Genomic DNA, 57,671 nt, shown 5'->3' on the forward strand with positions numbered 1-57,671 from the left:
GAAAGCGCTGAGCCGAAGGCTCTAGTCTCGAGCGCTAACCGGCGGCCCCTTGGGGCCGCGGACACGCGCGCGCCAGCGCGCCAATAAACACAGCCAGCACAACAGAACCGGTGGCGCCTACGCAATCGCTCCCATGCGCCACCGGTTCCGTCGTCGGTCCCCCCGTCTGAGGGGTTCGCCTACATCGAGGCGATCAGCCGGTCGACGCGTTCGTCGACCGATCGGAACGGATCCTTGCACAGCACCGTGCGCTGCGCCTGATCGTTCAGCTTGAGGTGCACCCAGTCGACGGTGAAATCGCGGCCCGCTTCCTGCGCGGCGGTGATGAAGTCGCCGCGCAGCTTGGCCCGGGTGGTCTGCGGCGGGGTGTCCACCGCGGCGTCGACGGCGTCGTCCTCGGTGATCCGCTTGGCCAGACCCTTGCGCTGGAGCAGGTCGAAGACACCGCGACCACGCTTGATGTCGTGGTAGGCCAGATCCAGCTGGGCGATCTTGGGATCCGACATCTCCATGCTGTAGCGGTCCTGGTAGCGCTGGAACAGCTTGCGCTTGATCACCCAGTCGATCTCGGTGTCGACCTTGGCGAAGTCCTGCGCCTCGACCGCGTCGAGGGTGCGACCCCACAGATCCACCACCGCGTCGACCTGCGGATCGCGGTCGCGGTTGCGCAGGTGCTCGACCGCGCGGGCGTAGTACTCGCGCTGGATCTCCAGTGCGCTGGCCTGACGTCCGCCGGCCAGGCGCACGGGGCGACGACCGGTGAGATCGTGGCTGACCTCGCGAATGGCCCGTATCGGGTTGTCGAGAGCGAAATCGCGGAACGACACCCCCGCCTCGATCATCTCCAGCACCAGCGACGCGGTTCCCACCTTGAGCATGGTGGTCGGCTCGGCCATATTGGAGTCGCCGACGATCACATGCAGGCGCCGGTACTTCTCGGCGTCGGCGTGCGGTTCGTCGCGGGTATTGATGATCGGGCGCGAGCGGGTGGTCGCCGAGGAGACGCCCTCCCAGATGTGCTCGGCGCGCTGCGACAGGCAGAACGTGGCGGCCTTCGGCGTCTGCAGCACCTTGCCCGCGCCGCAGATGAGCTGGCGGGTGACCAGGAACGGGAGCAGCACATCGGAGATCCGGGAGAACTCGCCCGCCCGGACCACGAGGAAGTTCTCGTGGCAGCCGTAGGAGTTGCCCGCGGAGTCGGTGTTGTTCTTGAACAGGTAGATGTCGCCGCCGATGCCTTCTTCGGCGAGGCGCTGTTCGGCGTCTATGAGCAGGTCTTCCAGTACCCGCTCGCCTGCCCGGTCGTGGGTGACCAACTGCACCAGGCTGTCGCATTCGGCGGTGGCGTACTCGGGATGCGATCCGACGTCGAGGTACAACCTGGCACCGTTGCGAAGGAAGACATTGGAGCTACGGCCCCAGGACACCACCCGGCGGAACAAGTACCGGGCTACCTCGTCGGGGGACAGCCGACGGTGACCGTGGAAGGTGCATGTCACACCGAACTCGGTCTCGATCCCCATGATTCGTCGCTGCACACTATCGACACTACAGCCATGACCTGTGCCCGCGCGGCGCTCCTGACATCCCATTCGCATACGTGTTCACAACGATTCGGACAGCGAACGACCGGCGCGCACACGACGAGATCAGGCCTGCGAACCGGTGTGATTCGCAGGCCCGATCATGATCGTGACGGTGGGGTTATTTCCCCGCGTCGCCGTCGGGTTCTGGCAGCTTCGCCTCTTTCACCGCTTTCGCCGCTGTGGGCTTCGACGCGGCGAGCGCCGACTCCAGAGCGGGGCCCTGCAGCCTGCGGAACGCCCGGCGCGGCCGCTGCTGCTCGAGCGTGGCCACCTCGAGTGAGGCCTCACCGAGCGAGCGCTTGTCCTTGTCGGCCTCGGGCTGACCGGCCAGCAGCGCGCCGATCGCCACCTTCAGCGCGTCGTCCAGCGACAGACCCGGCTTGTAAGCGGCCTTGAGCTGGGTCAGGATCGGCTCGGTGGTGCCGCCCATGACGACGTACTCGCGTTCGTCGACGATGGACCCGTCGAAGGTGATCCGGTACAGCACCGAGGTCGGCGCCTGTTCCGGATAGCCGACTTCGGCGACGCACAGCTCCACTTCGTAGGGCTTGAGCTGATCGGTGAAGATCGAACCCAGGCTCTGCGCGTACAGGTTGGCCAGCCCACGCCCGGTGACATCGCGCCGGTCGTACTGGTAACCCTTGAGGTCGGCCTGCAGGATGCCGCCGCGGCGCAGTGCCTCGAACTCGTTGTACTTACCGACCGCGGCGAACCCGATACGGTCGTAGAGCTCGCTGATCTTGTGCAGCGTCGCCGAGGGGTTCTCGGCGACGAACAGCACGCCTTTGTCGTACACCAATACCACCACGCTGCGACCTCGACCGATGCCCTTGCGGGCAAGCTCGGTCTTGTCGCGCATGATCTGCTCGGCGGACGCGTAGTAGGGCAAGGTCATGCGCCGGCACCCCCGTTCTGTGCGGCCTCTCGGTCGGCGACGATAGCCGCGGTGATCGAACCGAGCAGCTCCTCGGACACCTCCACCGCACCGTCGGCGTCGATCAATACCACCGTCGGGAAGATCCCGCGCAGTGCGTCGGGCCCACCGGTGGCGGTGTCGTCGTCGGCGGCGTCCACCAGCGATTCGACCGCGATCCGCAGTGCCCGGTCCTGGTCGAGGCCGTGGCGGTACAGCTTCTTGAGCGAGGATTTAGCGAAGGTCGAGCCGGAACCGACCGAGGTGTAGCCGAACCGTTCCTCACTGCGGGAGCCGACGACGTCGTAGGACACGATCCGGCCCGCTTTGTCGGGATCGGTGACCTGGTCGTCGAAACCGACGAGCAGCGGGATGACAGCGAGTCCCTGCATCGCCGCCGGCAGGTTGTCGCGCACCATCTTCGACAACTTGTTGGCCTTGCCGTCGAAGGTCAGCGATACGCCTTCGATCTTCTCGTAGTACTCCAGTTCCACTGCGAACAGTCGCACCATCTCGACCGCCAGCCCGGCGGTGCCCGCGATGCCGGCCGCGGAGAAGGAATCGGTGATGTACACCTTCTCCATGTCCCGGGACGCAACGAGATTGCCCTGGGTGGCGCGTCGGTCGCCCGCGATCAGCACGCCACCGCGGTAGCTGACCGCGACGATGGTCGTGCCGTGCGGCGCGAAGTCCGCCGACACGGTCAGCTCCGAGCTGCCGGACCTGTTGCTGGGCAACAGGTCCGGTGCGTGCATGCGGAGATGTTCGGTGAACGAGGAGAGATCCCGCCCCGCGTGGAGGCGCAAGGGGTCACCTGGGGTCACTGGCCGCCCTTCTGCACATATGCCCGCACGAAGTCCTCGGCGTTCTCTTCGAGCACGTCATCGATCTCATCGAGCAAGTCGTCGGTTTCCTCCGCGAGCTTCTCGCGGCGTTCCTGCCCTGCCGCGTCGACGCCCTCGGGGCCCTCGTCCTCGTCGCCACCCCCGGCGCGCTTGGTCTGCTCTTGTGCCATGGCAGCCGACCTCCTCTTCCTCATCACGATGATCGTGTATGTCCTACAACCCTACCGAGCCGATCCGACAAGGTGGTCGATAGCGATCGGATTGTCGCGCGGTCGTGCCGCGAATCGCGTCAGTGGGTAAGCTGTTCGACCAGTTCCGCGGCCGTGCGCGAGGCGTCGAGCAGCCTGCCGACGTGCGCTTTCGTCCCCCGGCGTGGTTCCAGCGTCGGAATCCGCACCAGCGAATCACCGCCGAGATCGAAGATCACCGAATCCCAACTGGCGGCGGCGATATCGGCGCCGAAACGGCGCAGGCACTCACCGCGGAAGTAGGCGCGGGTATCGGTGGGCGGATTGGTCATCGCGTCGAGCACCTGCTGTTCGCTGACGAGCCGCTTCATCGACCCGCGCGCGACCAGTCGGTTGTAGAGCCCCTTGTCCAGGCGCACATCGGAGTACTGCAGGTCCATCAGGTGCAGTTTCGGCGCGGCCCAGCCAAGGCCTTCCCGGGTGCGCATGCCCTCGAGCAGGCGCAGTTTGGCAGGCCAGTCGAGCAGGTGCGCGGCTTCCATCGGGTCGCGCTCGAGCAGGTCGAGGACCATCGCCCAGTTGTCGAGGATGTCGAGCACGCGCGGGTCGTCGTTGCCTTCACGGTGGACGAACTTGGCCGCCCGCTCATGGTAGAGCCGTTGCAGCGCAAGGCCGGTCAGCTCGCGGCCGTCGACAAGGGCGACCGTGGCGCGCAGCGTCGGGTCGTGGCTGATCTGGTGCACGGCGGTGACCGGGCGGGCCAGCTGGAACTCCGAGAGGTCCTCGCCCCCTTCGATCATGTCGAGCACCAGCGCCGTGGTGCCGACCTTGAGATAGGTCGACATCTCGGCGAGATTGGCGTCGCCGATGATCACGTGTAGTCGCCGGTATTTGTCGGCGTCGGCGTGCGGCTCGTCGCGGGTGTTGATGATGCCGCGCTTGAGCGTGGTCTCCAGGCCGACCTCGACCTCGATGTAGTCGGCCCGCTGGGACAGCTGGAAACCGGCGTGGTCACCGGACTGGCCGATACCGACCCGGCCTGCACCGCAGATCACCTGGCGGGAGACGAAGAACGGCGTCAGGCCCGCGATGATGTGACTGAACGGGGTGTCACGGCTCATCAGGTAGTTCTCGTGGGTGCCGTAGGACGCGCCCTTGCCGTCGACATTGTTCTTGTACAGCTGCAGCCGGGGCGCTCCTGGCACGCTCGAGGCATGCCGGGCCGCCGCCTCCATCACCCGCTCGCCCGCTTTGTCCCAGATGACCGCGTCGAGCGGGTCGACGACCTCGGGTGCGGAGTACTCCGGGTGAGCGTGGTCGACGTAGAGCCGGGCGCCGTTGGTGAGGATCATGTTCGCCGCGCCGACCTCGTCGGCGTCGATGACCGGCGCGGGCCCGCTCATCCGGCTCAGGTCGAATCCACGCGCGTCACGCAGCGGGGATTCCACCTCGTAGTCCCACCGGGTCCGCTTGGCTCGCGGCACTCCCGCGGCGGCGGCATAGGCGAGAACGGCCTGCGTGGAGGTGAGGATCGGGTTGGCCGTCGGCTCCGTGGGGGTCGAGATGCCGTATTCGACCTCGATTCCGATGATGCGCTGCATGCTGACGAGCCTAGGCGACGCGTCCGACCCGCACCCGCATCTCGGCCCAGCGGGCTGCTGGAGGTCCGCGACGTCCCCCAAGCGGGGGACCACGAAATGGTCCTCGCGAGCGATCCGCTGGGCAGGTAGTCGCGCCGATACTCGGTGCATGACCGACGCCGTCGCCCCCGCCACCGAAGCGCCCGCCGCGCCCCGGCCCGCTCGCATGATCGCGCTGGATGTGCTGCGCGGCATCGCGATCCTGGGCACCCTCGGTACCAATATCTGGATCTTCACCAGTTCGGCGGGCATGATCGGCTACCTCGACGAGCTCGGTGCGACACCGGAGAACGCCTGGATGTGGTCCGAACGGGTACTCCAGCAGCTCGCGCAGGGCAAATTCCTCGGCCTGCTGACGGTGATGTTCGGGATCGGGCTGGCCATCCAGCAGGGTTCGGCGCAGCGGGGAGGTCGGCCATGGCCCGGCAAATACCCCTACCGCGCGGGACTACTGCTCCTGGACGGCTTACTGAACTTTCTACTCGTCGCGGAGTTCGACGTCCTGATGGGTTACGCGCTGACCGGCCTCATCGTGGCGTACATTCTCGCGACAAGCGAACGAGCACAACGGCGTTGGCTGATCATCGCGGCCTCGGTGCACGTGACGATGTTGACGTTGATCGCGGCCGCGTTGGCTTTCGCACCACAGCAGGACAGCGCCGACTCGGCACCGCTCGACCCGAATCCCTACGCCGACGGCTCCTTCTGGGATCTGGTGCTGTTCCGGCTCGACCACGCGCTGATCTTCCGGCTGGAGACGATCTTCCTGTTCCCGATGTCGATCGCCCTGTTCCTGGTCGGCGCGCGACTGTTCCGAGTGGGCGTCTTCGGACCCGAGGGCGCACGAATTCGCCGGTGGCTCATGGTGGTCGGGTTCGCGGTGGCCGCGCCGCTGGATCTGGCGGTCGGCATCGCGGGCGGCGGCGACTTCATCCTCTTCACGCGGTATGGGACGGCACCGTACGTCGCCCTCGGAATCTTGGCGGCGGTCGCCGAGTTCTACCTGCGCAGGCCGCAGATCGGGTTCGCGGGCGAACGACTGAGCGAAGTCGGCCGCACCGCCCTCAGCTGCTATATCCTGCAGAACCTGATCGCCGGAATGCTGTGCTACGGGTGGGGTTTCGGGCTCGCGGCGCGCGTATCGGATTCGGCGAGGGTGCCGTTCACCGTGGCGGTCTACCTGCTCGTCGCCGCCGCCATCATCACCTTCGCCCACCTGTGGTTGCGCAGGTTCGAGCGCGGACCGGTGGAGTGGCTGTGGAATCGAACCTATCGCGCACTCGCCGGGTGAGTCAGCGCAGTCGCTCAGCGGGCGGCGGTGCCGCGTCCGGCGCGATGAGCAGGTCGGCGACCAGCGAATCCCGTTGCAGTGGAACGCCGAGACTGCGGGCATTGCCCTCGAACAGCGACAGCACCGACTCGGTCAGAATGCCCTGCACCTGCTCGGTGGTGAGCACCGGCTCCGGATCCGCACGCCAATTCGCCACCACACCGTCGACGAGACCGACCAGGCCGAACGCCATCGGCCGCCCGCGCGCCGGGTCGATACCGAACCGGGCCAGGGTGGCCGCGAAGATGTCGGCGAGCTGTCCACCCACCGCGCGGCCCGCGCCGCTGAGACTCGGCGCGCCCTGTGGTGTCGCGTCACCGAGGAAGCGGTGCAGGTTCGGGTGGCGTTCGATCCAGCCGAGGTAGGTGGCGATGGCGCCGCGCACGGCGTCTTTGAGGGTGCCGTCGGACTCCAGGGCGGGCAGCAACTCCGCGAGCAGCAGTTCCAGGATCCGCTGCCGCGACAGCGCGTCGAGTTCGGCCCGGCCACCGACATGGCGGTAGACCACCGGGCGCGGCAGTGCCAGATGCTCGGCGATCAACTGCACCGAGATCTCGAGACCGTGCTCCTCGATCACCTCGATGGCGGCGTCGATCATCTCCGCACGGCGGCGCTCTTTATGGCCGTGCCAGCGGGTGGCGCGACCGTCGGCGGCGGTCTGATCGGCGTGCGCGGATGGTGCAGTCACAGTGCTCACGATACCCGTGTCGATATTGACTGTTACACAGCGTTCCACTAATTTGTGCGATACACGCTGTAACACCTAATGCTCACCGAACTCGGCATGCACGCACCGCCACCTCCCTGCGCCGGTATGCTCGGTGGCATGCAGGCACGGGCGATGGTGATGGCGTACGCGGTTCTCGCGTGCGTGCTGCCCGCCTTCGTGCTCATCTCCACGCCCGGCGGTGAGACCACGCGCATGCTCGCGTTCGGTGCCGTCGCCGCCGCGATGGTGTGCGCGCTGGTCGCGGTCACCGGCCGCAGTCAGCCGCCGGTTCGAGTCGCGTGTGCGGGTCCACCGCGGTCGGCACAGCGCCGATTGCGCGGTTCCTTTCTGCGACAGAGCAATCCGGATGCCGCCGGTCGTCCACGTCCACGAGCTCCGGGGATCGATCACCACTGACAGGTGCCGCGCCGTCGGCGCCGCCTGTCGGAATTCGTGATCCCACTCCCCCTTTCGTGCGTTCGCGCACGCTGCACGGACAGGTCGTCCCGTCATGCTCGATTTCGTCTATTTTCCCGTGTCCGCGGTCCTGTGGTGCTGGCACCAGCTCTTCGCGATTCCACTGGGCCCCGCCAGCGGTCTCGCGTGGCTACTCGCCGTAGTCGCGCTGGTCGTCACCGTCCGCGCGCTACTCGTGCGCACCGCACTTCGACAAGCCCGGTCCCAGAAAGTCCTGCGTTCACTGCAACCGCAGATGGACACCATTCGCCGCACCCACCGCGACGACCCGCGCGCCCAGGCCGAGCAGATCCGGCTGCTCCATCGCGAGCACAACGTCAGCATGTTCGCCGGATTCGTCCCGTTGATCGCCCAGGGACTCGTCTTCCTCGGTCTGTTCCATGTGCTGCGCTCGTTCGACCGAACCGGCACCTACGCGGTCGGCCCGTTCACTGCGACGGACACCCCGCTGCCGGTCGAGGTCAACAGCGCCACCGCGAACTACCTGTTCGGCGCGCCCGAGGTCCGCGCGTTCCTCGATACCCGGCTGTTCGGCGCACCACTCTCGGCGACCCTCAGCGGCGCGGGCGAGGTTTTCGTCGCGGTCGCCGTCCTCGCCATCCCGCTGGTGCTGATCGCCGCCCTCGCCACGCACTTCACGGCCCGGCTCACCCCGGCGGTCGGGGACAACCGCACGGCCACGATCATGCGCAACCTGTCGCTGTGGGTGTTCCCGGCGGGTGCGCTCATCGGCGGTGCCATCCTGCCGGTCGTCGTGCTCACCTATTTCGCCACCAATGCCCTGTGGACGTGCGGGCAGCAATACCTGATCCACCGCACCCTCGCCGCCGAGGAATCCGTGCAGAAGGCGCTGGTCACCACGGCGGCCCGAGCCTCCGCACCGCGACCGGGGGTGAAGCCACAGCGCCGGAAACGGTGAATCGGCGCCGGGGTGCGGGGCCGGACCAGGTCGGTGGGGGCCGGTGCTGCGCCCCCACGCTCGCGGCCGGTTGGCACGCGCCCGTCAGCGCCACCGGCGGTTACCCTCGGGCGGTGTCAGCGAATCCGGAGGCCGAACTGCTCGCCGTCTACGATGCCGCGGGGCTGGTGATCGGCGAGGCCGATCGAGGCACCGTCTATCGCGAGGGACTGTGGCATGCCAGCGCGGGTGTGCTGGTGCGGTCGGCCGATGGCAATCGGGTGTACGTCCATCGGCGCACCGACAGCAAACTCGTCTTCGCCGGCATGCACGACTGCCTGGCGGGCGGCGTGGTCGACGCGGGCGAGGACCCGTCCGACACCGCGATCCGCGAACTCCGCGAGGAACTCGGCATCGTTGTCCCCGCAGGCACGGTACTTCCGTTGCGCGCCACCGCATCCTGGGACGGCGACTGGGACGGCCGCGCATTGCGCTGCCACCTGTTCGGTTACGAGTACCGCTGCGACGGTCCGATCGTCCACCAGCCGTCCGAGATCGCGGACGGCTGGTGGTGGACCGATGCCGAACTGCGTGCGCACCTGCGTGATCCGGCGTGGCCCTTCGTTCCCGACACCCGGGTCGTCCTGGACGGCCTGCTCACCGGAGCCGACGGCCGCCGACCCTGACTCAGCGTCGAACAACCGCCGCGATCAGTCCAGGCTGCGCAGCGATTCCTCGTCGCGGGCCACCACCGCGCCACCGTCGGCGGTGAGCACGATCGGCCGCTGGATCAGCTTCGGATGCTGTGCCAGCGCGGCCAGCCACTGCTCCCGATCCGTCTCGGCACGACCCCACCCGGCCATCCCGAGATCCTTGGCGATCTGCTCGCCGGTGCGGGTGATGTCCCACGGCTCGGCACCGAGACGCGCCAGCACCGCCCGCAACTCCTCGACCGTCGGCGGATCGTCGAGGTAACGGCGCACGGTGTACTCCACGCCGGTCTCGTCGAGGTGCGCGGTGGCGTTGCGGCTCTTCGTGCAGCGCGGGTTGTGCCAGATCTCGGTCTGCCCAGATGTCATATCGGCAGCGTAGTCACGTGCCGTGCGGGCACCAGCGCACGTGGCGATACTTGAACCATGAGCGACACCGCATCCCCCGAGAATCCTTACGGCACACCGACCACCACCGGGCCGGAACCGATCCGCTCCTATCAGGCCAAGGTCAATACCCTCATCCGCAGCCTGCTGAAGGTGCCGTTCCTGTCCGGCATCGTCGGCAAACATCTCGCCACCCTGCACGTCGTCGGCCGCAAATCCGGCGTGGTCTACGACGTCCCGGTGGCCTACACCGTGCACGACGGCGCCTTGCTGATCGGCACCGCGCTGCGCCCTTGGGTGAAGAATCTGCAGGGCGGCGCGCAGGTGCGGGTGTCGCGTGGCAGCGCGCCCGAAACGTTCACCGCCACGGTGTACACCGACGAGCAGGACGTCATCGAGCTGTTCGCGGTGATCGCACGGGACAACAAGCAGAACGCGAAATTCAACGGCATCGGTTACCTCGCCGACGGCGAACCGTCCAAGGCCGATATCTACCAGACCTGGCAGCAGGGCGGCGTCGTCATCGGGCTGACCCCGCGCTGAGCACACGCCGACGGCCCATCGGCATCCCGATGGACCGTCGTGTGTGAGCTGTTACTTACCGCCCTCGGTCGGGGTGACCTGCGCGGGCTGGTAGCTCGCACCCGTGACGTCGACGCCCGCGGCTTTCAACTGGTCGAGAGCCTTGGTGACGTACTCGGTGGTGTAGGCGTCGGCGTCGGGGTCCTTGGTGAGAACCGTCGCGCCCTCGGCGTTCTTGGTGTTCTTGGCGATCGACACCGTGCGATCCCACGCCGTCTTGTCGATGGTGCCGATGCCGGCGGGTGAGGGCCAGATCAGCTTGTTCACCTCGTTGATCTGCCACTGCTGGTGTCCCGCGCCGAGGGTGGCGCCTGCGGCGACGGTGATGTCGCGGCACTTGTCGAGATTGTCACGGCAGAATGCCCAGCCTTTGAGCGAGGCGGTCAGGAACTTCACCGTTTGATCCTGGTACTTGCTGTCCTTCAGCTTCTCGGTGTTGGCCCACAGGGCGTCCTGCAGCATGGCCACACCTTCGTCGTTCCAGTCGATGGTGCTGAAATCGTCTGCGGTGTAGAGCTTTCCGGTCGCCGGGTTCTTCGTTTCGAGCAGCTGGGCGTACTCGTTGTAGGACATTGCCTGGGCGGCGGCGATGTCCTTGGCGAGGAAGGCGTTCATGTCGAACTGCTGCTGGACCAGTTTCACGTCCTTGGCCGGGTCGATACCGGCCTTCGTCATCCCGGCGAAGAGCTCGAATTCGTTGCCGTAGCCCCAGTTTCCGACAGTCTTGCCGCGGAGCGCGGCGGGCCCGGCGATATTGTCGGCCTTGAACGACACCTGCTTGGTGCCCGATCTCTGGAAGATCTGCGCGATCTCGGTGATCCCGGCGCCTGCCTCGCGCGAGGCGAGGGCCTTGGGCACCCACGCGACCGCGTAGTCGGCCTGGCCCTGGGCGAGCACGGTCTGCGGGACGATGTCGGTGCCACCGTCGAGGATTTCGACCGACAGGCCCTGTTCCTTGTAGAACCCCTGGTCCACGGCGGCCAGGTAGCCCGCGAACTGCCCCTGCTTGAACCATTGCAGCTGCAAGGTCACCTTGGTGAGGCCGTCGGCGGTGGTCTCGGAGTCACTGTCGGTGGTACTACAGCCGGTCAGCGCGGCGGCGGCTACGGCGGCCAGCGCCACCGCGGTGCGCAGCCGGAGTGCAGTCTTGCTCATGGATGGATCTCCCTCATCGGATCGTGGACAGCAGCGGGGTTCGGGGTCGGCGGGTGAGTTGTTCGAGCAGCAGGACGGCGGCCAGGAAAACGAGTCCGACGCACATCGCGCCGACGACATAGGCCCAGGCCCGCGGATAGGCGGTATTGGCCGCGGCGGAGGTGATCCGGCTACCGAGTCCGTTCTGCAGGCCGCCGAAGTATTCGGCGATGATGGCCGCGATCACCGCGCCGGGCGCGGCGATCCGCAAACCCGTGAACAGGTGCGGCAGCGCGGCGGGCAGGCGCACGGTGCGGGTGATCTGCCAGCCCGACGCGGCGTAGGAGGTCATCAGGTCGGCCTGCACCTTGGGCACCTGACGCAACCCCCGTGCGGTGCTGACGAAGACCGGGAAGAACACGACGATGGTGACGACGAGCCGTCGCGGCGTCTCGGTGGTCGTCGAGTACATCGAGTTCAGCAGCGGTGCCAGCGCCACGATCGGCACCGCGGCGGCGGCCGCGGCCAACGGGGTGAGCAACCCGTCGATCAGCGCGAACCGCACCGCGAGCACGGCGGCGACCACGCCGAGCACCGTCCCCGCGACGAACCCGATCAGCGCGTTCGTGCCCGTGGCGAGGGAGGCATCCAGGATCCGGCCCGCGTTCTCGCCGAACTGGGTGGCGATCGCGCTGGGTGCAGGCAGCAGGAACGAGGGCACGCCCGCCACCACGGTGAGCACCTGCCACAGCGCGAGGACCACGACACCGACCAGCACCGGCGGCAGCCACGTTTTCATCGCAGATCCCGGCCGGCCACGGCGGTGTCGTCGTGCTCGCCCCGTAGCGCCGCGCGCACCGCGGCGACGGCGGCGAAGAACTCCGGGGAAGCCCGAACATCGGTGCCCGCCTCGCGATCCCAACCACCGGTCGCCACGATGTCGCTGATCCGGCCGGGTCGTGCGGACAGCACCACCACCCGGTCCGACAGGTACACCGCCTCGGGAATCGAGTGGGTGACGAATACGACGGCGGCGCCGGTCTCCCCCGCGATGCGCAGCAATTCGCCCTGCATGCGTTCTCTGGTCATCTCGTCGAGCGCACCGAACGGTTCGTCCATCAGCAGCAGCGACGGTTTACGGGCCAGCGCACGGGCGATGGCGACGCGTTGCTGCATGCCGCCGGACAGTTCGGCCGGATAGCGGTCGGCGAACTCGCTGAGCCCCGCCATGGCGAGCAGTTCGGCACTGCGTGCCTTGCGCTGCGCCTTGGGCACCTTGTGCAACTCCAGGGGCAGTTCGACATTGGCCGCGACAGTGCGCCATTCGAGCAGTCCGGCTTGCTGGAACGCGATGCCGTAGTCCTGGTCGACCCGCGCCTGACGCGCGGGCTTGCCGTGCACGCGGGCAGTGCCGCTGCTCGGCGTCTCGAGATCGGCGACGATCCGCAGCAGGGTGGACTTGCCACAGCCCGAAGGTCCGATGAGCGAGACGAATTCGCCCGCGTCGACCGTGAGCGAGACATCCGACAGCGCTGTCACCGCACCGGCGGCGAACGTCTTGCCTACGTGGCTCAGCTCTACCGCTGCCGAGGCCGACGACACCGGACTGCCGGGTTCGGTGACTGAGGTGGTCATGGGTACTTCTTCCTGAAACGTTGTCGTGGAGAGTGTTTCGACGGCGCTCATCAGCCCTCGCTCGATGTGCCGGTGCCGGGCGGGTGGCTGTAACGGCGCAGTGCCAGCTCCACCAGACCGACCAGCGCGGTGAGGACGACGCCGAGCAGCGCGGCGGCGAGGACAGCGGCGTACAGCCGGGCCGAATCGCCGGTGGCCTGCTGGGAGAACACGATGATCTGTCGCCCGATCCCGCCCGCCGTGCCGGTGGAGATCTCGGCGACGACCGCACCGATCACCGCAGCCGCGGCGGCCAGCCGCAGCGCGGGAATCAGCGAGGGAACCGCGGCGGGAAACCGCAAGCGTGTCAACGTCGCCCACCATCCGGCCGAGCAGCTACGCATCAACTCGACCGAGGCCGCCGACGGAGTCTGCAATCCGCGCAGCATCCCGATGGCGATGGGAAAGAAGGCTAGATAGGCCGCGATCACGACGATGCTCATCCACGGCCGCCACGGCTCACCGCCGATGGACAGTTTGCCGCCCCATGCCGCCACCAGCGGGGCGAGCGCGATCAGCGGAACTGTCTGCGAGAGCACCACATACGGCAGCAGCCCGCGTTCGAGCCAGCCGAACCGCTGCATCGCGACCGCCAGTGCCACACCGACCACGGCGCCGAGTAGCAGCGCGAGCAACGACAGACCCAAGGTGAACACCCCGGTGCGCAGCAGTGTTTCACCGACGGTGCCCTTGCCGTCCGCATCGCCGAGCACGGTAAACACTGCCCAGACATGGGGGAGCGCGCCGTCGCTGGTGCGGGGAAGTATTCGGGTGCCCGCGACGCTCACGCCGTCGGCGGGCACCAGTACCTTCACCAGCTCCCAGATCGCCGCCACGAGCACGAACGCGCTCACCGCGTAGACCGCGCGCAGCAACCGGGTCCGACCGGGTGTGGCGGCTCGGATCTTCTGTGGGACAACAACTGTCGCCGGATCGATGGTTGCCGTAGTCACCGACGCACTCCCACCCTGCGGTCCACTCGCCGTTGCCCGGCGAGCGTCGCGGCGATACTGTGCGCGCCGGTGTTCGAAGCCCCTACCAGCGCGAGCTCGGCGGTCATGACAGACCAGCCGCTCGCGTCGCGGTGACCTGCTGATTCAGCCGCGGCAGAATCTGCTCGCCATAGGCCTCGAGCGTGGCGGTCTTGGCGTCGTGCTGCAGATACACCGCGAATTGGCCGACGCCGAGCTGCTCGAGCTCCCACAACCGGGCGAGCTGCTGGTCGGGGGTGCCGATCAGGCAGAACCGGTCGACGATCTCGTCGGGCACGAAGTCGGCGTGCGTATTGCCCGCTCGTCCGTGCTGGTTGTAGTCGTAGCCCTGCCTGCCCGCGATGTAGTCGGTCAACGCCGCCGGAACATCGCCGCCCGCACCGTATTTCGCGACGAGGTCGGAGACATGATTACCGACCATGCCGCCGAACCAGCGGCATTGGTCGCGAGCGTGCGCCAACGCGGCTGCCGACCCGTCGGTCACGTAGGCGGGCGCGGCGACACAGATCTTCACCGAGAGCGGATCACGGCCCGCCGCCTCGGCCGCCGCACGCACCTTGGCGATGGTCCAGGCGGTGATGTCGGGGTCGGCGAGTTGCAGGATGAACCCGTCGGCGACCTGCCCGGTCAATTCGAGTGCCTTCGGCCCGTACCCGGCCACCCACACCTCGAGCCGCGAGTCGGCGGCCCACGGAAAGCGCACTTCGGTGTCGCCGATCCGGGCACTGCGGCCGTTGCCGAGTTCCCTGATCACCTCGACCGATTCGCGCAGCGTCGCCAGCGTCGTCGGCTTGCCGCCAAGGGTGCGGATCGCCGAGTCGCCGCGACCGATGCCGCAGATCGTGCGGTTGCCGAACATGTCGTTGAGCGTGGCGAAGGTGGACGCGGTCACCGTCTGGTCCCGGGTGGCCGGGTTGGTGACCATGGGGCCCACGATCACCTTGCGGGTGGCGGCCAGGATCTGGCTGTAGATCACGTAGGGCTCCTGCCAGAGCAGGTGCGAGTCGAAGGTCCACACATGCGAGAACCCGTGGGTCTCGGCCACTCTGGCCAGTTCGATCACCCGCGACGCGGGTGGTGTGCACTGCAGGACGACACCGATGTCCATCGGCACTCTCCGTTTCGGCGATAGGTGCTACAGAAGGTTCTGTGACAGGCCGCGGCGGACGAACCGCCCGTGCCCGGCGCGACCGTGGTAGACGCCGTCGTCGACGATCACCCGGCCGCGGGACAGGACCGTGTCGACATGTCCGTCGATCTCGAAGCCCTCCCACGCGGAATGGTCCATGTTCATGTGGTGGGTCTTGCCGAGGCCGATGCTGGTGTGCCCGTTGGGGTCGTAGATCACGACATCGGCATCGGCACCCGGACTGATCACGCCCTTGCGCGGGTACATGCCGAACATCCGGGCCGGGTTGGTGCAGCAGACCTCGACCCACCGTTCGAGGGAGATCCGCCCGTCCTTGACGCCCTGGAACAGCAGGTCCATCCGGTGCTCGACACCGCCGATCCCGTTCGGGATCTTGCTGAAATCGCCCACGCCGAGCTCTTTCTGGTCCTTCATGCAGAACGGGCAGTGGTCGGTGCTCACCGCGGTGACATCACCGGTGCGGATGTAGCGCCACAACTCGTCCTGATGGCCCTCGGCGCGCGAGCGCAGCGGCGTCGAGCAGACCCACTTGGCACCCTCGAAACCCGGTGCGCCCAACTGCTCTTCGAGCGAGAGGTACAGGTACTGCGGACATGTTTCGGCGAAGACGTTGCGCCCGTTGTCGCGTGCCGTCACGATCTGTTCCATCGCCTGTTTGGCCGAGACGTGCACCACATACAGCGGAGCACCGGTCAACTGCGCCAACATGATCGCGCGATGGGTGGCCTCGGCTTCCATCTGCCACGGGCGGCTGGTGCCGTGGAAGTAGGGCGAGGTGTCGCCGCGCGCGAGGGCCTGTTCGACGAGGACGTCGATGGCGATGCCGTTCTCCGCGTGCATCATCATCAGCGCGCCGAGGTCGCCCGCCGACTGCATGGCACGCAGGATCTGGCCGTCGTCGGAGTAGAAGACACCCGGATAGGCCATGAACAGTTTGAAGCTGGTGACACCCTCGCTGACGAGTTCGCTCATCCCCTTGAGGGATTCGTCGTTGACATCGCCGATGATCTGGTGGAACCCGTAGTCGATCGCGCACAGACCGGCCGCCTTGGCGTGCCATTCGGCGAGGGTGTCCTGCACCCGCTGGCCCGGTTTCTGCACGGCGAAGTCGACGATCGTGGTCGTGCCGCCCCAGGCCGCGGCCCTTGTTCCGGTTTCGAAGGTGTCGCTGGCCTCGGTACCGCCGAACGGCAGCTGCATGTGCGTGTGCCCGTCGACGCCGCCGGGGATCACGTACTTGCCGGTCGCGTCGATCACGGTATCGGCGTCGGCGGCCAGATCGGCCCCGAGCGCGGTCGAACCCGGTTGCAGGACAGCGACAATCGTCTCGTTCTCGATCAGCACGTCGAGGAGCTGGGACCCGGTGGCGCTCACCACCGTCCCGCCGTGGATGAAGGTACGCATCAGGGGGTCACCAACGGTCCGTAGGCATCCGGGCGACGGTCGCGATAGAACGCCCATCGCTCACGCACGGTTTTGATCAGATCCATATCAAGATCACGAACAACCAATTCCGGCGAGGTATCGGAGGCGACCTCGCCGACGAACTTCCCCTCGGGATCGACGAAATAGCTCGTACCGTAGAAGTCGTCGTCGCCGTATTCGCTCTCGATACCGACCCGGTTGATCGCGCCGACGTAATACTCGTTGGCCACCGCCGAGGCGGGCTGCTCGAGTTTCCACAGATAACTGGAAAGCCCCCTCGACGTCGCCGACGGATTGAACACGATTTCCGCGCCCGCGAGGCCGAGCGCGCGCCAGCCCTCCGGGAAATGCCGGTCGTAGCAGATATAGACGCCCACCTTGCCGACCGCGGTGTCGAATACCGGCCAACCGAGATTGCCGGGTCTGAAGTAGAACTTCTCCCAGAATCCGGTCACCTGCGGGATGTGGTGTTTGCGGTATTTACCCAGGTAGGAACCATCGGCGTCGATCACCGCCGCCGTGTTGTAGAGCAGGCCGTCCATCTCGCGCTCGTACACCGGCGCCACGATCACCAGGTTCAGCTCGGCGGCCAGTGCGGCGAATCGCTCGGTCGTCGGACCCGGTACCGATTCGGCGTACTCGTAGAACTTGGCGTCCTGTAGCTGGCAGAAATACGGGCCGTAGAACAACTCCTGGAAGCAGATCACCTGCGCGCCCTGCGCCGCCGCCTCCCGTGCGTAGTCCTCGTGAACTTTGATCATTGATTCTTTGTCACCGGTCCAGCTGGTCTGGACGAGCGCCGCTCTGACGATTCCCATGCTTTGTTATACTGCACCTACAACTGATTCCGTTGTGTTACAAGAGTGCGGAAACAGTTTCGGTGCCGTAAACCTTGGCGGCGCCCTCCGATCGGCCGCGCACGACCGGCGCAGAATGGGCCAATGACCGAAGCCTCGCCGACCGCACTGCCCGCGGACTTCGCCGGGGACCTCGACGAACGAACAGCCGCCGGCATCGCCGCCGCTATCGGCCGCCGCATCCGCTCGGGAGCACTGGCGCCGGGCACTCGGCTGCCCACCGTGCGCGAGGTGGCCCGCGAACTCCGGGTCTCCCCCGCCACCGTCAGCCAGGCGTGGCGGGCGCTGGCCGCGACCGGCGCGATCACCGCGCGCGGACGGGCGGGCACCTTCGTCGGGGAGCAGCAGGAGGCGCCGATCGGCCGGTATCAGCGCCTGCACTCGCACTCCGACAACGCTTTTCGCGTCGACCTGTCCCGTGGCACCCCCGATCCGGCGCTACTGCCCGATCTCGCTGCCGCATTGCACGCGCTCTCGCGCGATACCGCGCCGGGCGATCTCTCTGCCCACTATCTCGGCGAGGCGGTGCTGCCCGCACTCGCCGAGACGTTGCGCGCCGACTGGCCGTGGCCGTGCGAACGGCTGACCGTCCTCGACGGCGCCCTCGACGCGGTGGACCGGCTGCTCGCCGCCCACGTGCGCTTCGGCGATCCGGTGATCGTCGAAGACCCGTGCTTCCCACCGTTTCTCGATCTGCTCGCCCGCCTCGGCGCGCGCCCGGTGGCCGTCCGCCTCGACGAATCCGGTTTCCGGCCAGCGGAATTCGCGCGCGCCTTCGACGGACCGGCGCCACGCGCGGTGATCCTGCAGCCGCGCGCCAACAACCCGACCGGCGCCTCCCTCGGCGCCGCCAGGGTCCGCGAGCTGGCCGCTCTACTCCGCCCGCACCCCGCACTGATCATCGAGGACGACCACTCCGCCGGCATCGCCACCACTCCGCTGCGCTCGCTCGCCGCGCACTTCCCCGCTCGCGGTGTCTACATCCGCTCCTACTCCAAGTCCCACGGTGCCGATCTGCGGTTGGCCGTCGCGGGTGGGCCCGCGGCACTGCTCGATCCGGTGGTCGAACGCCGGATGCTCGGGCCGGGATGGTCCAGCCGGCTACTGCAGCGCGTGCTGCTGACGATGCTCCACGATGCCGGTGCCCGCGCCACCGTCGCGAGCGCGCGCATCGAATACCGCAGGCGCGCTACCGTGCTGCGCCATGCGCTCGCCCGGCACGATGTCATCGTGGCCGCGGGCGACGGCATCAACCTCTGGCTTCCCGTCTCCGACGAGAACGCCGCCACGATCAGCCTCGCCGCCGCGGGCATCAAGGCCGCGCCGGGCGGCCCGTTCGAGGCGGGCGAGCGGCCCGCCGGCGACCATCTGCGTCTCACGCTGGGCGCCCTCGGCGACACCGACATCGCTTGGCTCGCAGCCGAACTCGCCGCCGCGGCCACCGCCACCCCGACCTACCGGCGCATCCGCCGATCCTGACCCGTAGCCACAAGACTTTCGTGGCCGCCGTCGTCCCGCGGCCGGCATCGTCCTCGCGGAGCTCGAGACGAACAGCTGCGTGACGACTTGCGCGATGATCTGCGGCCGTCGCGCCTCCTCGATGAAAGAGCGCCTGGAAGGCGTGCCCTAGATGACGCCGGCCTGGGCCGATGCGGCAGAATGAGGAATCCCTCCCGCGGAAAGGCAGCAGTGGTGGCGCTCGACAGGGCCCTCGGCATCACAGTCGGTCGCATTCCGACGCAGTAGCGACCGACCGACATCGGCGTCGACGTACTCGAGTCACCAGCATCTTCGATCACCGGGAGCAGCGCGTGTCCACCATCGCTTGGACCGAAGACCACATTCAGCAGACCGCCGTCTGGCATTCGGAGAACGGCGCGCCCGTGCCGCGCACCGTCACCACCGCCGACGACCGGCTCTCGGCCGATCACGCGTACCGCCGCATCAGGGCGGGTGAGGCGCTGCTGTGGCAGGGCGACTACAACAACGGTCGCCAACTGTTGCAGGCTCTGGGCCGCCGCGCCGATCGCAAGCCGGCGAAAAAGGCGGCTGTCGGCGACCTCAGCGCGCTCTACGAGCACGAGCGGGTCAGAAGACGCACGCGCGCAAGCATTCTCGGCAGTCTGCTGATCCAGCTCGACGCGGACTTCGACCTCGACCTGCGCCGGGCGCCCGATGTCGCGGCCGCCTGCGAGGCGGCCTATGGTCCAGCAACCGCATCACGCGTGGTCACCTTCACCGAACTGCTCGGCGTCCTGAGCGCCTACCGCTGGCAGCAACAGGGCGTCGAAGTACCGGCGCTCGGCGCCCGCGTCTACCCCGGGTACGGCGTATTCTCGCCCACCCGAAGCGAATACGTGGATCTCGTCGCCGACGCACCGCTCGATCCCGAGGTCCGCACCGCTTTCGATCTCGGCACCGGCACCGGCGTGCTGGCCGCACTGCTCGCCAAGCGCGGGGTCCCGGAGGTCGTCGCCACCGATATCAATCCGCGGGCCCTGCGCTGCGCGAAGGACAACGCCGAACGCCTCGGCTACGCGACGACGATCACCGTCACCGGCCCCGCCCTGTACCCGCCGGGCCGCGCCGATCTCGTCGTGTGCAATCCGCCCTGGCTGCCGGGTGTCCCCACCTCGGACCTGGAACGCGGTGTCTACGACGAGGATCAGTCGATGCTCACCGAGTTCGCCCGCGACCTGCGCGCGCACCTCACCCCCCACGGGGAAGGCTGGCTCGTGCTGTCCGACCTGGCCGAACTCCTCGGGCTTCGCTCCGTCGACCTTATCCCGCGACTGCTGGACGACGCGGGTCTGCGTGTCCTCGACAAGCTCACCACCCGCCCACGCCACCCACGCGCATCCGACCGCGACGATCCACTCGCCGCGGCCCGGTCGGCCGAGACCACCACGCTGTGGCGACTGCGGACGCGCTAGCGGACCGATCTCGGTTCCCCGCCACCCGCGCAGCCCCGAGGCGCGACCGGCCGAATGACCACCCTCTGTGTCGATCACACGACGAGCCGACCGGATCTGCTGGTCTGTCCCCACGCGGGCCGGTGCGGCTGGCAGGATGCGCGGTACATCGTCCGGTAGCACCCGTTTTCGAGGAGATCCCGCCAAGGTGACCAGCATTTCGCAGGACCGACCGTTCATTCGCGCACTCGTCGGCGTCGGTATCGCCGCGGCCGCCCTCGTGGCGCTGGCACCCGCCGCGCAGACCGTCCCTCAGCATCAGGCCGTGATCCCCGGCTGCACACCGGCCGCGGCGGGTCAGCCCAACGGCAAGCAGTGGCCCACCGAACCCGCGCTCACCATCGACGCCGCCGCGAGCCACACCGCGACCCTCGAAACCACCTGCGGCACAGTCACGATCGCGCTCGACGCCGCCGCGGCCCCGCGCACGGTGAACTCGTTCGCCTTCCTCGCCGGCGAGGGCTACTTCGACCACACCCGCTGCCACCGGCTCACCACCCAGGGCATCTTCGTGCTCCAGTGCGGCGACCCCACCGCCACCGGCATGGGCGGCCCCGGCTACAAGTTCAGCGACGAGAATCTCGCGGGCGCGGTCTACCCGGCGGGCACCGTCGCGATGGCCAACGCGGGCCCCGGCACCAACGGCAGCCAGTTCTTCCTGGTCTACCGCGACACCCAGCTGCCCCCGAACTACACGCCCTTCGGCACGATCACCGAGGGCCTTGACGCGATCAACAATGTCGCCGACGCGGGCGTTGCGGGCGGTGGCGCCGACGGCACCCCCGTGGCCGACGTGGTCTTCAACGCCGTGACCACCGCACAGGGCTGATCAACGGCCGAGGGCCGCATCTCCCGGTGCGGGAGACGCGGCCCTCGTCGTACGGCTGGGTGGATCAGCCGGCGCTGATCGAACTGAACAGATTCTGAACAGTCTGCAGGATGATCTCGGTCAGCAATTCAGCGGCGGAACCGGCCATGACAACGCTCCTCGGTAGTCCTCATCAGGTGAAACGAACAAGTGAAGCGTGCCCTATTCACTTCAGTCCGCGCAGCGTTTCGGTGAAAAAGATCTGAACAGAACCACGAAGGCCGCGTTCCCCCAGGAACGCGGCCTTCGATGGTGAGTGCTACAGGTACTGACCCGTGTTGGACTCGGTGTCGATCGCCCGGCTGGCCGAGGCGTTCTTGCCCGTGACGAGCGTGCGGATGTAGACGATCCGCTCGCCCTTCTTGCCCGAGATCCGTGCCCAGTCATCGGGATTGGTGGTGTTGGGCAGGTCCTCGTTCTCGGCGAACTCGTCGACGATCGAATCGAACAGGTGCTGGATCCGCAGACCCGGGTTACCCGTGTCGAGCACCGACTTGATCGCGTACTTCTTCGCGCGGTCGACGATGTTCTGGATCATCGCGCCGGAGTTGAAGTCCTTGAAGTACAGGACTTCCTTGTCACCGTTGGCGTAGGTGACCTCCAGGAACCGGTTGTCGTCGCTCTCGGCGTACATCCGCTCGACGACCTTCTCGATCATCGCCTCGACGCACGCCTGCTTGTCGCCGTCGAACTCGCGCAGATCGCTCTCGTGCAGCGGCAGCGTCTCGGTGAGGTACTTCGAGAAGATGTCCTGCGCCGACTCCGCGTCGGGGCGCTCGATCTTGATCTTCACATCGAGACGACCGGGCCGCAGGATCGCGGGGTCGATCATGTCCTCGCGGTTGGACGCACCGATCACGATGACGTTCTCGAGCCCCTCCACACCGTCGATCTCCGAAAGCAGCTGCGGCACAACGGTGGTCTCCACATCGGAGGAGACACCGGAGCCACGGGTACGGAAGATCGAGTCCATCTCGTCGAAGAACACGATCACCGGGGTGCCCTCGGAGGCCTTCTCCCGCGCCCGCTGGAAGATGATGCGAATGTGGCGCTCGGTCTCGCCGACGAACTTGTTGAGCAGCTCGGGGCCCTTGATGTTGAGGAAGAACGACTTGGCTTCCTTGGCATCCTGACCACGCGATTCGGCGATCTTCTTGGCGAGGGAGTTGGCCACCGCCTTGGCGATCAGGGTCTTCCCGCACCCGGGCGGACCGTAGAGCAGCACACCCTTGGGCGGGCGAAGCGCGTACTCGCGGAACAGATCCTTGTGCAGGAACGGCAGTTCCACCGCGTCGCGGATCTGCTCGATCTGACGGCCGAGCCCACCGATATCGGTGTAGTCGACATCGGGAACCTCTTCCAGCACAAGGTCTTCGACCTCGGCCTTGGGAACCCGCTCGAACGCGAAGCCCGCCTTGGTGTCGACCAGCAGCGAATCACCGGGCCGCAGTTTGCGAATCGGCTGATCGGGGTCTGCCATGTCGTCGTTTTCGGCGATCTTGGACAGCGGACCCGACAGCCACACCACTCGCTCTTCGTCGGCGTGGCCGACCACCAGGGCGCGCCTGCCGTCGTCGAGAATCTCACGCAGCGTGCCGATTTCGCCGACGACGTCGAAATTCCCGGCCTCTACGACGGTGAGTGCCTCGTTGAGGCGCACGGTCAGGCCGTATTCCAGTGCGTCAGCGTCGATATTGGGCGAGCAGGTGAGGCGCATCTTGCGACCGGAGGTGAAGACGTCGACCGTCTGATCCTCGTACGTGTGGATGACGATGCCGTAGCCGCTCGGCGGCTGGCCGAGCCGATCGACTTCCTCACGCAGCGCGATCAGCTGTTGGCGCGCTTCTTTGAGCGTGTCCATCAACTTGCCGTTGCGGATGGTCAGCGAATCGATCCTGGCTTCCAATTCGCGTGCGCGATCCGGCGAATCGGCGAGTTGCCTGCGAAGAGCAGCCGACTCGGCGCGTACCGCCTCGAGCTCTCGCCAGGCCGCCGAATCCGAATTCTCGTTGGGGCTCATGATGCTGCTCCTCCCAGTCCCGGTCTTTCAACGCTACCGGGCGCGGTCCGTTCTCGCTTTCCGACATGGTTTCGTCGTGATCACATCTTGTACGGTCGGTACGACATCAACCACACATTTGCACCTGTTAGGCTCCCCTAACACCCCGTACGGGGCACTCGCCCACGAGTCGAAAGGTTGCTGAACATGCTCCTTCCTCCCCGCACGATCCGTGTCACCGTCGCCACCGCCGCGGCGGCGCTCGCCCTCACCGTCGGACTGACCGGTTGCGGCGACTCCGACGATTCCTCGACGAATGCCACCACGAGCAGTACCAGTATCGCGGTCGCTCCGTCCAGCCTTTCGGCAACTCCGGCACCTTCGGATGACAACGCCGCCGCCCCCACCGCCGATTCCCTGAAGGCGACGCTGCTCGAGTTCGCCGATCCGGCACTGTCGACCGACGACAAGGCGAAACTGATCGTCAACGGCGATTCGCACAAGGCCAACATCGATCAGATGAACGGCATGCTGGCCGGCTACACCCTGACTTTCGCCGTCGACAACGTCGTGACCAGCGGCGACACCGCCACCGCCGATGTGACGATCACCTCACCGCACGGCACGGCACCCGCGTTCCCGGTCACCTGGCAGCGCGACGGCGGCACGTGGAAGCTCTCCGACGCCAGCGGCTGCCTGCTGCTCGGCTTCGCACAGGCCCCCTGCACGCCCGCCTGATCGTTCGGCATCACCGAGATGGTCCGCGAGTACCACCGGGGCCGTGTGATCGCTCTGCGAGGCGCGTAGGCACCAAGATCACTCATGCCGACGTGAGACCTCAGTCGCCGCTGCTGCCCATCATCGGAGAGGGATCCACCGGCGACCAAGGAATACGCAGGCACCTGCGAATTCCCGTGCCTGCCGACGGTTCACCGTTCGATACGCAAGCTCGCACCCTCGATCTCGAGTAGTTCCACGGAGGGGGCCGGGGTAGTTCCGCGCTGTGTTCGTGGCGCGAATTCTGCGATCGTCGGTGCCATGAGTGTTGTGCCCAGCGTCGCGGTGGTCGCCGCGAACACCCCAGCCGATCGTGATCGGTTCCTGGACCTGCTGCGTATCTCGTCGCTGGTGGTGGTCGTCGCGGGCCACTGCCTGATGCTGACCGTGACGGTGTCGGGCACCGCGGTGCATTTCGGCAACGTGCTCGCCGAACTGCCGATGCTGCAGCCGCTCACCTGGATTCTGCAGGTACTCCCGCTGTTCTTCTTCGCGGGCGTGGCCGCGGGTGCGCGCGGCCTCAGGCCCGGGACATCGTGGGGCGCTTGGCTTTTCCGGCGCACCCAGCGGCTGGTGCGACCGCTCGGATACTTCGTCGGCGCCTCGGCGGTGCTGCTGGCGGTGGCCGATCTCGTGCTCGCGCCGGGATGGCACCGTCCGCTCGCGGTGACGAGCGTGCAGCTGCTGTGGTTTCTCGGGATGTATCTGGCGGTGCTGGCGTTCGTGCCGTTGCTCGCGGCACAGGTCACCAGTGGTCGCCGGATGTTCGGCGTAGTCGCGGTGATCGTGGTCGGCACGGCGGTCGTCGACGCGGTGCGGCTCACCGGTGGACCGAAGGAACTCGGCTATCTGAATTTCATCGTGTGGCTGGTGCCCGCGGTGCTCGGGATCGGTTATCTGCGCGGGCTGCTGTCCCGGCGGACCGCGGCAGTGCTCGCCTGCGTGGTCCTGGCCGTCGATGTGCTGCTGGTCCTGGTCGGCCCGTACGAGGTAAGCCTGGTCACCGTGCCGGGTCAGCGGCTGTCGAACCTGGCACCGCCCTCGCTGCTGCTGGCCGGGCACGCGGTGGTGCTGTGCTGCGCCGCCGTCGCCGTCGCGCCCTGGCTGCGACGTCTCGCCGCGCGCCCACGGGTCTGGTGGTTGACGGTCATCGGCAACACCGGCGCCATGACGCTGTACCTGTGGCACATGCCCGCGCTGCTCACCGTGCTCGTGCTCAGCCACCTCGCGGGAGTCGACCGCGCCGCGCCGACCGAGCCCGGGTTCTGGCTGCTCACAGCGGTGCAGCTCGCCGCGACCGGCGCGCTCACCGGCGCCTTGTTCCTCGCCCTACGCGGCCTGGAGAACACTGCGCTGCCCTGGTGGGACGGACCGGTTGCCGCGGTGCGCGGTGTCCGGTCGGCCGCCACCGTGCTCGCCGTGATCGCGGCCGGGCTCGCGATCCTGGCGGCTACCCGATGGGGCCTCACCGTCGACGGTTGGACCTGGTTCGCAGGCGCGGCGGCCGCACTGCTCGCCGCCCGCCTGCTCACCCGTGGGTAATCAGCCCTTGGACGGACGCCGCTGCGGCTTGGGCGTGACGGTGCCCTCGGCCAGGCGCCGCGCGCTCACCAGGAACGCGGTGTGGCCCTGCATGCGATGCTCCGGGCGCACGGCCAGACCGACGACGTGCCAACCACGCACCATCGACTCCCACGAACGCGGTTCGGTCCAGCATTCCTGCTCACGCAGCGCCTCGACAACCTTGGACAGCTGAGTGACGGTGGCGACATAGACCACCAGCACACCGCCGGGAACCAGGGCCTTCGACACCGCGGGCAACGCATCCCACGGCGCGAGCATGTCGAGCACGACACGGTCGACCTGCGCGCCCTCGTACTTCGCCACGTCGGCGATGGTGATCGACCAGTTCGGCGGGCGCTCACCGAAGAAGGTCTCCACATTGCGGACGGCGTGTTCGGCATGGTCGTCGCGGATCTCGTAGGAGATCACCTCGCCCTCGGGCCCGACCGCGCGCAACAGCGAACAGGTCAGCGCGCCCGAACCGGCGCCGGCTTCCAGCACCCGCGCACCCGGGAAAACGTCACCCTCGTGCACGATCTGGGCGGCGTCCTTGGGATAGATGACGGCCGCACCGCGTGGCATCGACAACACGTAGTCGGTGAGCAACGGACGAAGGGCCAGGTACGGGGTGCCGTTGACCGACTTCGCCACGGTGCCCTCGTCCTTGCCGATGAGGTCGTCGTGCTTGATGCCGCCGCGATGGGTATGGAATTCCTTACCCTCTTCCAGCACCACCGTGAACAGGCGTCCCTTACCGTCGGTCAGCTGCACGCGGTCCCCGATAGCGAATGGACCGGTTCGTCTGGCCGTCATGAATCTCCTTCTTCGAGTGGATCCATCAGCCTGCCAGGCGCGGCGATCCGCGCGATCGACGGGTCAGCTATTTCGCCGCTGCCAACGCACGGTGCTGTTCGCCGGTCAGCGAGTGTGCTTCGCCCTGTGACCTCGCCCAGATCTGCGCGACGTGGCGGCCGCTGGATACCAGGCAGGCCCACTGCAGAGCATCGGCGTCGGTCCAGCAGGCGGCGCCGGGAACGCCGTCCGGGGCGGGCGCGCCCTTCCAGCCTTCGGTGGCGAGGGTCTCCGCGACGGTCGCGGCGGACAGTTTCGCCGCGGCGGCCGCGTCGGCGGTGCGATAGACAGCACTGTCGTCCATGCCGATCCCGACCAGCCCCACCTCGCGATACAACGTGAGCGCTGCCTGCTGATCGTCGGTGAAGATCAGCGCGCCACGCGGCCCGTAGGCACCGCTGCTCACATTGCCGTTGCCGACCGCGAGCGCGTTGATCCCGTCCGGGTCGTACGGCAGCTTCGCGAGCTCGGCGACGGGCGTCGCCACGAACGAATCCAGCAGGGGGCGTTGCCGTTCCAGCGCTGCGCGCACGGTCCGTTCGATCTCGGGCAGTCCGCCGAGGCGAGCGCTGGTGAACACCACGAACTCCCGGTGCGCGGTGAACGCCATGCCCTCGAGCCGATCGCGATTCTCCATGGTGAGGAACCGGGTGTCCGATGCGCCGGGCAGCTCGGCGGCAGCCCAGTCACCGGTCTGCAACATCCCGCTCTGTGTCGTCGCCGCGGTGGCGAGGGCGGTGGCCGCCGCTTTCGCCGAAGCGGTGTCCGGGAAGCGCATGATGCCGTGAGTGAGCCAGTCGGTGTCGGCGCTCGTGTCACCACCGTTGGAACGCTGACTGACGAATCCGGTGAGCAGGCCGTTCGCCGCGGCGGCCGAGCTGATCGCCGTGTTGTGGCCGGTCATGATGGTGAGCATCGGTTCGGTGAGCACGCCCGCCTGTCCGTGGCGCACGAAAGCGGGATCGATGTCGGTGGACAGCGCCAGCACTTCGGCCATCCGGTTGCCCTCGGCGAGGGTGCCCAGCTGCAACCGCTGCTCGTCGGTCTGCGCGGTGGCCGAGGTCGTCGGCGCCGATGTGGTCGAGACAGCCGTGGCGCCCGGTACCCGGACCACCTTTCCCGGATCCTCGCACGCACTCACCATGATCACCGCGGCCAAGACCGCCCCCACCCGGAACATCAGTTGCATGCCGCGATCCTGGCAGACCCCGCCCACAACCACCGAATCCCGAGTCGGTCCTCGGTATCCGACGCGTGCGCCGATCCCGCGGCCTGCGCGCGTGGGCCCGAATCGGGCAATCCTGTCAGTGGCTGCCGTTAACCTGCGAAATATGTCAGTGCCCTTGTCCGTGCCCCTGACCGATGACACCGCCGCCGCGCCGGTGCATCGGTCGCGTCCGGCGTTGTCGCCTTCGCGGGCAAGCGATTTCAAGCAGTGCCCGTTGAAGTACCGGTTGCGGGCGATCGATCGGGTGCCGGAACCGCCGTCGCGAGCCGCCGTGCGCGGGACCGTGGTGCACGCGGTGCTCGAGGATCTGTTCGGGTTGCCCGCTGCTCAGCGTCAGCCGGAGCGGGCGGCGGAGTTGATTCCCGAGGCGTGGGAGCGGGTGCGCGCGGAGCGCGACGGGGTGGACGAGCTCGTCGCCGAAGGTGGGCCGCAGGCACTGTTCGACGAAGTGCGCCAGCTGGTCGCGAGCTATTACGAGCTAGAGGATCCGCGGCGATTCGAGCCACACGCGCTCGAAGAACGGGTCGAAGTCGACCTCGAAGGCGATATTCCGCTGCGCGGTTTCGTCGACCGGATCGATGTGGCGCCCAACGGCTTGCTGCGCGTGGTCGACTACAAAACCGGTCGCTCGCCCGGACCGATGCACGAAGCGCGCGCCTTGTTCCAGCTCAAGTTCTACGCGCTGATGATCCTGCGCACCCGCGATATCGTCCCGGCCCAACTGCGCCTGATCTATCTGGCCGACAAGAACATCCTCACCTACACACCCGAGCGCGAGGAACTCGATCGCTTCCAGCGCATTCTCACCGCGCTCTGGCAGGCCATCATCGACGCGGGCAAGACCGGAGACTTCCCGCCTACTCGCAACTCGATGTGCAAGTTCTGCGACTTCACATCCTTGTGCCCCGAGTACGGCAGCACGCCACCGCCGTACCCTGGTTGGCCCGTCCAGGCCGCGATTGCGGCCGACCTTGTGACAGAACGCCTTCCCGAAGACGTGTGACCGCGATCGGCGCCGCGCGGAAACTACCGCAGGCGGCGTTCCTCTTCGGCTTCCAGCCGGCGGCGCTCCTCTTCGCGCTCGACCTGCTCCTTCTCGATCTTTTCCTCGTGCTCGTCCTTGTTCGACATGTTCGCCCCGATCATGGATTGCCCGGACAAATCTGCCGTCCAGCCTACTCGCGGCGGAGTGCCCAGCGGCGGCGTCGACCCTGCGCGCACGGTGACGGCACAAGCCCCGAGGTTCCGGGTCTCCTGGGAGCACCTTTCCCCCCGTAGAGTGCGGGTCGAGGACCACCAGCGAATCCCGCACAGCGAGGAGAATCCATGAATCGCGGCCTGTCCAGGACCGTCGCAGCCGCCGGTATCGCGCTGGCGATGGGAACCTTTCCAGCCGTCGCCTCGGCGAGCTCACCGATAGCGCCGACCGTCGCCCAGCACATCATCGGCGGCACGCCGACACCGCCGTTCGACCCGATATGCCCCCTGTGTTTCGTGCGCGAGGCGCTCGAAAGTCTCTCCGCGAAGTAAACACACAACCGCCCCGAGTTCCTTGGCTTTCCGAGGGCAGTAGCGTGCCCGTATGATGCCGGTCGAGGATGAAAGCGATTGCGGCACAGCGGGGGAGGTTGCATTGATGTCCGACGGCCGCGACCGCCTACACGCTGAGATTGCCGCGTTCTACGCGGGGTTCGGGCAGCCCGCCGCCTTGCTTGCCGCGTTCCGACAGGCCGCGGTCCTCGTTCCGCTGACGGCAGACGATCACGTCTTCTTCTCGCAGGTGGGCGGCGTCGACTGGTTGTGCACCTTCACCAGCATCGAGGAGTACGCCCGTTTCATGGCGACTCGCGGTCATCTGCAGGACGGCGGCTTCGACGCGGACCGGGAGTACCGCCACCACTGGCTGTTCGGCTGGCGACTGCAGGAATACGTCGAGTCCCGCACCGAACCCGCCGGAATCGCGATCGACATCGTGGGTTCGGCACCCATGGCGTTTCCGCCGGATGTCTCCGGGTAATCGACGAATGGGGAGGGGTGTGCGATGACGAAGCTCGAGATCGATCCCGCGGTGCTGCAGCAGGCCGCGAAAGGTATCGAGGACACCATCGGTCAGCTGTCGGAATTGGGGATCGGCGAGACGGGCAATATGGGCCGAGGTTTCGCGCTGCTCACGCTCTCGACTCTCGAAGCAGGCAAGCACACGGTTCAGAAGACCTTCGAGGAGTTCACCGAACGGTGGTCCTGGGGTGTGCGGGCGCTGGTCCAAGGGGGCAACTCGATCGCCCGGACTCTCGGTTTGGCCGCGGGCCGGTACGACGAAATGGATGCCAAGGCCGAGGGCACACTCAAGAAGATGTGGACGCACTTGGCGGGCAACCCACATCTTTCCGACGAGGAAATCACCAAGCGTTCCTGGGGCGATACCTTCTCCGACAACTCCTTCAACCACATCCGTAACGCGGACTACAGCATGAAATCGTTTCAGGATGCCAACCAGACCATTCAGAACAATCTGAAGGTGGTCGAGACGGTCGGTCCGCAGGCGCTGGCGAATGTGAGCCCGGTGAGCGGCCTCGTCAGCGGTGAATCGCCAGGCTGGAACACCGGTGCCGCCCAGCAGGCAGGCGACCTCATGAAAGAGCAGCAGGGAGGGCAATAGCCTGTGGGACTCGGCGATTTCATCGACAAAGTCGGAAGCGCGATCGAGGACGGTGTCGAGGATTTCGTCGAGGGCGCCGGGGAGGTCATCGATGACGGCCTCGACGTGGTCGGCGACGCGGCCGGGTATGTCGGGCTGGACAGTGTCGACAACGCACTCGACGATCTGGGCGACAATATCGCCTCCGCGACAGGCGGCGATGTCGAAGAGGAAGAACTCGGCCAGACCGAGGACCCCAAAGAACTGATCCTGGGCGAGCCATCCGAAATCGGCTCCACCGCGGAGACATTGAAGAAGATGGCCGCGGCGATCGAGTCGACCGGTCAGGCACTGCAGAAGATCGACGCTGCCGATTGGACCGGCAAGGGCGCGGACGCGTTCAACGAGGTCTACGACAAACAGCCGAAACTCTGGTTCGACGGCGGCGATGCCATGACGGCGGCGGCCGGCGCCCTGGAAGCGTGGCAGAACGAGGTCAAAGCCGCGCAGGACAAGGCGGGCACTGCCATCGAAAAGTGGAAGGCCGCCCACGCCGAGGAAGTCCGGCAGAAGAACTGGTGGAACTCGCTGACGGGCGAGCAGCAGCAACAGAATCCCCTGGTCGACACCTGGACGTCGCTACGCAACGAAGCGCGAGAGATTCTGCGGGGCGCTCGAATTCAGCGTGACAACGGCGCATCGATCGCCGACGGCGCCTTGGCCGCGGCCACCGAGAAGGCGCCGAAGGAACCCCCTTTCAGCGAACGGTGGATAGCCAATATCTCCGATCTCGGTGGAGTACTCGAGCACGGTGCGCTGAATTTCTACGCCGGATTGCTGACCAGCCTGACGGGGCTCGTGCAGTTCGTGCGCCAGGTGAATCCGACCGACATCTACAACATCACCCACCCGGCCGACTACGTCAAAGGGTTGTCCAATCTCGGCACCGGACTCGTTGTCGCCGTGGCGGATCCCGGCGCGACCGTCGACGCGATCCTGAAGGATGCCAGGGCAAACCCGTTCGAGTTCGTCGGTGCGCTCACTGGCGATGCGCTGCTCACCGCCGCCACCGGTGGTGGGGGTAGCGCGAAATTCGCCATCAGTGCCTTTAAGAAGGCCACCAATGCGGGCAGGCGGCTTCCCGACGGCGGTTCCGGTCCGAGCCCGCACCGCCCGAACCCGACCGGCGAAGGCGCCCCGACCAGGGAGACCGACCCGGCTGGGCAGACCAGCCAACGTCAAGGCGCCGGCCTGCCGGATTCCGATCGAGGGCCGGCACCGGAAGGGCGCCCGGTCGAGGGAGCACCGCAACGAGAAGCACCGACCCAGCGAACCGAGGACACCGGCGACGGTTACTCGCCGACACCGGAACACGCCGAGCCGCGGCACTCCGATCCGCCGGCGCGGACCGATCACGACCAGCCGTCACCTACTACCGAAACCCCTAGCAGCACACCCGATCCCGAACCCACCCGACAGCCCGAACCCACTCAGACGCCGGACCGCGGCCCTGATGCCGACCCACAAACGAGTCGACCGGAACCGCGCCCGGAAGCGGCGAGCACGTCGAACCCAGACTCGACGCCCTCCCAACGCGCAGATCAAACACCAACCCAACAGACCGACCACACACCGACCCAACGCACCGATCCGACCCTCGATCAGCAAACTGATCGCACCCCGACTCACCGCACCGACCCGACACCAACCCAACAGACCGACCACACACCAACCCAACGCACCGAGCCGGCGTCGACTCACCAGACGAATCCGGATTCACCATCGACACCGCACGCGGACTCGCCCGGCTCACAGGCGGATTACGACACGACATCGCACACGGATCAGGACACCGCACCGACTCAGCACAGCGATCCCGACCGAACATCCCGGGAGGACGGCTCGGCGTCAGAAGCCCGGCCGAACCCCGCCGGTCACACGAACGACGCCCCGGCTGGCATCGACACCCGACCGACTGGGCACGCGGATCCGACGTCACAGACATCGAGCCCCACGACACCTGTCGCAGGCTGGCAACCAGGTCACAGCATCAGCCCCGACAACGGTCCCGCACATCGACCGAACCCCGACGCACAACCAGCGCGCAATCCCGGCGCCACCCCGGCCGGGCCGTCCCACACGCCGCAATCACCCCGCGCCGAATCGACACCACAACGGCCACACCACGATCCAGGTGCCGGACCCCAGAAGACCCCGGAGTCTCCGCGCGCAGGCGCGGCACTCGACCCGACCGTGCGCGGGAACGGGAATTCGCCACTGACCGCCGGACCCCACCCGGATTCCCCCACCAGGTCGACGCCAGGGCACCCGCCGACACGCGCAGAGGCCGAAGCCCCATCCCGTGCACACCCCGAGGCCAACGACCGAGGACCGGATCACGACCCGGACACACCCCGCGATCGCACTGACGGACGCACCCCAGAGCATGAACCGGCGCCGAAAGATCGCACGCCCGACCGTGATCCGAGCGCGCCTACCGATCGCACACCGGACCGGGATTCGGACGCGCCCACCGACCGAACACCACACCGCGACACCGACAACGATCACGACTCCCCCACCGAGCGCGACCGAGACACCGACAATGATCGCGATACCCCGACAGCACAGGACCGCGCCGACGGCGACCGCGACGCGCACGATGAGGCACGCAAGTCCGGCGCCGAACACGATCGGACGCCCGACCAGAAGACCTGTTCCACCGATCCGGTCGACATCAGTACCGGGGAATTCCTGCTCCCCGAAACCGATGTGGAGCTGGCCGGGGTCCTGCCACTGGTGCTGCGACGCTCGCATCATTCGAATTACCGCTTCGGTCGCTGGTTCGGCCGTTCGTGGTCGGGAACTCTGGATGCCCGGGTTGCCGTCTCGGACGCGGGTGTCACTTTCATCGGCGAGGACGGCATCATGCTGGCCTACCCGCACGCCGAGGCAGGCGAGCCGGTCCGGCCGCTGACCGACGGCCAAGCCTGGTCGTTGACCCGCACCGACTCCGGCGGCTACCGAGTGTGGGATCAACGGCGGGAACTGATCTGGCATTTCGCACCCGAACCACATCTGGACGGTCTCGAAACCATCCTCGGAAATTACGCGATATCGGCGATCACCGACCGGCACCACAACCGCATCCGGTTCCACTACGACGCCGACGGTGTTCCGGTCGAGGTCTCGCACTCCGGCGGTTACCGGGTCCGCATCGATTCCGCGCACGGCCGTATCACCGGTCTCGCCTTGATCACCGATGATCCGAGCCTCGGCGAGATGACGGTTCCACTGCGCGAATTCGGCTATACCGCAGGTCAATTGACGACGGTGACCAATGCCGTCACGGCGATGACGCACTATACCTACGACGGCGACCACCGCATGACGTCCTGGACCGACTCGAACGGCAGCCGGATGGTGAACACCTACGCGGAGTCAGGTCGCGTGATCCACCAGCGCGGCAGTGCGGGAATCTTGAACTGCGACTTCGAATACGTGGAGTTTCCGGGCGGCGCGGGCAGACTGACCGCCGTCACCGACTCCGTCGGCGCTGTCACGACCCACGGTTTCGATCGCGATCTGCGGTTGCGCGACCTCGTCACCCCCGATGGTGGCCGTTACCACACCGACTACAACGCCGAACGCAAGCCGTTGACCGTCACCGGCCCCGACCCGGCGACTACCACCACCTACCGCTACAACGGCGCGGGTGATCCGGAGGAGATCATTCGGCCCGACGGTGTCCCGATCGAGTACGAGTACGCCTGGCGGAACCGGCCGACCACGATCACCACGGCAGACGGTTCGGTACACCGCCGCGAATGGTCCGAGAACGGCGACCTGACGGCCGCGATCGACCCGCGCGAAAACCGCATCGAGTTCACCTACCACCCGTCCGGGGCACTGGCGAGTGTGCTGGTCGACGGCGTACTGACAACCGTGCACACCGATGCCGCCGGATTGCCGATCGCCATTGTCGATCCGCTCGGCGCGACGACGCGCATCGAACGCGACTCCGCGGGGCGCCCGGTGCGATCGGTCGATCCCGCAGGCGCGCTCACGCAGTACGAATGGTCGCCGGCCGGAAGTCTGCTCCGCAGAACGGATCCCGACGGCCGCACCGAATCGTGGGCTTACGACGGTGAGGGCAACATCATCTCGCGGACCGATCGTGCGGGTGGGGTCACCGAGTATTCCTACGGCGCTTTCGATCTGCTGCGGTCGCGCCGCGATGCCGACGGGTCGGTCACCCGCTACGCGTGGGATTCCGAGCGCAGACTCACGACCGTCCACAATCCGCTCGGCCAGAGCTGGATCTACGAGTACGACAAGGCCGGGCGGCTGATCGCCGAAACCGATTACAGCGCAGCCACTACCGCCTATACCTGGGACTCGGCGGGGCGAGTCGCCACCGTCACCCCGGCAACCGGGGTCACCCGTCATCACAGGTACGACATCCTGGGCAGGCGCACCGAGATCGTGACCGATGACGGCGATTGGATCCGCCACACCTATGATCCGGCGGGCCGAATCCTCACCGCACACACCGGAACCGGCGCTGCGCAGCAGCACGTACTCGAATACACCTACAGCACCACCGGATTGCTCGCCTCGGAGCAGGTCGATACCCGGCCGCCGATGCAGTTCACCTACGACCGGCACGGGCGCCGGATCGGCCGCACCAGCCCGACCGGCGCCGAAACCCAGTGGCATCACGACCTGGTCGGCCGTGTCGACCGCATCGGCAGCGGAGTCGGCGCCATCACCTTCGAGTACAACCTCGCCGGCCACCTCACTCGCTGGCGCACCGGGGAGATCGCGGTCGATCGACACGTCACCGCGCACGGACATCTCGTCGGTCAGGAAGTGACCGCCTTCCCCACCCGGCTCGTTTCCCTCGACCTCGACCAACCCGCGCGTCCGGCGCCACGGCGCGTGCGCCGCGACGAATTCGTTTACCGCGCAGATGAATATCTCACCGCCCAGACGACAAGCCGCCCCGGCGCCGCGGCGCTGCGGCGCGATTACACGCTCGACTCCATGGGCCGTGTCACCGACGTCCGGCACAACAACCACGTCACCGAGCACTACCGCTACGACCCGCTCGGCAATGTCACCGACAGCGCCTCGGAAACCTCGGCCGCGCACCGCGACTATCGCGACAACTTGCTCGTCCACGACGGCCACAGCCACTACGGCTACGACCTCGCGGGCCGGCTCATCCGCAAGACCACCGGCGAACACACCTGGCACTACCGATACAACAGCTTCGACCGGCTCACCGACGTCTACACCCCCGACCAGCAGTGGTGGCAGTACACCTACGACGCCCTCGGTCGCCGCACCACCAAACAGCACCTCGCCGCAGACGGCACCGTCCTCGAACGCACCGACTACACCTGGGACGACACCCACCTGATCGAAAGCACGACCGCGACGGTGACAACCCGCTGGGAACACCGTCCCGGCACCCACACCCCGCTCACCCAAACAATCGACCGGCCTTCACGCGAGTTCTGCGCGATCATCACCGACCTAGTCGGCACACCGACAGAACTGGTCGACCCCACCACCGGCGAAACCACCGCCACCGCGACCACAGATCTCTGGGGCCAGACCACCTGGCACGGCCGCACCAGCACTCCCCTACGCTTCCCCGGCCAATTCCACGACCCCGAATCCGGGCTCCACTACAACCTCCACCGCGTCTACGACCCCCACACCGCCCGCTACCTCACCCGAGACCCCCTCGGCCTATCCCCCGCCCCCAACCCCAACATCTACCCCCGCAACCCCCAGTCATGGAGCGACCCCCTCGGACTGATTCCGGACGAGTGCAAAGACCCAGCACCCGATTCCGACGGTGACAAAACCCCCGACCCCAACCACGTCGCTCCCACCGACCCCGTTCCCACACACCCCACCGTCAATACGGGCCAACCCACCATCACGCCGGAAACGGTCCCCGATCCCAACACAACCCAGGGCACTGGGCAGGCAGGATCCAGTGACGGGGACAACGCCCCGAATACCCCTGAGTCCGCCGATGAAGTCTTGCTGCGCGAGCAAATAGAGATCTACGACGGCCTCGGCGATACGCCTCCACGGATCGACATGGCCGCTAACGACGCCAACCATGTCGCCGATGGCGCGCACTCTCTGGAGCGCCACGGTCCAGACGTGCCGTTGAACCGGGGTGACGCCCCGCAAGGAGACCGCACTATCGAGGGCCGAATCTTTGGCGACCCGCCGTGGGGTAACCAACAAAACTGGTCATATCGCTGGCTCGACCGAGAAACGATGAACAGCACCGTAAACGACTATCTTCGGGCTAACTGGGATGCCATTCGTAGCGACCTCGCATTAGACGGCCGCCACAGAGCTGTTTTCGACGCGGGCCGCCCTACCGGATTGGGGTTCTACAACGAAGGCATGTACTCACCCGGGCCACGGTCGGCGCACCTCCACCATGCTCGCAATGCCGCAGTAGTATTCGAGCTGATCCCGGGCAGTCCACCATCGTTCATGGTCATCACCGCATACCCGGCGGGAGTACTATCCTGATGGGCGTGGATATCCCGGAAGCACTACGTGCGCGAATGAACCAACCGCGTCCTCCCGCGATCGACCAGGTGCGCGAATTCTTGATTTGCCACGTTGCAGACATCGACGGCCTCGACGATCTCCGGATGGACATTGCCCGAACAGCACGGCTCAATCGGCGGACGGTGCTTCGCGATGCCGAAGCAATCGAAACGCTACTGTCCACCCCTCAACCGCCAGGAACTCTCTCGTGGATGGTTGCCGCCAACGGCAACTGGGTCCTCGAAGACGAAACCTCCGACGACTTGGCGGCCGACTGGTTGCGTGGACTCGCGACACTCATTCGCGAGGTTGTCCAAGAATCCGATGGTCAGCGCAACGGCTGATCATCGGATCCGGCGCGGGCCCCGGCAGCCCGCCTGGACTCAGAAAGCTCGGCAGGAGCGGATGTCGGTGGCGAGGATGGCCTTGGCGCCGAGGTCGGCGAGACGGTCCATCAGTTCGTTGCCCTGCTTACGCGGGACGAGCGCCCGAACGGCGACCCAGTCGGGGTCGGTGAGGGGCGAAACGGTCGGCGACTCGAGGCCGGGGGTGATCGCGACGGCCTGGTCGAACAGGGACTTGGGGCAGTCGTAGTCGAGCATCAGGTATTGCTGGGCGAAGACGACGCCCTGGATGCGGTTGATGAGCTGGTTGCGGGCACGGTCGTCGCGGTCGGAACCGGTACGTTCGATGAGGACGCCTTCGGAGTCGCACAGGGACTCGCCGAACGCGATCAGGTTGTGCTGACGCAGGGTGCGGCCGGAGCCGACCACGTCGGCGATGGCATCGGCGACACCGAGCTGGATCGAGATCTCGACCGCGCCGTCGAGGCGGATCACCTCGGCCTCGATGCCGAAGCGGGCGAGGTCGGCGCGGACCAGGTTCGGGTAGGAGGTGGCGATGCGCTTGCCCGCGAGGTCCTCGACCTTCCAGTCCTCGCCTGCCGGGGCCGCGTAGCGGAAGCTGGAGCGGCCGAAACCGAGCGACAGCCGTTCGCTGACCGGGGAGCCGGAGTCCAGGGCCAGGTCGCGGCCGGTGATGCCGAGGTCGAGCTCACCGGAGCCGACGTAGATGGCGATGTCTTTGGGACGAAGGAAGAAGAACTCGACCTGATTGGCGGGATCGAGAACGGTCAGATCGCGGGAGTCGGTCCGCTTGCGATATCCGGCCTCGCTCAGGATCGAGGTGGCGGATTCAGACAGCGAGCCCTTGTTGGGAACGGCGACGCGCAACATGGGATAGGGGTCCTTTCGGGGGAAGTGGAGAACGTGTCGATCGGGACGGATCCGCCGTCACAGATGTCGGTACACGTCCTCGAGCTTCAGCCCACGACCCAGCATCATCACCTGGACCCAGTACAGCAGCTGGGAGATCTCCTCGGCGAGCGCCTCATCGCTCTCGTGCTCAGCGGCCAGCCAGATCTCACCGGCTTCCTCCAGGACCTTCTTGCCCTGGAAATGAACGCCTGCGTCCAGCGCGGCCACGGTGCCAGACCCCTCAGGACGGGTCTGGGCACGCTCGGTCAGCTCGGCGAACAGGGATTCGAAGTTCTTCACGAGTAGAGATTGTTTCATACCCGACCCAGCGGTTTTCCCGGCGCACCGCGAGGTGCGGCGCGCCGGGAAACGATCACGCCGGTTCGGACAGCAGTTCGCGCAGGTCGGCTACGGCCGTGCGCAGGTGATCGGCGAAGGCGTACATCTGGTCGGACACCGACTTCGGGGTGGCCAGGTAGATGTTCCACCGGTCCGGCAGCAGCACGTAGGCGATGCCGATGCAGCGCGGGCTGGTCGAGCCGAAACCGAAGTAGCGGATGTACTTCGACGGGGCCGAACTGGTCGACAGGTAGTCGTCGCGCATGATCGTCCAGCCGGGGCTGTCGAACAGCGCGATCCGCTCATCGGCGACGCCGAGCTGTTCGCCGCGGCGGCGCTGGATCCACTCCAGTTCCCACAGGTGCTGCTCGGGCGCCTGCCCGGCTTGGCAGTCCTTGGCGCGCGCCACGTGGGCGGACGCGGCGGTGCGCGCCGCGGCCAGCTTCGTCGCGGTGTCGGCGTCGTCGGACACCATCGCGTCGACGAACGACACCATCTCCGGGGTCACCACCCGCATGGCCTCGGTGCGGCCGTTGCGGAACTGCCGGGTGGCGATGGATTCGTAGGTCGCGCCGGTGAGCCCCTTGCTGCGCCGGTGGGCGAGCTGGTAGCTGAGCTGTGCGAAAGCATCGGGTGAGATGCCCAGCTTCTTGGCCTCGCCGGTCCCGAAGTCGTCGAAGGACACCAGCGTGGTGGCCGTATCGGCGGCGAAGCGGGCGAAGTCGGCACCCGCCGCGGCGATGTCGGCGCGGGCGGCCGAGTCGAGGACGAACTCGATCGGCTCCACCGAGGGCAGTCCCTGCGACTGCGCCCCGCTGGTGGCCGCGTGGTCCTGGGTACTCCGTTCGAGCAGTGTGTCGACGAAGGACAGCACGGTGGTGCCGTCGAGCCCGCAGTGCTCGATATTGATGCCGGCCTGACCGTCGGCGAAGACGATGAACGACACCGACTTGTCGAAGTAGCGGTTGCCGCTGTCGCCGTGGAGCAGCTGGTCGCAGGCGTGCAGTTCGTCGCGGGGTGCGAAGTCCTCCAGGCACACCGAGAACAGCGCCGTCTCCACCGCGTCGAACGCCTCGACGTTGGCGGGCTCGGTGCGCAGCACTTCCCGGCTGCGCGCCCAGGCCGCACGGGCTTTGGTGGTGAGATGCCCGACCGAGGTGTCGGTCGCGGCGGGCTTGGTGCCGCCCTTGATCACCGCGCGCAGCCCGTCGACCACATCCTCGAACGCGTACGGCGCGCCGTCGCCGCCGATGACATCCATCCGGAAGATGTTGCCGCGATAGAAGACCGCGATATGACGCGCGTCCGAGGGGCCTGGCCATTGGGGGCTGTAGGGCTTGCGGACACTGTCCTGGATCTCGCCCGGGATCCGGGTCTCGGAGAACAGGTACTCGTTCTGCCACATCGACAGCGGCTGCCCGCGCTGGGTCACCGGCGGAATCTTCTCCGCGTCCAGCGCCAGCTTGTAATCGACTGCCGCCCCGATGATCGCGGCTGCCCGCTCGGTCTGCCCGGCGACGGTCGACGCTGCCAGGGGGGTGTCGTCACGGAACAGGAACACGAAGTTGGCGTTCAACGCGATCCGGTCTCGACGGCCCAGATACCGTGACGGCCAGAATTCGTCGAGCCAGCTGCCGACGCCGGGGGTGGCGTCGTATTCGGCCAGCGCGGCGTGCAGCGCGCGCCCCGCCCCACCGGGGCGCAGCAGCTCGGCTACCGCGCCCTCGGTGGTGGCGTATTCCTCGGCGCCGAGCAGGGGCTGACACCACTGCAGGAACCGCGCGCAACTGTCGTCCAGTGTCGGCAGCGGTACCCGGGGCAGCGTGTCTTCGGCGGCGAACGTGGGTTGGTTCAATCCAAGTCCTCAGGTCTCGATGGGATGCGGGCGGGACAGGAACAGGTTGGCGTAGAGCCAGCCTTCGGCTTCGTGGTCGGTGGTGTCGATTCCCTTGGCCGCCAACGCATCCAGTACCTGTTCGCGTTCCTGCGCCGAGGCGAACCTCCGCTGCTGGAACATACCGGGACGCTGCTCGCTGCGATAGCCGAGCGCGGCCAGTTCCTCGGCGATGGGACCGAAATCGAACATCCGCAACACGAAATGCGCCATCCACGGTCGCTTGCGCGGATCGGCTTGGGCGACCCTGGACAGGGTTTTCTCGGTGATGTAGCCGACGCACCCGGTGGAGATCACCAGATCGGCGGAGGCGAGCACACGCCGCTGCGCCTCGGTGGGCTCGGTGGCCTCGAGGTCGGCGTGCACGTAGTCGTGCAGGAGTCCGGCGGCGTGGGCGTAGGTCAGCGCCGGGCGTGCGGCGTCCATCCCGATGAAGCGTACGTCGGGCATCAGATCGGCGCGCAACCGCTCCCGGTCCGCCGCGAGCAGCCCGATCTTGTCGGTGTCGGCGTGATCGCGGTAGTGCCCGGCCAATTCGTCGACGGTGGTGTCGCTGCGCAGCAGAGCCGCGTTCACCCCGTAGGAGCACCCCAGGTCGAGAACCGTCGGGATCCGGTCCGGCCGGGCGGCCCGCAGCTGGCGCAGCTGTTCGGCGAAGTGCGGCTTTGCCAGTTCCGGGATCCGGTAGTCCAGCTCGTTCATGCGCGCGAAATACGCACGTGGATCGGGACTTTCGTAGATGTCGTCGAAGGATGCTTTGCCGGTGGTGTGCAACGGAACGGACATGGGCGGTTCCTCTCAGTCGAGCAGTCGGTCACCTCGGACGGCGTCGGCCGCGGCGGCCACATGGTCGGGCAGGACACGGCCGAACAACTGCCTGGTGCGTTCGACCGTGCCGATCACCCCTGGTCGGTCCGTGTAGGCGAAAATCGCCGAATGTCGTTGTCCCGCACCGGCCACCTCGGTGACGCGATGCAGCGAGAAGCGGCCCTTGAACAGCTGCAGGTCGCCGGGGCGCAGTGCCAGCGCGCGGATGAGCCGGGTGCCCTCGCCGGTGAGCACGTCACGCACATCGTCGAGGTGCTCAGCGTGCGGGTCGCGGATATTGGGGCAGTACTCGAACACGCCGCCGGCTTCGGGCTTGCGGGTGAGCATGCTCACGGTGAATTCGTTGGTGTCGAAATGCCACGGATGCGACATCCCCGGCTCGACCACGTTCAGGCACAAACCCGCGAGGGGGTCGGCGAATTCGTGCAGATCGTCGAGTTCGAAGCAATCGGCGACGAACCGCTGGAACACCGGATCGGTGTAGAGACGCTGGATCAGCGCCTCGGCGGGGATGCGGTCGCGGGCCACGAAGGCGTTGCCGCGGTCGAGCACGATCCGCGCCGGATGGTCGGCGGGCAGGTCGGCGTCGAGGGGAATGTTGTAGGCATTGACCCGCTCCACTTTGTAGTGGGCGTGGGGTGCGATCGCCTCCCCCTCGGCGCGCAGCGTGTCGAGCAGCTGCGGCCGGATGAACTCACGCAGGACCGTACAGCCGTCCTCGGCCAGCTCGGCGCGGGCGGCTTCGATGGCCGCCTGCCTGCCCGAACCACCGAGATCGGTGAGTGGATACCGTGCGATGTCGACGATTTCGTCAAGCCCCCGCGTGCCCGTCATGTACCCAGTTTGCGGGAAAATTCGGACGCGCGCTCGCGGTTTCGACAAATCGGGCGTATCCCGGGAAGATCACAACCGTGCGAAATCAACTGTGCGGCAACAGTTTTCGCGAATTCCACCCAGGTTTCAGCCTTATCACGATAGGCTATTTCGCCTTATCTCGGTGAGCCCGCACAATTTCAGACGCGGGCGTCGAGAGCGGCACGCAGATCCGCTACCGACAAACCGATCAGCGACTCTCGGAATACCCGCCCCGGCGCCTCGGGAACCGCGATCTCGCACGGAATCACAATCAGACCGCAGCCCGCGCCCTGTGCGGCGAGCGAGCCGGTCGGCGAATCCTCGATCGCGACACAGTCGCCCGGGTCGACCCCGAGCAGTTCGGCGGCGCGGCGGTAGATGGCCGGATCGGGCTTGCCGTGCGCCACCTCGTCGCCGCAGACCGACGCGTCGAAGAAGTCGCGGCCGAGGGTGTCGAGGCCGTATTCGGTGAGCGAGCGTTTGGTATTGGTCACCAGCGCGCACTGCAGACCCGCCTCGCGCACCATCGCCAGTGCGTCCTTGGCGCCCGGACGCCACGGGATCGGGCCGAGCATCAACTCGGTGACCCGGCGCTCGAGGAACTCCCCCGCCTCGGCGGTCATCGCCGGTGTCGGGTCGACCCCGATGCCGTCGAAGAGCATGCGCAGCGCGTTCGGGCCGGAGGCGCCGATCAGTGCGTGGCGGACCTCGTCGGTCAGCTCGCGGCCGTGCTCGCGGGCGAGTTCGCGAACCGCTATGTCCCACAGCTTCTCCGAATCGAGCAGCGTGCCGTCCATGTCCCACAGCACCGCGGCCGGTCGCGCGCTCACCTGTTACTCGCCTCGTTCTCGTCACACATCGCCGGAGGTGACCGGCAGTCGCCGGACCCCGTTCAGGGTAACGGGTCAGCCTCAGACGCCCGATCCGGCGATCTGCAGGTTGCCCGCGTCGCCGGAGACCTGGATCCAGCGGTTCTCCGAGGTCACCGTGCCATTGGTCAGCTGGTAGGTGAGGGTGACGACTGCGCGGTTCTGGCCGCTGGGCGTGATGGAGCCGACAGTCACCGACCGCACCGACGACCAGAACGACGAGTACTGCCCGAACCCGCCGGTCTGCGCCTGGTAGCCGGGAGCGAGCTGCGCCCACGCCCCGCCGATATTGCCGGGGAGCATGCCGTAGTACCCGGCGACGAACTGGGTGATCCGGTCCGGGGTCGGCGGGCCGAAGGGTGTGGTGGTGATGGTCGTGCTGGTCGGATTCGGGGTGGTGGGGGTGGGCTTGGCCGAGGTGCTGGTCGGGGTCGCACCCGTGGTTGTCGCACCGCTGGGCACGGCCGCGGGTGGGGCCGACACGGTGATCGTTTCCTGCTCGGGCACGATGACGACGGTGCTCACCTTGCCGTCGACCACGGTCGTGACGGTGACCGGCGATGCCGGGATCTGTGCCTGCTGATCGGGTTCGCCGCCCCGGTCACGGGTGACCACCAGCACGACGAGCATGACCGTGAAGGCGGCGACGGCGGCGGCAAGCAGCAGGACGGCGCGGCTGTTGTTCGCGGGTTCGGTGCGCGACTGCGGGGCGGGGAACGCGGGAGGGACGCCGGCGGCGGAGGCCTGCGTCGGCCCGGCCGCCGCTCGGGCGCGGGTATCCGCCTCAGCGCCCGCACGTTCGACACCGCTCGAGTTCGGCGGGGTGGCGTCGCGCGGCCGCACCGAGCCAGGATCGCCCGCGCCCGCCTGACCGACCCCGCCCGATGCCGGTGTGCCCGTGGCCGCCGCCGTCGAGTTCCGTCCCGAGAAGGCCGAGCGGGCCGCCTTCCTCATGGCCAGGCCACTGCCGAACAGTGCGGCCGCACCGGATTTCGCCGCCGCTGTCCCGTTCGCGGGCTGCGGGGTCAGCGTCGTCGCCGCCTCACTTACCGGCAGAATCTTCGTCGCGGAGGCAGGAAGTGCCGGGACCCGGCCCGCCGCAACGTCTTCCAGCGCGATGCGGGCCTGCGCCATCGTCGGCCGGTCATCGGCGGACGCGGTCAGCAGCCACATCAGGACCGGAGCGAGCGGGCCCGCGTTCTTCGGCTCCGGCACCACACCGCGCGCGACGGCGTGCAGCACAGCCAGGGGGTTGTCGCCCTCACCGAACGGCGGCGCGCCTTCGGAGGCGGCGTACAGCGTGGAGCCGAGGGCGAACACGTCGGCGGCGGGCTTCGGGTTGTCGCCGCGCGCGATCTCGGGCGCCAGGTACGCGGGGGTGCCCGCCAGGAAGCCGGTGGCGGTGACGGTGACGTCCCCGGTCGCGTGCGAGATGCCGAAGTCGGTGAGTTTGACCGTGCCGTCGTCGCCGACGAGCAGGTTGGCGGGTTTCACATCACGGTGCATGATCCCGGCATCGTGCGCGGCGGACAGGGCCGCGGCGGCCTGGGCACCGATCCCCGCCACCGCGATCGGCGGCAGGGTCACACCGCCTGCCAGCTTCACCGCGAGGCTCGGGGCGTTCATGTATTCCATGACCAGCCACGGCTGGCCGTCCTCTTCGGCGACGTCGAAGACGGTGATGGCGTTGGGGTGGTGCAGGCGGGCCGCGATCCGGCCCTCCCGCATCGCGCGCAGTTTGCCTTCCAGCGCCTGCGTTCCGGTGAGACCAGGCGCGAGCAGCACTTGCTTCACCGCGACGGTGCGCCGCAGCCGGACGTCGGTGGCGCGCCACACGACTCCCATCGCACCCGTGCCGATCGGGTCGGTGAGTCGATAGCGTCCCGCGATCAACCGATCCGACGTCATATTCTGTGCCCCTCCTGCTTACCGCTGAGTCGTCTCGCCCTACGCGCCACAGCGGGATGAAACTTTCGAAAATCCTACGTGCTGAACTGCTTCGATCCTGTTGCGGGACAGCCCGGTCCATGGACCCAGCGCCGCATCGTGACCAGACTCACAAGCGCCACAACGACAATCGGACCGGCCCGCCGGGGCCGATCCGATCTGCCGACACCTATTCATCTGTGCCTGAAGTGTGTCAGGCGTTGAAGTATTTCGCCTCCGGATGCAACAGCACGAACGCGTCCGTCGACTGCTCGGGGTGCAGTTGCAGTTCTTCCGACAGCGTCACCCCGACCCGGCCCGCGTCGAGCAGGTCGACGAGCTTGGCGCGATCTTCGAGCTCCGGGCAGGCGCCGTAACCGAAGGAGTACCGCGCGCCCCGGTAACCGAGCTTGAAGTAGTCCTGCACATCGGCGGGGTCCTCGGCAGCCACGGACTTACCGTCGACGGTCAGTTCTTCCCGCACCCGGCGATGCCAGTACTCGGCCAGCGCCTCGGTGAGCTGCACACCGACACCGTGCACCTCGAGATAGTCGCGGTAGTTGTCGGCGGCGAACAGCGCGTTCGCGAAGTCGGCGATCGGCTGACCCATCGTGACCAGCTGGAACGGCAATACATCGACCTGCCCGGTCTCCCGGGCCCGCTCACGCGAACGGATGAAGTCGGAGATGCACAGGAACCGGTCCCGCTGCTGACGCGGGAAGGTGAACCGATACCGCTCCGGCGCATCAGGATTCGGCTCGGTCAATACGATGACCTCGTCGCCCTCCGATACCGCGGGGAAGTACCCGTAGACCAGTGCCGCGTGTTGCAGCACGCCCTCGGTGGCGAGCCGGTCGAGCCAGGCACGCAACCGCGGGCGACCCTCGGTCTCCACCAGATCCTCGTAGGTGGGCCCTTCACCGGCACGCTGACCGCGCAGCCCCCACTGGCCCAGGAACAGCGCCCGCTCGTCGAGCAGACCCGAATACTCCGCCAGCGGCAGACCCTTCACCACCCGCGTGCCCCAGAACGGCGGCGTCGGCACGGGCAGATCCGCGGCGACATCGGAACGCTCGGGCACCACGATCGGCACTTCGGCGGCCTTGCGCTCGGCCGCGATCCGCTTGGACCGCTCGTGACGGGCCTTGCGCTCGGCGGCCTTCTCCTTGGCCGCGACGGCCGCGGGGCTGTCGGGATCGAGGCCACCGCCACGCTTGACGGTCATGATCTCGTCCATCAACCGCAGGCCCTCGAACGCGTCGCGGGCGTAGTACACGTCGCCCTCGTAGACCTCGGTCAGGTCGTTCTCCACGTAGGAGCGGGTCAGCGCGGCGCCACCGAGCAGCACCGGGAACTGTTCGGCGACGCCCTTGGAGTTGAGTTCGCCGAGGTTCTCCTTCATCACGACCGTCGACTTCACCAGCAGCCCGGACATGCCGATCACGTCGGCCTTCTTGTCCTGCGCGGCGTCGAGGATGGTCGCGATGGGCTGTTTGATGCCGAGGTTGACCACCTCGTAGCCGTTGTTGGACAAGATGATGTCGACCAGGTTCTTGCCGATGTCGTGAACATCGCCCTTCACCGTGGCCAGCACGATGCGGCCCTTGCCCGCGTCGTCGGTGGCCTCCATGTGCGGTTCCAGGTGCGCGACAGCGGTCTTCATCACCTCGGCCGACTGCAGCACGAACGGCAGCTGCATCTGGCCCGAACCGAACAGCTCACCGACGGTCTTCATGCCCGACAGCAGGGTCTCGTTGATGATCTGCAGCGGCGGCACCGTCTGCATCGCCTCGTCCAGATCCTCACCGAGGCCGTTGCGTTCACCGTCGACGATGCGCCGCTCGAGGCGCTCGAACAACGGCAGCAACGCCATCTCCTCCGCGCGCGAGGCCCGCGACGATGCCGTCGAGACACCCTCGAACAGCGCCATCAGCTTCTGCAGCGGGTCGTAGTCCTCGGTGCGACGGTCATAGATCAGATCGAGGGCGACCTGCTGGTGCTCCTCGGGAATCCGGCTCATCGGCAGGATCTTCGACGCGTGCACGATCGCCGAATCCAGACCCGCTTGCACACATTCGTGCATGAACACCGAGTTCAGCACCTGCCGGGCGGCCGGATTCAGACCGAAGGAGATGTTCGACAGGCCCAGGGTGGTCTGCACCTGCGGGCGGCGGAGCTTGAGCTCGCGGATGGCCGCGATCGTCTCCGCACCATCCTTGCGCGACTCCTCCTGCCCGGTGCCGAGGGTGAAGGTCAGGGTGTCGACGATGATGTCGGACTCTTTCAAGCCCCAGTTGGTGGTGATGTCGTCGATCAGCCGCTCGGCGATCGCGACCTTGTGATCGGCGGTGCGCGCCTGACCCTGCTCGTCGATGGTCAACGCGACCACCGCGGCACCGTGCTCGGACACCAGGCGCATGATCTGCTGGAACCGCGAATCCGGGCCCGCGCCGTCCTCGTAGTTCACCGAGTTCACCGCACACCGACCACCCAGGTGCTGCAGGCCGGCTTCCAGCACAGGTTGTTCGGTCGAGTCGATCATGATCGGCAGCGTCGAGGCGGTCGCCAGGCGCGACGCGAGTTCGTTCATGTCCACGGCACCGTCGCGACCGACGTAGTCGACGCACAGGTCGAGCATGTGCGCGCCGTCGCGGGTCTGGTCCTTGGCGATCTCGAGGCACCGCTGCCAGTCCTGCGCGAGCATCGCTTCACGGAAAGCCTTGGAGCCGTTGGCATTGGTGCGCTCACCGATCATCATGATCGAGGCGTCCTGCTCGAACGGGACAGCGGTGTACATGCTCGACACGGCAGGCTCGTGCTCGGGGTGGCGACGATCGGCGATCGGGGGAAGAGTCTTCTCGACCTCGCGCACCGCCTCGGCGACCTGACGGATGTGTTCCGGGGTGGTGCCACAGCAACCACCGACCAGCGATAGACCGAACTCGGAGACGAACCCGCTCATCGCGATGGCGAGCTCTTCGGGGGTGAGCGGGTATTCCGCGCCGTTGGCACCGAGCACCGGCAGACCCGCGTTCGGCATCACCGATACCGGGATGTTCGCGTGCCGCGACAGGTGCCGCAGGTGCTCGCTCATCTCCGCCGGTCCGGTGGCGCAGTTCAGACCGATCATGTCGATGCCGAGCGGTTCCAGCGCGGTCAGCGCCGCGCCGATCTCACTACCGACCAGCATGGTGCCGGTGGTCTCCACGGTGACGTGGGTGATGATCGGGATCCGGCGGCCCGCCGCGATCATGGCCCGGCGGCTGCCGGTGATCGCGGCCTTGACCTGGAGCAGGTCCTGGCAGGTCTCGATGAGGATGGCGTCGGCGCCGCCGTCGAGCATGCCGAGCGCCGCTTCGGTGTAGGCATCACGCAGCGACACGAACGGCGCGTGACCCAGCGTCGGGAGCTTGGTGCCCGGTCCCATCGAGCCCAGCACATAGCGCGGGGTGCCGTCGGCCGACGGGCCCATCTCGTCGGCGACATCGCGGGCGATGCGGGTGCCGCGCTCGGACAGGTCACGGATCCGGTCTTGAATGTCGTAGTCGGCGAGGTTGGGCAGGTTGCAGCCGAACGTGTTGGTCTCCACCGCATCCGCACCCGCGGCGAAGTAGGCGCGGTGGATCTCGGCGAGCACATCGGGTCGAGTGTCGTTGAGGATCTCGTTGCAACCCTCGAGGCCACGGAAGTCGTCGAGCGACAGATCCGCGGCCTGCAACATCGTGCCCATCGCGCCGTCGCCGATGACGACACGCCGCCGCAGCGTGTCGAGGAGCGTGGTATCGAACCCGGTGGGCAAGGACGCAGACATGATTCAAGACTAGAGGGCGCCTCCGACGAACAAGACCACTGTGGGTGAATCGAGTGGCGTGGACCACTGTCCGCGGCGGAAACACGCAACAGCGTCGGTCACCGCAAAACAATTCGCACAAGACACTAGGCTGACCGGGTGGATGCCAGTGAGACCCCCGAGACGGAACTGCCGACGTTGCGCAATCCCGTCATGGTTGCCGCCTTCGAGGGCTGGAACGACGCCGGCGATGCCGCCAGTGGCGCCATCGAACATCTGGAGTTGATCTGGGATGCCGAGCCGCTGGCCGAACTCGATTCCGAGGACTACTACGACTACCAGGTGAACCGGCCGACGGTCCGTCAGGTCGACGGCGTGACCAGGGAGATCCAGTGGCCCTCGACCATGCTGTCGGTGTGTTCCCCGCCCGGCAGCGACCGTGACGTGGTCCTGCTGCGTGGCATCGAACCGAACATGAAATGGCGCAGTTTCTGCGATGACCTGCTCGAGTTCATCGAGCAACTCGGGGTGGAGACCGTCGTCATCCTCGGCGCGCTGCTGGCCGATACCCCGCACACCCGCCCGGTGCCGGTGACCGGTTCGGCCTACAGTCCCGAGGCCGCCGAGCGGTTCAATCTGGAACAGACCAGGTACGAGGGTCCGACCGGGATCACCGGGGTGTTGCAGGACCAGTGCGTGAAGGCCGGTGTGCCCGCGGTGTCGTTCTGGGCCGCGGTCCCGCACTACGTGTCGCAACCGCCGAACCCGAAGGCGACGATCGCGCTGCTGCACCGGGTCGAAGACGTCCTCGATATCGAGGTTCCGCTCGGTGAGCTGCCGAAACAGGCCGAGGAGTGGGAAGTCGCGGTCAACGAGATGACCCTCGGCGACGAGGAGATCAGCGAGTACGTGCGCTCGCTCGAGGAGCGCGGCGACGCCGCGATCGACCTCAACGAGACCATGTCCAAGATCGACGGCGACGCCATCGCGGCGGAGTTCGAGAAGTACCTGCGTCGGCGCGGGCCGGGCAGCTTCGGCCTCTAGTCCTCGTTCACCGGGAGTTCGCCGGGCAGGTAGCTCCCGGCCGCCGTCGGCACGCCGCTTAGACTTTTTCGCGTGCCAGCCCAGTCGATCGTCGCCCATCTACGTGGTTTCGACGACCGCATCGCAGTGCTGCACCATCCCGGTCCCGGGTCCATCGCATCGGTGACCTATGCCCAGCTCGGCGACCGTGTCGCGGAGTTCTCGGCCGGGCTCGGACCTGTCCGGCGGCTCGTCGCGCTCACCGCAGGCAACGATCTCGACTCCCTGATCGCCTACCTCGGCGCTCTCGACGCGGGGTGCGCGGTGTTGCTGACCGGCGAGCTCACCGGTGAACTGACCGCAACCTACGACCCGGACGTGATCATCGATCGCGGCCGCGTCGTCGCGAACCGCGCGCAGTCGGCGCACCGGCTGCATCCGGAGCTGGCGCTGTTGCTCAGCACCTCCGGCTCGACCGGGTCGCCGAAGCTGGTGCGGCTGTCGGCGCACAACCTCACCGCCAACGCCGAGTCCATCGCCGAGTACCTCGACATCGGCCCGCACGATCGCGCGGCGACCACCCTGCCGCTGTTCTACTGTTACGGGCTGTCGGTCGTCCACAGTCATCTGCTGCGCGGTGCGAGCCTGCTGCTCACCGAGCGTTCGGTGCTCGAGCCCGAATTCTGGGACGAGTTCCGCGCGCACCGGGCCACCTCGTTCGCCGCGGTGCCCTATACCGTCGACCTTCTGGACCGGATCGGCTTCGCGCAGATGTCGCTGCCGGATCTGCGGTACGTGACCCAGGCGGGCGGCAGACTCGAACCGGCCAGGGTACGGACCTACGCGGAGCTCGGCGCGGCCGCGGGCTGGCGGTTCTTCGTGATGTACGGCCAGACCGAGGCCACCGCCCGAATGGCGTATTTGCCACCGGAATCGGCGGCCGAACACCCCGACTGCATCGGAATCCCCATTCCGGGCGGGCAGTTCACCCTGACACCGGTCGACGACGGCGCCGCCGAGGAACTGGTCTACCACGGTCCGAACGTGATGCTCGGCTACGCGCACGGCCCCGCCGACCTGGCACTCGGCCGCACCGTCGACGCGCTGCGCACCGGCGATCTGGCCCGGCGCACCCCCGACGGGCTGTTGCAGATAGTCGGCAGGCGCAGTCGCTTCGCCAAACTGTTCGGCCTGCGCATCGACCTGGGCCGCATCGAATCAGAGCTGGCCACAGCCGGTTTCGTCGCCGCCTGCACCGACGACGGCACCCGGCTGATCGCGGCGACACTGCCCCGATCTTCTTCGTCTGCGACATCGCCTCGAGTGCACAGAGATGCGGCAGCGCGGCGGATCGCCGAGGTATCGGGACTGCCCGTCACCGCGATCAGCGTGACCGTCCTCGACGAACTACCGCGGCTGGCCACCGGCAAGATCGACTATCCAGCGGTGCGCGCGCTCGCGACCACGCCGGCGAGCCCGAGCGACGATATCGGCGTGATCTACGCCGACGCCCTCGGCCTGCCGATCGAGACGATCTCGCCCGCACACAGTTTCGCGGACCTGGGCGGCAGTTCCCTGAGTTACGTCACCGTCGCGGCCCGCCTGGAGCGTGTGCTCGGCACGCTGCCCACCGACTGGCCACAGCGCTCGATCGCCGACCTGCGACGATCACCGCGCACCCGCACCCGCTTCGGCCGGGCCCTCGATTCCTCGACAGCGTTGCGCGCGATCGGCATCGTGCTCATCCTCGGCTCCCACATCCAGCTGTTCGAATGGTGGGGTGCGGCACACGTGCTGCTCGCCGTGGCCGGCTACAACTTCGCGCGTTTCGCGGTGAGTTCGGCCCCGCGCGCCCGGCGACTCCAGCTCACCGGGCGGACCGTGGCGATGATCGCGGTGCCGACCGCACTCTGGGTACTGATCACGATGGCCTGGCAACCCGGCTACTACAGCTGGCAGAATGTGTTGCTGCTCAACAAGATTCTCGGACCGCGCAATGACACGGCCGGACACCTGTGGTTCCTCGAGGTGCTCGTGTACTGCACGGTGGCCGGCGCGCTGCTGATCCGGATCCCCCGGATCGACAGGTGGGAGCGGCGGGCGCCGTTCTGGTTCGCCCTCGGCCTGCTCGGCCTCACCCTCATCCTGCGCTGGCATTCGTTCGGACTCTATCCCGAACGCGACATCGCGTTCTCACCGCTGGCCTGTTGGTACTTCGTTCTCGGCTGGGCCGGAGCGAAGGCGACGGCAGTCTGGCAGCGGCTGATCGTCAGCGCCGTGCTGCTGGCTGGTGTGCCCGGATATTTCGGCGTCACCGAGCGGGAACGCCTTGTCATCGTTGGCATTGCGATCTTGATCTGGCTGCCTGCGCTGCGCGTGCCCGCCGTCGTCGCCGTGGTGGCGGTGGCGGTGGCCGACAGCTCCTTGTTCGCGTATCTGCTGCACTGGCAGGTGTACCCGGTGTTCGGCGACCAGCGATTGCTCGCGCTGGTGGCCTGCCTGGCCGCTGGAGCGGCCACTACCGAGATGGCGGATCGGTGCAGGCGTCGGATCCCATGGCTAACGCTCCAGGGTCAGAACCTGAGCGGCCGCCTCGTGCGCCAGCTTCGCGATCAGCAGGTCACGCGGAATCGTCTGGCCCGCAAGGTGATCGAGTGACGGCACCACCACGTGGTGGGCGTCGGCCCGCTTCAATTCCTGGGTGAGCTCGGCGAATGCCGCACCGTCACCCGCGGGTGCTTCGTGGAACGTCGCGGCGAAACACATGCCCGCGGTGCGTGCGAGGCTGCGTAGCGCATCCTCCAATTGGTCGCTCTGGCCATCGGCCAAATCGTCGCGCAAGTATCCATAGATCAACGCTTCCACCCGAACCTCCGTTGGATTGGGATCGCTGTTCTGTTGTCGGACCTGTCTTGTACCGATCCCCCCGCGTCGCGCGGTGCGCCACGCGGGGGTACTGCGTTGCCCTGCAAGCTCTCCTGCAAAGCCGGTATCCGGTTGTCGCGCCGGACACCTTCTTACATCATGGACATTCGTGGCCCCCGGCAGCAGATGTCAATCCGATGACATCTACATGCCCTATCCGGGACGCCGAACGTTAACTGGTGGAATACTACCGCCGTGACCGCAACTGATGATCGACCCGTCTGGGCTGTTCGGATGCGCTCGGAACGTGACGCGAGGGGGTGGTCGCAAGGCGATGCCGTTCGCGCGATGCGTGCCAAGTCCTCCAGCAACCTGCCGACGGACAGTACCCTGCTGCGCAACTGGCGCCGTTGGGAATCCGGGGAATCGCGACCTGACGAGTTCTACGCGCCGATCATCGCGGCCGCGTTCGACACCGTCCCCGCCGCGTTCTTCCCGAAGTCCCGCCCCAACCGGGATGACGAGCTGTTATCGGCAACCGGTATGGACACCCTCGAGTTCATCGGACGACTCAGAATGTCCGACGTCAACAGTGCGACACTGGACGCGGTGCGGATCACCGCCGAAAGGTTGTGCTGCGAATACGCCTACGCCGACCCCCACGTGCTGCACGCCGAGGGCACCGCCTGGCTGCGCCGCATCACCTCTCTGCTCGACGGCAGACTCACCCTCAGCCAGCATCGGGAGATCCTCGTCCTGGCCGGCTGGGTCGCGTTGCTGGTCGGTTGCGTCGACTACGATCTCGGCCGCCGAGGTGGCGCCGAGGCCACTCGCCGGGCCGCCGACTCACTCGGCCGCGAGGCGGGCAACACCGAGATCGTCGGGTGGGCCGCGGAGATGTCGGCGTGGTTCGCGTTGACGCAGGGCAACTTCCGTGGCGCGATCGATGTCTCGGAGAAGGCGATGGCAGGCACCACGTCGTCGAGTGTCGGGGTGCAGTTGGCCGCGCAGCGCGCCAAGGGCTGGGCTCGGCTGGGTGACCACCGCGCGATGCAGACCGCCCTCGACGAGGGCAAGGCGATTCTGTCGCGGATGGGTCACCCGGCCGACCTGGCCAACCACTTCGTCGTCGACGCCACCAAGTTCGACTTCTACGCGATGGACTGCTGCCGGGTGGCAGGCCAGGACAGACTGGCCGAACGCTACGCCCGGCAGGTGATCAGCGATTCGACCCGACCCGATGGTTCGGTCCGCAATCCCATGCGGGTCTCGGAGGCGCGGCTGACCCTGGCTGTCGTCGCCGTGCGCGACCGCGATCTCGAGCGCGCGGTCGAGGAGGGCGTGGCGGCGTTCTCGGCGGGCCGCAAGTCGCTGCCCTCGCTGGCCTGGATCGCGGGCGAGGCAGCCAGGGAGATCATCGAACGGTACCCAGGAGATCAGCGCACGCAATCGTTCCTCGACCAGCTGCGATCGCTCAATGTCGGGTGAGTTCGCCCGGCGATGCCACGCCGATCGGGGACGGGTCCGGCGGAGCACCCGAAGGCCACCACTAACCTGTCTACGGTGACCGACTCCGCCGACGGCCTGCCCAGCGCCGTACCCGCCCTGTGGGACGAGCGTCTGCGGTTGTTCTCGTTCGCGACCGCCGAGAAACGCGCCGACTACCTGCGGGTGCTGCGCGCCTTCGACAGCGCTCGCGCCGCCTACGTGGTGTTGTTGCACGCCGACGACGTCGCCGAGTGGATTTCCAGAGCCGAGGCGGGCGGCCGGATCGAGGCGGCCGCGGGTGTCCCACTGCCCGCGGCCGAGATCGGTCCGCTGCTCGAGCAGTTGCATCGCTGGGGTGTGCTCGAACGCAGCTATGACGGCACCCGTGCGGCCACCCTGGCCGAGTACCGCAACCGGCACTACGTCTACCAGTTCGCGCAGGCCGGATTCCAGGCCTACCGAGCGGTGGCCGGGGTACTCGCGGCCCGGATGGAAGACGCGTCGCTGTCGCGGCTGGTGCTGCCCGAGTTGCTCGCCGACCTGCGCACGCTCGCCGCCGCCAACCGCGACGGCGATGCCGAGCGGGTCTACACCACCTTGCGCAGGCTCGACGCCGCGCTCACCGACATGGCCGCACGGGCCGCGCATTTCTATCTGTCGCTGGGCGATCTGGTGCGCACGACCGAGATCACGCCGGAATCCTTTCTCGCGCACAAGGATGCGTTGCTCGCGCACATGCGGGAGTTCAGCTTGGATCTGGCCCGGTTCGCGCCGCGGCTGGCGGCGGCGATCGGCGAGGTCGAGCAGACCGGAGTCGAGCAGTTGATCGCTCGAGCCGCCGGGTGCGACGAGCGGGTGCTGCTGAGTTTCGCTGAGCGCGAAGCGGATTGGCGTTCACGCTGGGATGGCTTGCGCACCTGGTTCGTCGCCGCGGGCACCGAGTCGTCGGAAACGTGCGAGGCCGACCGGCTGCGGGAGGCGACGATGAGCGCGATCGCGGCGGTGCTGTCGCTGTTGCGCCGGGTCACCGAGACCCGCCGCGGTGGCGTCAGCCGGGAATCGGCGCTGCGGCACCTGGCCGAGTGGTTCGTCGCCACCCCCACCGCGGGCGGTGCGCACGCGCTCTACGACGCGGTATTCGGGCTGGGCAAGCCACGCCATCTGTCGCTCGAACATCCCGATGCGGAGCTGATCCCGACCAGTCGTTCCTGGTGGGACGCACCGCCTTTGGAGATCTCGCGCACGCTCGCCGAGACCGGGCGGGCCCCCACCGCGGGCGCACCTGCCCGGATCGCGCGAAACGACGCGGGCGTGCGGCGACTGCGGGAGGCCCAACTGGCGGCGCAGCGGGACCGAGCTGCGGCCGCCGCCTCCCTGACGGAGGGCAATGTGCACGAGCGAGTGCTGGATCAGCGCGAGACCGAGGTGCTGTTGCGCCTGCTCGACGCGGCCTCGACCGCCTGGGTGCCGGTCAGCGGGAAGGTCGACGGCACAACCGGTTCCGACAACGGCGTCACGTTGACGGTGCGCCCGTGCGATGGGTCGACAGTGATCCGCACCGCCGTGGGGCTGCTCCATCTGAACAACCGCCGTCTCGAAGTGCGCGGCGGTTCGGCGCGACGGGGGGTGACGCGATGAGACAGTGGTGCATCGACTCGCTCGGCCTCTTCCGCGCGGCGCGACCGGCGCCGGTACGACAGGGGACCCCACGATGAAGCGTCAGCGGATCGACACGCTGGCACTCGACAGCTACCAGCGTGCGGCCCGGGTGATGCTGGCCAACCACCTGGTCACCCGCGTCTACCCCGATCGGATCGCCTTGCCGTTGATCCGGCGCTGGGCCACGGAGCTGCGCGAGGATCTGGCCGAATTGTTCGGCTACCGACTGGAAGTCACCGAGACCACGGCGCGGCTCTACCCCGTGCACGATCGTCTCGACGACGCCAGGCCCGCCCGCAGCGTCAACGACCGCGTCTTCGACCGCCGTCGCTACGCCTACCTGTCGCTGGCGCTGGCCGCGCTCGGCCGGGCGGGCGACCAGATCACCCTGTCCGAATTGGCCGAGCACGTCGCCGATTACGCGAGCCGGATCGAGGGCCTCGACCTGTCGACGGAGCGGGCCGCCGATCGCGACGCCTTCGTCGACGCTGTCGGGTGGCTCGGTGCGCGTGGTGCGCTGACGTTGGCCGACGGCGATGCGGGGGGCTGGGCCAGTGACCCGGAGGCGGGCGAGGCCCTCTACGACATCGACCGGCCGGTGGTGTTCGCCCTGTTCCGGCCCCCACGAGCACTGCAACACCTGCACAGCGTGCGCGGTTTGCTGGCCGACGACTCCGAACAGGCATCGCCCGATCAGGCCCGCCGGGTTCGCCGGGCACTGGTGGAGCGTCCGGTCGTCTATCTCGAGGAGCTGTCGGAGGCCGAGCGGGTGCTGCTCGGCCAGGATCGCCTGGTCGGCGAGGTCGAATACTGCACCGGCTTGCGGGCCGAACGCCGGGCCGAAGGGGTAGCGCTGATCGACACCTCGGGTCGGCTGTCCGATACCCGCTTCCCCGGCACCGGCACCCTGGCTCAGGTGGCACTGCTGCTGATCGGCGAGATCGCCGACGCGGTGCTCGATATCGACAATCCGGTCCCCCACCGGCGCGACGCTCGCACTGCCGAGGACGCGCTGCTCGATCAGCTCGACGCTTCCATCCCCACCGCAGGCGTGTTCGCCCCGCTCGCCGATGACATCGAAACTGTCCGCGACGCAACCGATTTCGTGGACGAAGCGACCGAGGCCGCCGAACCGGTCACCTATCCGTTCCTGGACAACACCTGGGTGCGCGCGACTGTCACCGCGCTCACCGACCGCTACGGCGCGACCTTCGCCGCGCAATGGCAGGCCGATGCCGGCGGGCTCACCACCGAGGTGCTCGCGCTGCTCGCCAAGCTGCGGCTGATCCGGCTGGTCGATGACGGGCTGCTGGTTTTGCCCGCGCTGGCCAGATATCGGGGCGCGGTGGTCACCGTACGAGTGCGCAAGGCCGAGGAATTGTTCGTCACCGCCGCCGATACCGACGGCAGCATCGGAGAGGGAGGGGTCTGAGCATGTCACTCATTCACGGCGGAGTGCGGTTCGTCCCGACCCGTGCGGGCATCGTCAACCTGTGGGACTACCGCGACCAGGAGTTCAGTTTCGCCGACGGCCGTCTGGTGCTGCGCGGACCCAATGGCTCCGGTAAGACCAAGGCACTCGAGGTGCTGTTCCCGTTCGTGCTGGACGGGCGGATCGAACCGCGCAGGCTGAATCCGTTCGCCGGTGAAGAACGCACCATGAAGTCGAATCTGCTGTACCGCAAGCAGGAATCGGCGTACTCGTATGTGTGGATGGAGTTCGCGCGCGGCAGCTGGGACGATCCCGAGACCGTCACCGTCGGCATCGGCATGCGCGCCACCCGCTCCTCGGACAAGGTGACCCGCTGGTACTTCGTCGCCGACGGCCGCGCCGGGGTCGACTTCTCCCTCATCGGCCCCGACGACCGCCCACTCACCCGCAAGCAATTGGCCG

General features: G+C 67.4%; 48 protein-coding genes (1 of these 48 running past the window's edge). 22 read left to right on the top strand and 26 right to left on the bottom strand.

The window, feature by feature from the left end:
- Positions 1-179: 179 nt before the first annotated feature.
- The 5 genes from pafA to dop all read right to left on the bottom strand — a co-directional run bounded on the left by pafA (position 180) and on the right by dop (position 5,133).
- The gene (pafA, locus tag ACFWO8_RS27430; protein ID WP_194824832.1) at positions 180-1,538 is read right to left on the bottom strand and encodes a Pup--protein ligase; all 1,359 of its coding nucleotides are present in this window, start codon (positions 1,536-1,538) and stop codon (positions 180-182) included.
- A 166-nt stretch (positions 1,539-1,704) separates the two neighbouring features.
- Entirely contained in the window at positions 1,705-2,481 is a 777-nt protein-coding gene (gene prcA / locus ACFWO8_RS27435; RefSeq protein WP_378965723.1) for a proteasome subunit alpha, read from the bottom strand.
- Positions 2,478-3,254 carry a proteasome subunit beta gene (gene prcB / locus ACFWO8_RS27440; RefSeq protein ID WP_378965728.1) on the bottom strand — a complete coding sequence of 259 codons (777 nt, stop codon included), beginning with the start codon at positions 3,252-3,254 and terminating at the stop codon, positions 2,478-2,480. Before prcB ends, prcA begins: the two co-directional genes overlap by 4 nt.
- Positions 3,255-3,319: 65 nt before the next feature.
- The gene (locus tag ACFWO8_RS27445; RefSeq protein WP_019047503.1) at positions 3,320-3,514 is read right to left on the bottom strand and encodes a ubiquitin-like protein Pup; all 195 of its coding nucleotides are present in this window, start codon (positions 3,512-3,514) and stop codon (positions 3,320-3,322) included.
- 119 nt (positions 3,515-3,633) lie between these two features.
- Positions 3,634-5,133, bottom strand: coding sequence for a depupylase/deamidase Dop (gene dop, locus ACFWO8_RS27450; RefSeq protein WP_378965741.1), 1,500 nt, complete (start codon positions 5,131-5,133; stop codon positions 3,634-3,636).
- A 148-nt stretch (positions 5,134-5,281) separates the two neighbouring features.
- Between dop and ACFWO8_RS27455 the strand changes: the two genes are divergently transcribed.
- Positions 5,282-6,463: a DUF418 domain-containing protein gene (locus tag ACFWO8_RS27455; RefSeq protein ID WP_378965747.1), complete on the top strand. Its 1,182-nt coding sequence runs from the start codon at positions 5,282-5,284 to the stop codon at positions 6,461-6,463.
- 1 nt (position 6,464) lies between these two features.
- Here ACFWO8_RS27455 and ACFWO8_RS27460 read toward each other — a convergent pair whose 3' ends face one another.
- Entirely contained in the window at positions 6,465-7,190 is a 726-nt protein-coding gene (locus tag ACFWO8_RS27460; RefSeq protein ID WP_378965751.1) for a TetR/AcrR family transcriptional regulator, read from the bottom strand.
- Positions 7,191-7,328: 138 nt separating this feature from the next.
- On the opposite strand from ACFWO8_RS27460, the gene ACFWO8_RS27465 reads away from it, so the two are divergent.
- From ACFWO8_RS27465 to ACFWO8_RS27475, 3 genes are all read left to right on the top strand, one after another.
- Entirely contained in the window at positions 7,329-7,628 is a 300-nt protein-coding gene (locus tag ACFWO8_RS27465; protein ID WP_378965754.1) for a DUF6412 domain-containing protein, read from the top strand.
- Positions 7,629-7,722: 94 nt separating this feature from the next.
- Positions 7,723-8,607, top strand: coding sequence for a membrane protein insertase YidC (yidC, locus tag ACFWO8_RS27470; protein ID WP_378965757.1), 885 nt, complete (start codon positions 7,723-7,725; stop codon positions 8,605-8,607).
- A 113-nt stretch (positions 8,608-8,720) separates the two neighbouring features.
- On the top strand, positions 8,721-9,272 hold the full coding sequence (locus ACFWO8_RS27475) for an NUDIX domain-containing protein (protein WP_378965761.1): 552 nt from the start codon (positions 8,721-8,723) through the stop codon (positions 9,270-9,272).
- A 24-nt stretch (positions 9,273-9,296) separates the two neighbouring features.
- Here the strand turns inward: ACFWO8_RS27475 and ACFWO8_RS27480 are convergent, their stop codons facing one another.
- Positions 9,297-9,665 (bottom strand): arsenate reductase family protein, encoded by a 369-nt coding sequence (locus tag ACFWO8_RS27480; protein ID WP_378965766.1) that lies wholly within the window; start codon positions 9,663-9,665, stop codon positions 9,297-9,299.
- Positions 9,666-9,722: 57 nt separating this feature from the next.
- Between ACFWO8_RS27480 and ACFWO8_RS27485 the strand changes: the two genes are divergently transcribed.
- Entirely contained in the window at positions 9,723-10,226 is a 504-nt protein-coding gene (locus ACFWO8_RS27485; protein WP_378965776.1) for a nitroreductase/quinone reductase family protein, read from the top strand.
- Between the two features lie 51 nt (positions 10,227-10,277).
- On the opposite strand, the gene ACFWO8_RS27490 is transcribed toward ACFWO8_RS27485, so the two are convergent.
- The 7 genes from ACFWO8_RS27490 to ACFWO8_RS27520 form a co-directional block, all read right to left on the bottom strand.
- Positions 10,278-11,420, bottom strand: a complete 1,143-nt coding sequence (locus ACFWO8_RS27490) for an ABC transporter substrate-binding protein (protein ID WP_378965781.1) — start codon at positions 11,418-11,420, stop codon at positions 10,278-10,280.
- 13 nt (positions 11,421-11,433) lie between these two features.
- On the bottom strand, positions 11,434-12,198 hold the full coding sequence (locus ACFWO8_RS27495; RefSeq protein WP_378965783.1) for an ABC transporter permease: 765 nt from the start codon (positions 12,196-12,198) through the stop codon (positions 11,434-11,436).
- The gene (locus tag ACFWO8_RS27500; RefSeq protein WP_378965784.1) at positions 12,195-13,034 is read right to left on the bottom strand and encodes an ABC transporter ATP-binding protein; all 840 of its coding nucleotides are present in this window, start codon (positions 13,032-13,034) and stop codon (positions 12,195-12,197) included. Before ACFWO8_RS27500 ends, ACFWO8_RS27495 begins: the two co-directional genes overlap by 4 nt.
- A 50-nt stretch (positions 13,035-13,084) precedes the next feature.
- The gene (locus ACFWO8_RS27505) at positions 13,085-14,026 is read right to left on the bottom strand and encodes an ABC transporter permease (protein WP_378965788.1); all 942 of its coding nucleotides are present in this window, start codon (positions 14,024-14,026) and stop codon (positions 13,085-13,087) included.
- Positions 14,027-14,129: 103 nt separating this feature from the next.
- The gene (locus ACFWO8_RS27510) at positions 14,130-15,173 is read right to left on the bottom strand and encodes a TIGR03842 family LLM class F420-dependent oxidoreductase (protein ID WP_378965793.1); all 1,044 of its coding nucleotides are present in this window, start codon (positions 15,171-15,173) and stop codon (positions 14,130-14,132) included.
- Between the two features lie 27 nt (positions 15,174-15,200).
- Positions 15,201-16,619, bottom strand: coding sequence for a dihydropyrimidinase (hydA, locus tag ACFWO8_RS27515; RefSeq protein WP_378965798.1), 1,419 nt, complete (start codon positions 16,617-16,619; stop codon positions 15,201-15,203).
- A complete protein-coding gene (locus ACFWO8_RS27520) occupies positions 16,619-17,458 on the bottom strand; it encodes a nitrilase-related carbon-nitrogen hydrolase (RefSeq protein ID WP_378965804.1) in 840 nt (279 codons plus the stop codon). The genes hydA and ACFWO8_RS27520 overlap by 1 nt, the downstream gene beginning before the upstream one ends.
- A gap of 123 nt (positions 17,459-17,581) precedes the next feature.
- On the opposite strand from ACFWO8_RS27520, the gene ACFWO8_RS27525 reads away from it, so the two are divergent.
- The 3 genes from ACFWO8_RS27525 (at position 17,582) to ACFWO8_RS27535 (ending at position 21,298) form a co-directional block, all read left to right on the top strand.
- Complete coding sequence (locus tag ACFWO8_RS27525; protein WP_378965807.1) at positions 17,582-18,976, top strand: PLP-dependent aminotransferase family protein; 1,395 nt, start codon at positions 17,582-17,584, stop codon at positions 18,974-18,976.
- Positions 18,977-19,308: 332 nt separating this feature from the next.
- On the top strand, positions 19,309-20,430 hold the full coding sequence (locus ACFWO8_RS27530; protein ID WP_378965811.1) for a methyltransferase: 1,122 nt from the start codon (positions 19,309-19,311) through the stop codon (positions 20,428-20,430).
- Positions 20,431-20,617: 187 nt separating this feature from the next.
- Complete coding sequence (locus tag ACFWO8_RS27535; protein WP_378965813.1) at positions 20,618-21,298, top strand: peptidylprolyl isomerase; 681 nt, start codon at positions 20,618-20,620, stop codon at positions 21,296-21,298.
- Between the two features lie 298 nt (positions 21,299-21,596).
- Here ACFWO8_RS27535 and arc read toward each other — a convergent pair whose 3' ends face one another.
- A complete protein-coding gene (arc, locus tag ACFWO8_RS27540) occupies positions 21,597-23,357 on the bottom strand; it encodes a proteasome ATPase (protein ID WP_378965821.1) in 1,761 nt (586 codons plus the stop codon).
- Positions 23,358-23,543: 186 nt separating this feature from the next.
- Here arc and ACFWO8_RS27545 point away from each other — a divergent pair, with 186 nt between their 5' ends.
- Both ACFWO8_RS27545 and ACFWO8_RS27550 read left to right on the top strand, forming a co-directional pair.
- The gene (locus tag ACFWO8_RS27545) at positions 23,544-24,074 is read left to right on the top strand and encodes a hypothetical protein (RefSeq protein WP_378965824.1); all 531 of its coding nucleotides are present in this window, start codon (positions 23,544-23,546) and stop codon (positions 24,072-24,074) included.
- A gap of 300 nt (positions 24,075-24,374) precedes the next feature.
- Positions 24,375-25,655 carry an acyltransferase gene (locus ACFWO8_RS27550; RefSeq protein WP_378965827.1) on the top strand — a complete coding sequence of 427 codons (1,281 nt, stop codon included), beginning with the start codon at positions 24,375-24,377 and terminating at the stop codon, positions 25,653-25,655.
- Here the strand turns inward: ACFWO8_RS27550 and ACFWO8_RS27555 are convergent, their stop codons facing one another.
- Positions 25,656-26,489, bottom strand: a complete 834-nt coding sequence (locus tag ACFWO8_RS27555; RefSeq protein ID WP_378965830.1) for a tRNA (adenine-N1)-methyltransferase — start codon at positions 26,487-26,489, stop codon at positions 25,656-25,658.
- A gap of 67 nt (positions 26,490-26,556) precedes the next feature.
- Positions 26,557-27,717 carry a hypothetical protein gene (locus tag ACFWO8_RS27560; protein ID WP_378965832.1) on the bottom strand — a complete coding sequence of 387 codons (1,161 nt, stop codon included), beginning with the start codon at positions 27,715-27,717 and terminating at the stop codon, positions 26,557-26,559.
- 142 nt (positions 27,718-27,859) lie between these two features.
- Between ACFWO8_RS27560 and ACFWO8_RS27565 the strand changes: the two genes are divergently transcribed.
- From ACFWO8_RS27565 to ACFWO8_RS27590, 6 genes are all read left to right on the top strand, one after another.
- Complete coding sequence (locus ACFWO8_RS27565) at positions 27,860-28,759, top strand: RecB family exonuclease (RefSeq protein ID WP_378965837.1); 900 nt, start codon at positions 27,860-27,862, stop codon at positions 28,757-28,759.
- A gap of 323 nt (positions 28,760-29,082) precedes the next feature.
- Positions 29,083-29,286, top strand: a complete 204-nt coding sequence (locus tag ACFWO8_RS27570) for a hypothetical protein (protein WP_378965839.1) — start codon at positions 29,083-29,085, stop codon at positions 29,284-29,286.
- A gap of 106 nt (positions 29,287-29,392) precedes the next feature.
- The gene (locus ACFWO8_RS27575) at positions 29,393-29,773 is read left to right on the top strand and encodes a hypothetical protein (RefSeq protein WP_378965841.1); all 381 of its coding nucleotides are present in this window, start codon (positions 29,393-29,395) and stop codon (positions 29,771-29,773) included.
- A 24-nt stretch (positions 29,774-29,797) separates the two neighbouring features.
- On the top strand, positions 29,798-30,415 hold the full coding sequence (locus tag ACFWO8_RS27580; RefSeq protein WP_378965845.1) for a hypothetical protein: 618 nt from the start codon (positions 29,798-29,800) through the stop codon (positions 30,413-30,415).
- Positions 30,416-30,418: 3 nt separating this feature from the next.
- On the top strand, positions 30,419-36,964 hold the full coding sequence (locus tag ACFWO8_RS27585; protein WP_378965848.1) for a putative T7SS-secreted protein: 6,546 nt from the start codon (positions 30,419-30,421) through the stop codon (positions 36,962-36,964).
- Between the two features lie 5 nt (positions 36,965-36,969).
- Entirely contained in the window at positions 36,970-37,329 is a 360-nt protein-coding gene (locus ACFWO8_RS27590) for a hypothetical protein (protein WP_378965854.1), read from the top strand.
- A 39-nt stretch (positions 37,330-37,368) separates the two neighbouring features.
- On the opposite strand, the gene hisG is transcribed toward ACFWO8_RS27590, so the two are convergent.
- From hisG to metH, 8 genes are all read right to left on the bottom strand, one after another.
- Positions 37,369-38,220 carry an ATP phosphoribosyltransferase gene (hisG, locus tag ACFWO8_RS27595; RefSeq protein WP_378919606.1) on the bottom strand — a complete coding sequence of 284 codons (852 nt, stop codon included), beginning with the start codon at positions 38,218-38,220 and terminating at the stop codon, positions 37,369-37,371.
- 57 nt (positions 38,221-38,277) lie between these two features.
- Positions 38,278-38,559 (bottom strand): phosphoribosyl-ATP diphosphatase, encoded by a 282-nt coding sequence (locus ACFWO8_RS27600; RefSeq protein WP_174562637.1) that lies wholly within the window; start codon positions 38,557-38,559, stop codon positions 38,278-38,280.
- 55 nt (positions 38,560-38,614) lie between these two features.
- The gene (locus ACFWO8_RS27605) at positions 38,615-40,435 is read right to left on the bottom strand and encodes a choline/carnitine O-acyltransferase (protein WP_378965865.1); all 1,821 of its coding nucleotides are present in this window, start codon (positions 40,433-40,435) and stop codon (positions 38,615-38,617) included.
- Positions 40,436-40,444: 9 nt separating this feature from the next.
- A complete protein-coding gene (locus ACFWO8_RS27610) occupies positions 40,445-41,260 on the bottom strand; it encodes a class I SAM-dependent methyltransferase (RefSeq protein ID WP_378965867.1) in 816 nt (271 codons plus the stop codon).
- Between the two features lie 12 nt (positions 41,261-41,272).
- Positions 41,273-42,136 (bottom strand): arpA protein, encoded by an 864-nt coding sequence (locus ACFWO8_RS27615; RefSeq protein WP_378965871.1) that lies wholly within the window; start codon positions 42,134-42,136, stop codon positions 41,273-41,275.
- 179 nt (positions 42,137-42,315) lie between these two features.
- Positions 42,316-42,987, bottom strand: a complete 672-nt coding sequence (locus tag ACFWO8_RS27620; RefSeq protein ID WP_378965876.1) for an HAD family hydrolase — start codon at positions 42,985-42,987, stop codon at positions 42,316-42,318.
- An 81-nt stretch (positions 42,988-43,068) separates the two neighbouring features.
- On the bottom strand, positions 43,069-44,934 hold the full coding sequence (locus tag ACFWO8_RS27625; RefSeq protein WP_378965891.1) for a protein kinase: 1,866 nt from the start codon (positions 44,932-44,934) through the stop codon (positions 43,069-43,071).
- 232 nt (positions 44,935-45,166) lie between these two features.
- On the bottom strand, positions 45,167-48,763 hold the full coding sequence (gene metH / locus ACFWO8_RS27630; RefSeq protein WP_378965900.1) for a methionine synthase: 3,597 nt from the start codon (positions 48,761-48,763) through the stop codon (positions 45,167-45,169).
- 192 nt (positions 48,764-48,955) lie between these two features.
- Between metH and ACFWO8_RS27635 the strand changes: the two genes are divergently transcribed.
- Together ACFWO8_RS27635 and ACFWO8_RS27640 are read left to right on the top strand one after the other, a co-directional pair.
- Positions 48,956-49,786: a PAC2 family protein gene (locus tag ACFWO8_RS27635; RefSeq protein WP_378966605.1), complete on the top strand. Its 831-nt coding sequence runs from the start codon at positions 48,956-48,958 to the stop codon at positions 49,784-49,786.
- A 72-nt stretch (positions 49,787-49,858) separates the two neighbouring features.
- The gene (locus ACFWO8_RS27640; protein WP_378965908.1) at positions 49,859-52,423 is read left to right on the top strand and encodes an AMP-binding protein; all 2,565 of its coding nucleotides are present in this window, start codon (positions 49,859-49,861) and stop codon (positions 52,421-52,423) included.
- Here ACFWO8_RS27640 and ACFWO8_RS27645 read toward each other — a convergent pair.
- Positions 52,325-52,630 (bottom strand): hypothetical protein, encoded by a 306-nt coding sequence (locus tag ACFWO8_RS27645; RefSeq protein ID WP_056809962.1) that lies wholly within the window; start codon positions 52,628-52,630, stop codon positions 52,325-52,327. The genes ACFWO8_RS27640 and ACFWO8_RS27645 overlap by 99 nt on opposite strands.
- Positions 52,631-52,978: 348 nt before the next feature.
- On the opposite strand from ACFWO8_RS27645, the gene ACFWO8_RS27650 reads away from it, so the two are divergent.
- The 4 genes from ACFWO8_RS27650 to ACFWO8_RS27665 form a co-directional block, all read left to right on the top strand.
- Positions 52,979-54,118: an XRE family transcriptional regulator gene (locus tag ACFWO8_RS27650; protein ID WP_378965915.1), complete on the top strand. Its 1,140-nt coding sequence runs from the start codon at positions 52,979-52,981 to the stop codon at positions 54,116-54,118.
- Positions 54,119-54,250: 132 nt separating this feature from the next.
- A complete protein-coding gene (locus tag ACFWO8_RS27655; RefSeq protein WP_378966611.1) occupies positions 54,251-55,756 on the top strand; it encodes a TIGR02677 family protein in 1,506 nt (501 codons plus the stop codon).
- A gap of 73 nt (positions 55,757-55,829) precedes the next feature.
- Positions 55,830-57,209 carry a TIGR02678 family protein gene (locus tag ACFWO8_RS27660; protein ID WP_378965920.1) on the top strand — a complete coding sequence of 460 codons (1,380 nt, stop codon included), beginning with the start codon at positions 55,830-55,832 and terminating at the stop codon, positions 57,207-57,209.
- 2 nt (positions 57,210-57,211) lie between these two features.
- Positions 57,212-57,671: the start of an SbcC/MukB-like Walker B domain-containing protein gene (locus tag ACFWO8_RS27665; RefSeq protein WP_378965934.1), read on the top strand. Its footprint extends 4,028 nt past the window's final position; only the first 460 of its 4,488 coding nucleotides appear in the window; it begins with the start codon at positions 57,212-57,214; its stop codon lies beyond the right edge, outside the window.

The organism is Nocardia sp. NPDC058480, assembly GCF_042720495.1.
GTDB lineage: Bacteria > Actinomycetota > Actinomycetes > Mycobacteriales > Mycobacteriaceae > Nocardia.

Coding starts and splice junctions, on each gene's coding strand:
- hisG (WP_378919606.1), bottom strand. CDS start 38,220: ATGTTGCGCGTCGCCGTTCCCAACAAGGGCTCGCTGTCTGAATCCGCC.
- arc (WP_378965821.1), bottom strand. CDS start 23,357: ATGAGCCCCAACGAGAATTCGGATTCGGCGGCCTGGCGAGAGCTCGAG.
- ACFWO8_RS27600 (WP_174562637.1), bottom strand. CDS start 38,559: ATGAAACAATCTCTACTCGTGAAGAACTTCGAATCCCTGTTCGCCGAG.
- yidC (WP_378965757.1), top strand. CDS start 7,723: ATGCTCGATTTCGTCTATTTTCCCGTGTCCGCGGTCCTGTGGTGCTGG.
- ACFWO8_RS27555 (WP_378965830.1), bottom strand. CDS start 26,489: ATGACGGCCAGACGAACCGGTCCATTCGCTATCGGGGACCGCGTGCAG.
- ACFWO8_RS27545 (WP_378965824.1), top strand. CDS start 23,544: ATGCTCCTTCCTCCCCGCACGATCCGTGTCACCGTCGCCACCGCCGCG.
- metH (WP_378965900.1), bottom strand. CDS start 48,763: ATGTCTGCGTCCTTGCCCACCGGGTTCGATACCACGCTCCTCGACACG.
- ACFWO8_RS27490 (WP_378965781.1), bottom strand. CDS start 11,420: ATGAGCAAGACTGCACTCCGGCTGCGCACCGCGGTGGCGCTGGCCGCC.
- prcA (WP_378965723.1), bottom strand. CDS start 2,481: ATGACCTTGCCCTACTACGCGTCCGCCGAGCAGATCATGCGCGACAAG.
- ACFWO8_RS27495 (WP_378965783.1), bottom strand. CDS start 12,198: ATGAAAACGTGGCTGCCGCCGGTGCTGGTCGGTGTCGTGGTCCTCGCG.
- ACFWO8_RS27650 (WP_378965915.1), top strand. CDS start 52,979: ATGCGTGCCAAGTCCTCCAGCAACCTGCCGACGGACAGTACCCTGCTG.
- dop (WP_378965741.1), bottom strand. CDS start 5,133: ATGCAGCGCATCATCGGAATCGAGGTCGAATACGGCATCTCGACCCCC.
- ACFWO8_RS27550 (WP_378965827.1), top strand. CDS start 24,375: ATGAGTGTTGTGCCCAGCGTCGCGGTGGTCGCCGCGAACACCCCAGCC.
- ACFWO8_RS27565 (WP_378965837.1), top strand. CDS start 27,860: ATGTCAGTGCCCTTGTCCGTGCCCCTGACCGATGACACCGCCGCCGCG.
- prcB (WP_378965728.1), bottom strand. CDS start 3,254: ATGCACGCACCGGACCTGTTGCCCAGCAACAGGTCCGGCAGCTCGGAG.
- ACFWO8_RS27615 (WP_378965871.1), bottom strand. CDS start 42,136: ATGACGGGCACGCGGGGGCTTGACGAAATCGTCGACATCGCACGGTAT.
- ACFWO8_RS27660 (WP_378965920.1), top strand. CDS start 55,830: ATGAAGCGTCAGCGGATCGACACGCTGGCACTCGACAGCTACCAGCGT.
- ACFWO8_RS27610 (WP_378965867.1), bottom strand. CDS start 41,260: ATGTCCGTTCCGTTGCACACCACCGGCAAAGCATCCTTCGACGACATC.
- ACFWO8_RS27525 (WP_378965807.1), top strand. CDS start 17,582: ATGACCGAAGCCTCGCCGACCGCACTGCCCGCGGACTTCGCCGGGGAC.
- ACFWO8_RS27500 (WP_378965784.1), bottom strand. CDS start 13,034: ATGACCACCTCAGTCACCGAACCCGGCAGTCCGGTGTCGTCGGCCTCG.
- ACFWO8_RS27580 (WP_378965845.1), top strand. CDS start 29,798: ATGACGAAGCTCGAGATCGATCCCGCGGTGCTGCAGCAGGCCGCGAAA.
- ACFWO8_RS27625 (WP_378965891.1), bottom strand. CDS start 44,934: ATGACGTCGGATCGGTTGATCGCGGGACGCTATCGACTCACCGACCCG.
- ACFWO8_RS27485 (WP_378965776.1), top strand. CDS start 9,723: ATGAGCGACACCGCATCCCCCGAGAATCCTTACGGCACACCGACCACC.
- ACFWO8_RS27510 (WP_378965793.1), bottom strand. CDS start 15,173: ATGGACATCGGTGTCGTCCTGCAGTGCACACCACCCGCGTCGCGGGTG.
- ACFWO8_RS27575 (WP_378965841.1), top strand. CDS start 29,393: ATGTCCGACGGCCGCGACCGCCTACACGCTGAGATTGCCGCGTTCTAC.
- ACFWO8_RS27465 (WP_378965754.1), top strand. CDS start 7,329: ATGCAGGCACGGGCGATGGTGATGGCGTACGCGGTTCTCGCGTGCGTG.
- ACFWO8_RS27570 (WP_378965839.1), top strand. CDS start 29,083: ATGAATCGCGGCCTGTCCAGGACCGTCGCAGCCGCCGGTATCGCGCTG.
- hydA (WP_378965798.1), bottom strand. CDS start 16,619: ATGCGTACCTTCATCCACGGCGGGACGGTGGTGAGCGCCACCGGGTCC.
- ACFWO8_RS27480 (WP_378965766.1), bottom strand. CDS start 9,665: ATGACATCTGGGCAGACCGAGATCTGGCACAACCCGCGCTGCACGAAG.
- ACFWO8_RS27520 (WP_378965804.1), bottom strand. CDS start 17,458: ATGGGAATCGTCAGAGCGGCGCTCGTCCAGACCAGCTGGACCGGTGAC.
- ACFWO8_RS27445 (WP_019047503.1), bottom strand. CDS start 3,514: ATGGCACAAGAGCAGACCAAGCGCGCCGGGGGTGGCGACGAGGACGAG.
- ACFWO8_RS27635 (WP_378966605.1), top strand. CDS start 48,956: ATGGTTGCCGCCTTCGAGGGCTGGAACGACGCCGGCGATGCCGCCAGT.
- ACFWO8_RS27560 (WP_378965832.1), bottom strand. CDS start 27,717: ATGCAACTGATGTTCCGGGTGGGGGCGGTCTTGGCCGCGGTGATCATG.
- ACFWO8_RS27455 (WP_378965747.1), top strand. CDS start 5,282: ATGACCGACGCCGTCGCCCCCGCCACCGAAGCGCCCGCCGCGCCCCGG.